This window comes from Phenylobacterium sp. (assembly GCF_030679875.1).
Taxonomy (GTDB): Bacteria; Pseudomonadota; Alphaproteobacteria; order Caulobacterales; family Caulobacteraceae; genus Phenylobacterium.
Map to the genome: position 1 here is coordinate 110556 of NZ_JAUXSP010000021.1, position 57671 is coordinate 168226.

The 57671-nt window shown below is 67.4% G+C and carries 42 protein-coding genes (2 of these 42 cut by a window edge); 25 read left to right on the forward strand and 17 right to left on the reverse strand.

Annotated features, from left to right (window positions below; translation table 11 throughout):
• Together alaS and recA are read right to left on the reverse strand one after the other, a co-directional pair.
• Positions 1–1276, reverse strand: partial view of an alanine--tRNA ligase gene (alaS, locus tag Q8K84_RS14005; RefSeq protein WP_305283561.1) — the beginning only. Its footprint begins 1364 nt before the window's first position; 1276 of the gene's 2640 nt are visible here — the first part of the coding sequence; the start codon lies at positions 1274–1276; the stop codon falls past the left edge of the window.
• Positions 1277–1510: 234 nt separating this feature from the next.
• Positions 1511–2578 carry a recombinase RecA gene (gene recA, locus Q8K84_RS14010; RefSeq protein WP_305283315.1) on the reverse strand — a complete coding sequence of 356 codons (1068 nt, stop codon included), beginning with the start codon at positions 2576–2578 and terminating at the stop codon, positions 1511–1513.
• Between the two features lie 263 nt (positions 2579–2841).
• On the opposite strand from recA, the gene Q8K84_RS14015 reads away from it, so the two are divergent.
• Genes Q8K84_RS14015 through treY form a run of 6 tightly spaced genes read left to right on the forward strand, consistent with a single transcriptional unit; the run spans position 2842 to position 19987 of the window.
• Positions 2842–6072 carry a maltotransferase domain-containing protein gene (locus Q8K84_RS14015; RefSeq protein WP_305283317.1) on the forward strand — a complete coding sequence of 1077 codons (3231 nt, stop codon included), beginning with the start codon at positions 2842–2844 and terminating at the stop codon, positions 6070–6072.
• Positions 6069–9329, forward strand: a complete 3261-nt coding sequence (gene treS / locus Q8K84_RS14020; protein WP_305283319.1) for a maltose alpha-D-glucosyltransferase — start codon at positions 6069–6071, stop codon at positions 9327–9329. Before Q8K84_RS14015 ends, treS begins: the two co-directional genes overlap by 4 nt.
• A complete protein-coding gene (gene glgB, locus Q8K84_RS14025) occupies positions 9326–11521 on the forward strand; it encodes a 1,4-alpha-glucan branching protein GlgB (RefSeq protein ID WP_305283321.1) in 2196 nt (731 codons plus the stop codon). Before treS ends, glgB begins: the two co-directional genes overlap by 4 nt.
• Positions 11518–15381, forward strand: coding sequence for a glycogen debranching protein GlgX (glgX, locus tag Q8K84_RS14030; RefSeq protein WP_305283323.1), 3864 nt, complete (start codon positions 11518–11520; stop codon positions 15379–15381). The genes glgB and glgX overlap by 4 nt, the downstream gene beginning before the upstream one ends.
• Positions 15378–17399 (forward strand): 4-alpha-glucanotransferase, encoded by a 2022-nt coding sequence (gene malQ / locus Q8K84_RS14035; RefSeq protein ID WP_305283324.1) that lies wholly within the window; start codon positions 15378–15380, stop codon positions 17397–17399. Before glgX ends, malQ begins: the two co-directional genes overlap by 4 nt.
• On the forward strand, positions 17396–19987 hold the full coding sequence (gene treY, locus Q8K84_RS14040) for a malto-oligosyltrehalose synthase (protein ID WP_305283325.1): 2592 nt from the start codon (positions 17396–17398) through the stop codon (positions 19985–19987). The genes malQ and treY overlap by 4 nt, the downstream gene beginning before the upstream one ends.
• A 13-nt stretch (positions 19988–20000) precedes the next feature.
• Here the strand turns inward: treY and Q8K84_RS14045 are convergent, their stop codons facing one another.
• The 3 genes from Q8K84_RS14045 to Q8K84_RS14055 all read right to left on the reverse strand — a co-directional run bounded on the left by Q8K84_RS14045 (position 20001) and on the right by Q8K84_RS14055 (position 22600).
• Positions 20001–20543, reverse strand: a complete 543-nt coding sequence (locus tag Q8K84_RS14045; RefSeq protein ID WP_305283326.1) for a hypothetical protein — start codon at positions 20541–20543, stop codon at positions 20001–20003.
• Positions 20544–20545: 2 nt separating this feature from the next.
• Positions 20546–21427 carry an NAD(P)/FAD-dependent oxidoreductase gene (locus tag Q8K84_RS14050; protein ID WP_305283327.1) on the reverse strand — a complete coding sequence of 294 codons (882 nt, stop codon included), beginning with the start codon at positions 21425–21427 and terminating at the stop codon, positions 20546–20548.
• Between the two features lie 135 nt (positions 21428–21562).
• Positions 21563–22600, reverse strand: coding sequence for a PAS domain-containing protein (locus Q8K84_RS14055; protein WP_305283328.1), 1038 nt, complete (start codon positions 22598–22600; stop codon positions 21563–21565).
• Positions 22601–22855: 255 nt separating this feature from the next.
• On the opposite strand from Q8K84_RS14055, the gene Q8K84_RS14060 reads away from it, so the two are divergent.
• Entirely contained in the window at positions 22856–23119 is a 264-nt protein-coding gene (locus Q8K84_RS14060) for a glutathione binding-like protein (protein ID WP_305283329.1), read from the forward strand.
• Between the two features lie 24 nt (positions 23120–23143).
• Here the strand turns inward: Q8K84_RS14060 and Q8K84_RS14065 are convergent, their stop codons facing one another.
• Positions 23144–24076, reverse strand: coding sequence for a flagellin (locus Q8K84_RS14065; protein WP_305283330.1), 933 nt, complete (start codon positions 24074–24076; stop codon positions 23144–23146).
• Positions 24077–24087: 11 nt separating this feature from the next.
• Positions 24088–26184 (reverse strand): flagellar hook-associated protein FlgK, encoded by a 2097-nt coding sequence (gene flgK, locus Q8K84_RS14070; RefSeq protein WP_305283331.1) that lies wholly within the window; start codon positions 26182–26184, stop codon positions 24088–24090.
• Positions 26185–26571: 387 nt separating this feature from the next.
• Here flgK and Q8K84_RS14075 point away from each other — a divergent pair, with 387 nt between their 5' ends.
• The 5 genes from Q8K84_RS14075 to Q8K84_RS14095 all read left to right on the forward strand — a co-directional run bounded on the left by Q8K84_RS14075 (position 26572) and on the right by Q8K84_RS14095 (position 31350).
• Positions 26572–28155 carry a flagellar hook-length control protein FliK gene (locus Q8K84_RS14075; protein WP_305283332.1) on the forward strand — a complete coding sequence of 528 codons (1584 nt, stop codon included), beginning with the start codon at positions 26572–26574 and terminating at the stop codon, positions 28153–28155.
• A 9-nt stretch (positions 28156–28164) separates the two neighbouring features.
• Entirely contained in the window at positions 28165–28908 is a 744-nt protein-coding gene (locus Q8K84_RS14080; RefSeq protein ID WP_305283333.1) for a flagellar hook assembly protein FlgD, read from the forward strand.
• Positions 28909–28967: 59 nt separating this feature from the next.
• Complete coding sequence (locus Q8K84_RS14085; protein ID WP_305283334.1) at positions 28968–30353, forward strand: flagellar hook protein FlgE; 1386 nt, start codon at positions 28968–28970, stop codon at positions 30351–30353.
• A 178-nt stretch (positions 30354–30531) separates the two neighbouring features.
• Positions 30532–30822, forward strand: coding sequence for a DUF1153 domain-containing protein (locus Q8K84_RS14090; RefSeq protein WP_296568259.1), 291 nt, complete (start codon positions 30532–30534; stop codon positions 30820–30822).
• A 141-nt stretch (positions 30823–30963) separates the two neighbouring features.
• Positions 30964–31350, forward strand: a complete 387-nt coding sequence (locus Q8K84_RS14095; protein WP_305283335.1) for a DUF5367 family protein — start codon at positions 30964–30966, stop codon at positions 31348–31350.
• Here Q8K84_RS14095 and Q8K84_RS14100 read toward each other — a convergent pair.
• Positions 31315–31734, reverse strand: a complete 420-nt coding sequence (locus Q8K84_RS14100; RefSeq protein ID WP_305283336.1) for a RusA family crossover junction endodeoxyribonuclease — start codon at positions 31732–31734, stop codon at positions 31315–31317. The two genes, Q8K84_RS14095 and Q8K84_RS14100, sit on opposite strands and share 36 nt — an antisense overlap.
• An 82-nt stretch (positions 31735–31816) precedes the next feature.
• Here Q8K84_RS14100 and fumC point away from each other — a divergent pair, with 82 nt between their 5' ends.
• Entirely contained in the window at positions 31817–33208 is a 1392-nt protein-coding gene (fumC, locus tag Q8K84_RS14105) for a class II fumarate hydratase (RefSeq protein ID WP_305283337.1), read from the forward strand.
• A 62-nt stretch (positions 33209–33270) separates the two neighbouring features.
• Here the strand turns inward: fumC and Q8K84_RS14110 are convergent, their stop codons facing one another.
• The 3 genes from Q8K84_RS14110 to mnmA form a co-directional block, all read right to left on the reverse strand.
• Positions 33271–34458 (reverse strand): acetyl-CoA C-acyltransferase, encoded by a 1188-nt coding sequence (locus tag Q8K84_RS14110; RefSeq protein WP_305283338.1) that lies wholly within the window; start codon positions 34456–34458, stop codon positions 33271–33273.
• Positions 34459–34510: 52 nt separating this feature from the next.
• Positions 34511–35533, reverse strand: a complete 1023-nt coding sequence (locus Q8K84_RS14115; protein ID WP_305283339.1) for a fatty acid desaturase — start codon at positions 35531–35533, stop codon at positions 34511–34513.
• 128 nt (positions 35534–35661) lie between these two features.
• Entirely contained in the window at positions 35662–36852 is a 1191-nt protein-coding gene (gene mnmA / locus Q8K84_RS14120) for a tRNA 2-thiouridine(34) synthase MnmA (protein WP_305283340.1), read from the reverse strand.
• A 206-nt stretch (positions 36853–37058) separates the two neighbouring features.
• On the opposite strand from mnmA, the gene Q8K84_RS14125 reads away from it, so the two are divergent.
• Together Q8K84_RS14125 and Q8K84_RS14130 are read left to right on the forward strand one after the other, a co-directional pair.
• On the forward strand, positions 37059–37256 hold the full coding sequence (locus Q8K84_RS14125) for a hypothetical protein (RefSeq protein WP_305283341.1): 198 nt from the start codon (positions 37059–37061) through the stop codon (positions 37254–37256).
• A 16-nt stretch (positions 37257–37272) separates the two neighbouring features.
• Positions 37273–37695 (forward strand): GFA family protein, encoded by a 423-nt coding sequence (locus Q8K84_RS14130; RefSeq protein ID WP_305283342.1) that lies wholly within the window; start codon positions 37273–37275, stop codon positions 37693–37695.
• A 90-nt stretch (positions 37696–37785) separates the two neighbouring features.
• On the opposite strand, the gene Q8K84_RS14135 is transcribed toward Q8K84_RS14130, so the two are convergent.
• The gene (locus Q8K84_RS14135; RefSeq protein ID WP_305283343.1) at positions 37786–38904 is read right to left on the reverse strand and encodes a phosphatidylinositol-specific phospholipase C1-like protein; all 1119 of its coding nucleotides are present in this window, start codon (positions 38902–38904) and stop codon (positions 37786–37788) included.
• A 149-nt stretch (positions 38905–39053) separates the two neighbouring features.
• Between Q8K84_RS14135 and Q8K84_RS14140 the strand changes: the two genes are divergently transcribed.
• On the forward strand, positions 39054–40688 hold the full coding sequence (locus Q8K84_RS14140) for an EAL domain-containing protein (protein ID WP_305283344.1): 1635 nt from the start codon (positions 39054–39056) through the stop codon (positions 40686–40688).
• Between the two features lie 105 nt (positions 40689–40793).
• Here Q8K84_RS14140 and Q8K84_RS14145 read toward each other — a convergent pair whose 3' ends face one another.
• Positions 40794–41411 carry a response regulator transcription factor gene (locus Q8K84_RS14145; RefSeq protein ID WP_305283345.1) on the reverse strand — a complete coding sequence of 206 codons (618 nt, stop codon included), beginning with the start codon at positions 41409–41411 and terminating at the stop codon, positions 40794–40796.
• Between the two features lie 319 nt (positions 41412–41730).
• On the opposite strand from Q8K84_RS14145, the gene Q8K84_RS14150 reads away from it, so the two are divergent.
• The 5 genes from Q8K84_RS14150 to Q8K84_RS14170 all read left to right on the forward strand — a co-directional run bounded on the left by Q8K84_RS14150 (position 41731) and on the right by Q8K84_RS14170 (position 48653).
• Positions 41731–42351 carry a MucR family transcriptional regulator gene (locus Q8K84_RS14150; RefSeq protein WP_305283346.1) on the forward strand — a complete coding sequence of 207 codons (621 nt, stop codon included), beginning with the start codon at positions 41731–41733 and terminating at the stop codon, positions 42349–42351.
• A 306-nt stretch (positions 42352–42657) separates the two neighbouring features.
• The gene (locus Q8K84_RS14155; protein ID WP_305283347.1) at positions 42658–44613 is read left to right on the forward strand and encodes a methyl-accepting chemotaxis protein; all 1956 of its coding nucleotides are present in this window, start codon (positions 42658–42660) and stop codon (positions 44611–44613) included.
• Positions 44614–44615: 2 nt separating this feature from the next.
• A complete protein-coding gene (locus Q8K84_RS14160; RefSeq protein WP_305283348.1) occupies positions 44616–45137 on the forward strand; it encodes a chemotaxis protein CheW in 522 nt (173 codons plus the stop codon).
• 270 nt (positions 45138–45407) lie between these two features.
• Positions 45408–47888, forward strand: coding sequence for an ATP-binding protein (locus tag Q8K84_RS14165; RefSeq protein WP_305283349.1), 2481 nt, complete (start codon positions 45408–45410; stop codon positions 47886–47888).
• A gap of 171 nt (positions 47889–48059) precedes the next feature.
• On the forward strand, positions 48060–48653 hold the full coding sequence (locus Q8K84_RS14170) for a helix-turn-helix domain-containing protein (RefSeq protein WP_305283351.1): 594 nt from the start codon (positions 48060–48062) through the stop codon (positions 48651–48653).
• Here the strand turns inward: Q8K84_RS14170 and Q8K84_RS14175 are convergent.
• Entirely contained in the window at positions 48572–48907 is a 336-nt protein-coding gene (locus tag Q8K84_RS14175) for a GIY-YIG nuclease family protein (RefSeq protein ID WP_305283352.1), read from the reverse strand. The genes Q8K84_RS14170 and Q8K84_RS14175 overlap by 82 nt on opposite strands.
• Before the next feature lie 55 nt (positions 48908–48962).
• On the opposite strand from Q8K84_RS14175, the gene Q8K84_RS14180 reads away from it, so the two are divergent.
• Positions 48963–49517 (forward strand): DUF2239 family protein, encoded by a 555-nt coding sequence (locus Q8K84_RS14180; protein WP_305283353.1) that lies wholly within the window; start codon positions 48963–48965, stop codon positions 49515–49517.
• 30 nt (positions 49518–49547) lie between these two features.
• Here the strand turns inward: Q8K84_RS14180 and cckA are convergent, their stop codons facing one another.
• Positions 49548–51632, reverse strand: a complete 2085-nt coding sequence (cckA, locus tag Q8K84_RS14185; protein ID WP_305283354.1) for a cell cycle histidine kinase CckA — start codon at positions 51630–51632, stop codon at positions 49548–49550.
• Positions 51633–51865: 233 nt separating this feature from the next.
• On the opposite strand from cckA, the gene yghU reads away from it, so the two are divergent.
• Both yghU and Q8K84_RS14195 read left to right on the forward strand, forming a co-directional pair.
• A complete protein-coding gene (yghU, locus tag Q8K84_RS14190) occupies positions 51866–52756 on the forward strand; it encodes a glutathione-dependent disulfide-bond oxidoreductase (RefSeq protein WP_305283355.1) in 891 nt (296 codons plus the stop codon).
• Positions 52757–52769: 13 nt separating this feature from the next.
• Entirely contained in the window at positions 52770–53396 is a 627-nt protein-coding gene (locus Q8K84_RS14195; RefSeq protein ID WP_305283356.1) for a CoA pyrophosphatase, read from the forward strand.
• Positions 53397–53408: 12 nt separating this feature from the next.
• Here the strand turns inward: Q8K84_RS14195 and Q8K84_RS14200 are convergent, their stop codons facing one another.
• Positions 53409–55085: a carboxylesterase/lipase family protein gene (locus Q8K84_RS14200; protein ID WP_305283357.1), complete on the reverse strand. Its 1677-nt coding sequence runs from the start codon at positions 55083–55085 to the stop codon at positions 53409–53411.
• A 143-nt stretch (positions 55086–55228) separates the two neighbouring features.
• Here Q8K84_RS14200 and Q8K84_RS14205 point away from each other — a divergent pair, with 143 nt between their 5' ends.
• On the forward strand, positions 55229–56986 hold the full coding sequence (locus tag Q8K84_RS14205) for a CocE/NonD family hydrolase (RefSeq protein WP_305283358.1): 1758 nt from the start codon (positions 55229–55231) through the stop codon (positions 56984–56986).
• On the opposite strand, the gene flhB is transcribed toward Q8K84_RS14205, so the two are convergent.
• Positions 56983–57671, reverse strand: the 3' portion of a protein-coding gene (gene flhB, locus Q8K84_RS14210) for a flagellar biosynthesis protein FlhB (RefSeq protein WP_305283359.1). Its footprint extends 400 nt past the window's final position; only the last 689 of its 1089 coding nucleotides appear in the window; the start codon falls outside the window, past its right edge — the gene reads right to left on this strand; it ends in the stop codon at positions 56983–56985. The two genes, Q8K84_RS14205 and flhB, sit on opposite strands and share 4 nt — an antisense overlap.

A 57671-nucleotide genomic window follows, 5' to 3' on the forward strand; every position in this document is an offset into this window, starting at 1 on the left:
GATCCTTCTGGCGCTTCATGGCCACGTCGAAGCCGTCGAGATCGACACTCATACCAAGCGCGCGCACGGCGTCCTGGGTCAGATCGAGGGGAAAGCCATAGGTGTCATAGAGTTTGAAAGCCGTCTCGCCAGGCAGGACGCCGCCTGATCCGACCAGGGCGGTGGCCTCCTCAAGCAGGCTCATCCCCCGACCGAGGGTGCGGCGGAACCGCTCCTCTTCCTGGCGCAGGGTCTCGGCGATCACCGGCTCGGCCCGGCGCAGTTCGGGATAGGCCTCGCCCATCTGACCGACCAGGGCCGGGGTGAGGCGATGCATCAGGGGCTCGGCGGCCCCCAGAAGATGGGCGTGGCGCATGGCCCGGCGCATGATCCGCCGCAGCACATAGCCCCGACCTTCGTTGGAGGGCGACACGCCGTCTGCGATCAGGAAGCTGGTGGAGCGCAGGTGGTCGACGATCACCTGGTGGGAGAACCGCGCCTCCCCTTGGGCCTTGACGCCCGTGGCCTCTTCGCTGGCGGCGATCAGCGCCTTGAACATGTCGGTGTCGTAGTTGGAATGCACCCCCTGCAGGACGGTGGTGATCCGCTCCAGGCCCATGCCGGTGTCAATCTGCGGCTTGGGCAGATCCTTGCGTGACCCGTCGGCGAACTGCTCCCAGCGCATGAAGACGAGGTTCCAGATCTCCACGAACCGGTCGCCATCCTCATCGGGGCTGCCGGGCGGGCCGCCGGCGACATGATCGCCGTGGTCATAGAAGATCTCGGTATTGGTGCCGCAGGGGCCGGTATCGCCCATGGACCAGAAGTTCTCTTCCAGTCGAACGATCCTGGAGTCCGGCAGGCCCGCGATCTTGCGCCACAGACTGGCAGCGTCCTCATCATCCGGCGCGATGGTGACCATCAGGCGCGCCGGGTCCAGACCAATGTCCTTGGTCATCAGCTCCCAGGCGAGCTCGATCGCGCCTTCCTTGAAATAGTCGCCGAAGGAGAAGTTCCCGAGCATCTCGAAGAAGGTCTGATGGCGGCCGGTATAGCCGACATTGTCCAGGTCGTTGTGCTTGCCGCCGGCCCGGACGCACTTCTGGACGGAGACCGCCCGAGGCGCCGGGGGTGTCTCGGCGCCTGTGAAGTAGTTCTTGAACGGCACCATGCCGGCATTGACGAACATCAGCGTCGGGTCGTTCTGCGGCACCAGGGGCGCCGACGGGATCACCAGGTGATCGCGCCCCTTGAAGAAGTCGATGAACGTGCTGCGGATCTGGTTCAGGCTGGACATGGCTTGCATATAAGGCTCGCGCGGCTGGCCGCGCAGGGGAATTTGCCGGTCGTTTACGAGACTTGCCGCTGAGCGCAAAGAAAAAGGACGCCCTGGCGGCGGGCCAGGGCGTCCTCCTCCGCAGACGAGGCGCCGCGTTGGGGTCCAGGAGCGAACCGAACGCTAATCGGCGGGGGGCGTCCGGCCCGGGCGGTCACGACGCCATCTGCGGAGATTCGGTTCGGCCCGCAGTGATCAGTCGTCGGGCTCGTCAGGGGCCCCCACCAGCAGTTCTTCCTCGATCTTGGAGGTGGCGCCGCGCACCGCCTTCTCGATCTCGTCGGCCACGTCGCGGTTGGCCTTGAGGAACTCCCGCACATTGTCGCGGCCCTGGCCGATGCGCTGGCTGTTGAACGAGAACCAGGAGCCGGACTTCTCGACCACGCCGGCCTTGACCCCCAGATCGATGATCTCGCCCAGCTTGGAGATGCCCTCGCCGTACATGATGTCGAACTCGACCTCCCGGAACGGGGGGGCCACCTTGTTCTTCACGACTTTGACCCGGACATTGTTGCCGACGATCTCGTCCCGCTGCTTGACCGAGCCGGTACGGCGAATGTCCAGGCGAACAGAGGCGTAGAACTTCAGCGCATTGCCCCCGGTGGTGGTCTCCGGACTGCCATACATGACGCCGATCTTCATCCGGATCTGGTTGATGAAGATGACCAGGGTCTTGGTCTTGGAGATGGAGCCGGTGAGCTTGCGCAAGGCCTGGCTCATCAGTCGGGCCTGGAGGCCTGGCAGGCTGTCGCCCATCTCACCTTCGATCTCGGCCCGGGGCGTCAAGGCGGCCACCGAGTCGATGACGATCACGTCGACGGCGCCGGACCGCACCAGGGTGTCGGTAATTTCGAGCGCCTGCTCGCCCGTGTCAGGCTGGGAGACCAGGAGGTCGTCCAGGTTCACGCCGAGCTTGTGGGCGTAGGACGGATCAAGCGCGTGCTCGGCGTCCACAAAGGCGGCCGTGCCGCCGCCCTTCTGGACCTCGGCCACCACGTGCAGGGCCAGGGTGGTCTTGCCGGAGCTCTCCGGGCCATAGATCTCAACGATCCGCCCCTTGGGCAGGCCGCCGATCCCGAGCGCCAGGTCCAGCCCGAGCGAGCCGGTGGAAAAGGACTCGATCTCGACGATCTTGCCCTTGTCCCCCAGCTTCATCACGGAGCCCTTACCAAAGGCCCGATCAATCTGAGACAGCGCCGCCTCGAGCGCGCGCTGCTTATCGCCTTCTTCACGTCCCACGAGTTTCAACGCCGACTGTGCCATTTGAGGGGACCCCTTATCCCATGATTCCGTCGAGCCGACCGGGGCGATCCCCGGCTGGGCGGCCAGGACTCAGACGTACGCCTTTTGTTCTCTGTTCGCAAGATGTTCTCTTCAGTCGCCAGGGTTGCCGCGCTTTATTTGGGCTCGGGCCCCGCCCCCTGCCCCCTTCGGGGCAGCCTCGAATAAAGCCGCAGGGGACGCCTGCGCCGTAGGAACGAAGACCCCCGCGACTGGTTCTGGTCGGACACCAGTCATGAGGGACGATGAACCCCGCCGCCCGTCTGCGCGCTGCTGCGCCCCGAATCTACTACGTCCACCCCAACGCGCTGAGCGTTCCGGAAGGCGCCGCACGGCTGGCCGAGAGGGCGGAAGATCTGGGCTTTGATCACCTGCTGGTCGCCCCGATCTTCCAACATCAGGGCGACCTCTTCCGCCCCATCAGCCACGACACCTCGAGCCTGTCCGGCGCGGCGACGACTGACGTCCTGAGCGGGCTGGCCGACGCCTGCAAGGCGCGGGGTCTGCGCCTGATGATGGACCTGGACCTCACCCGGTTCGACGCCGCGCACCCCCTGGTGGTCGCCCATCCGGACGCCTTCACCCTTCGTCGGGAGGCGCCTGAGGGTCGTCCCGTCGACCCGCGTGCGCCCTCGCCCCCCCAGGGCATGGCCATGGCTCGTCTGCGTCATGCGGCCTCGTGCGAGCTGATCCTCGACTGGGTGCTGAGCCGGGCCGAGACTTGGACGCAGAGCGGCCTGGACGGCTTTCGGCTGCTACGGGCAGATCAGGCCGAGCCAGAGCTATGGACCCGCCTGATCGCGCGCTTGCGGTCCGGCCGTCCGGACCTGACCTTCGTCGCCGATACGACTGGGATCAGCCGGTCTGAGGCTGTGGCGCTCTCCCCTTGCGGGTTTGACGCACTGATCTCATCGGTCGCCTGGTGGGATGGTCGGGCGCCCTGGCTCGCCGAAGAACATGAAGACCTTCGTCCCATCGCCCCCCTGCTGGCGCAGCCGGAGGCGCCGTTTGGGCCGCGCCTGGCTGCGCGCCTGCCGGCCGGCGCCAATTTCAGACAGGCCTATGCCCGGGCCCTGCGCCTGGCGGCCTCCACCGGTTCTGGCCTGCTGCTGCCCATGGGTTTCGAGGCGGCCGACGGCGCGCCGCTGGGAGAGCGGACGCCCATTCCCACAGCGGACGCCGATCTCGCCGCTGAAGTGCGCTCGGCCAATCACCTGCTGGCCGAACTCACCGCGTTTGATGGGGCGATGCGCAGTCTCACCAGTCCCGCATCGGCGGTCACCGTCCTGCTGCGGGCCAGCGGTCGCGACCTGCGGACCGCAGAGGCCGTCATTCTGGTCCTGATCAATCCGTCCATCGACGCCCCTGCCGAGCTTGACCCAGCCGCCCTCTTGCCGATGGCGGGCGCCTTTGGCCCCTTCGAGGCGATGGATGGGCGGCCAGACCCGTTCGATCTGCTGGAGCCCGGCGAGGTGCGTCTCCTCGGGGCCCGGCGCAGCGTTCCGATCCGCACCCCAAGCCGCGCCGGCCGACAGGGCGCCAAGGCCGCGGCCAAGGCGCCCCGCCTGGTCATCGAGGAGGTCTCTCCGCAGGTCACGGGCGGGCCATTCGCGGTCAAGCGCGTCGTCGGCGAGACCCTGGAGGTCAGGGCGGCGGTCTATGCCGACGGCCACGAGCAGCTGGCTGTAGAGCTTCGCTGGCGCGCCGCTGATGGCGAAGCATGGTCGAGCGCGCCCATGACGTCCCTGGGCAATGACATGTGGCGCGGCCACCTGCCCCTGGCGCGCCTGGGCCGTCACCAGTTCGCCATCCAGGCCTGGATTGACCGGTTCGGCTCATTCCACCGCGACCTGGCCAAGAAGATCGAGGCTGGCGTCGCCCAGCCCGTGGACTTCGAGGAAGGCCGCCTGCTGATCGCCGAAGCCGCCAGGGCAGAGCCTACAGGGGCCCTCGCCCAGCTTGCCGACGAGCTTTCTGGCCTTGAGCCTGACGCGGCTGGCCAGCGACTGCTCGCCCCCGAAACGATCGATCTGATGGGCCAGGCCCAGGACCGCGCCTTCGTCTGCACCAGCGACGTCCAGTGTGTCGACGCCGAACGACGGGAAGCTCAGTTCGCCAGTTGGTACGAGCTCTTCCCCCGCTCCCAGACCGACGATCCCAGCCGCCACGGGACCTTCGATGACGTCATCGCCCGGCTGCCGGCCATCCGGGCCATGGGGTTTGACGTGCTCTACTTCCCGCCCATCCATCCGATCGGCGAGCGTCACCGCAAGGGCAAGAACAACAGCCTGACGGCCGGTCCCGACGATCCGGGCAGCCCGTACGCCATCGGGGCGGCAGAAGGCGGACACGACGCCATTCACGCTGAACTCGGCACCTTCGAGGACTTCCGCCGCCTGATCGCCGCGGCCGACGACCACGGCCTGGAGATCGCCCTGGACTTCGCCATCCAGTGCTCGCCGGACCACCCCTGGATCAAGGATCATCCCGGCTGGTTCGACTGGCGGCCGGACGGGACGATCAAATACGCCGAGAACCCGCCCAAGAAGTACCAGGACATCGTCAATGTGGACTTCTACAGGGACGACGCGATCCCGGACCTCTGGATCGCCCTGCGTGATGTGGTGCTGCTGTGGGTGAGCGAAGGCGTCCGCACCTTCCGCGTCGACAACCCACACACCAAGCCTTTCGCCTTCTGGGAATGGATGATCCGCGAGGTTCGCGCCGCCCATCCTGAGGTGATCTTCCTGTCCGAGGCCTTCACCCGCCCGCGCGTCATGTACCGCCTGGCCAAGATCGGCTTCTCGCAGTCCTACACCTACTTCACCTGGCGCCACACCAAGGCGGAGTTCACCGACTATCTGACCGAGCTGACGACGACGGAGCCGAAGGATTTCTTCAGGCCAAACTTCTTCGTCAATACGCCGGACATCAATCCGGTCTTCCTGCAGACCTCGGGCCGGGCCGGCTTCCTGATCCGCGCGGCCCTGGCCGCCACCCTGTCGGGCCTATGGGGGGTCTATTCCGGCTTCGAGCTGCTGGAGAGCGACCCCGTCCCCGGCAAGGAAGACTACAAGGACTCCGAGAAGTACGAAATCCGGCCCCGGGACTGGGACGCGCCGGGAATCATCCCGCAGATCACCCAGCTCAACCGGCTGCGCAAGAGCCACCCGGCGCTGCAGACGCATCTCAACGTCCACTTCCTGCCGTCCAGCGACGACAACATCCTGTTCTACGCCAAGACCAGCCCGGATGGGGCCGACCTCATCCTGGTGGCCATCAACCTCGATCCCCATGGCGCGCATGAGGCCGATGTGGAGGCGCCGTTCTGGCGTCTGGGCCTCGGCGATGACGCGAGCGCCCATGTGGACGACCTGCTCACTGGCCAGAGCTTCGCCTGGCAAGGGAAGTGGCGTCGCATCGCCCTCGATCCCGGCCGCCCCTACCTCATTTTCCGTATGGAGGCCCCGCGATGAGCGTCGCCTATCTCGCCGACGATCACGCCGTTGATCCCGCTCCGGCCTCTGACCCCCAGTGGTACAAGGACGCGGTCATCTATCAGCTGCACGTGAAGTCGTTCTTCGACGCCAATGACGACGGCGTGGGCGATTTTGCCGGCCTTTCGGCCAAGCTGGACTACATCGCCAGCCTCGGCGTCAACGCCATCTGGCTGTTGCCCTTCTATCCGTCGCCGCGTCGGGACGATGGCTATGACATCGCTGACTATCGGGGCGTCCACCCGGAGTATGGCGATTTCGACGATGTGAAGCGCTTCATCGACGAGGCCCACGGCCGCGGCATGCGCGTCATCACCGAGCTGGTGATCAACCACACCTCCGACCAGCACCCCTGGTTCCAGGCCGCCCGCAAGGCGCCGGCCGGATCGCCGGAGCGGGACTTCTATGTCTGGTCCGACAACGACGCCGACTACAGCGGCACCCGGATCATCTTCCTCGACACCGAGACCTCGAATTGGACCTGGGATCCGGTGGCCGGCGCCTACTATTGGCATCGGTTCTATTCCCACCAGCCGGACCTGAACTTCGACAATCCCAAGGTGCTCGAAGAGATCCTGTCGGTCATGCGCTACTGGCTGGAGGCCGGGGTCGATGGCCTGCGGCTCGACGCCATCCCCTATCTGATCGAGCGGGAAGGCACCAATAACGAGAACCTGCCCGAGACCCACGACGTTCTGAAAGCCATCCGGGCGCATCTGGACGAGCATTTCGAAGACCGCATGCTGCTGGCCGAGGCCAACCAGTGGCCCGAAGACACCCAGCAGTATTTCGGCGACGGCGACGAATGCCACATGGCGTTCCACTTCCCCCTGATGCCGCGGATGTACATGGCCATCGCCCAGGAGGACCGCTTCCCGATCACCGACATCATGCGCCAGACCCCGGACATTCCGGAGGCCTGCCAGTGGGCGATCTTCCTGCGCAACCACGACGAGCTGACCCTCGAAATGGTCACCAACAAGGAGCGGGACTACCTCTGGAGCGTCTATGCCTCGGAGAGCCGGGCGCGGATCAATCTGGGCATCCGCCGGCGACTTGCCCCGCTGATGGAGCGCGACCGCCGCCGGGTCGAGCTGATGAACTGCATGCTGCTGACCATGCCCGGCACGCCCGTAATCTATTACGGCGACGAGCTTGGAATGGGCGACAACATCTATCTGGGCGACCGCGATGGCGTGCGCACGCCCATGCAGTGGTCACCGGACCGCAACGGCGGATTCTCCCGCGCCGATCCGGCCAGTCTTGTCCTGCCGGCGATCATGGACCCGCTCTATGGATTCCAGGCGATCAATGTCGAGGCCCAGAGCCGTGACAGTCACTCGCTGCTGAACTGGCTGCGTCGGATGCTGGCGGTCCGTCAGCGCCACAGCGCCTTCGGGCGCGGGACGCTGCGCTTCCTGCGGCCCCAGAACCGCAAGGTGATGGCCTATCTGCGGGAGCACGAGGGCGACACCATCCTCTGCGTGGCTAACCTCGCGCGCACCGCCCAGGCCGTAGAACTCGACCTGTCGGAATTCGCCGGCTGGACCCCCATGGAGATGTCCGGCAGCACGCCCTTTCCGCCGATTGGCCAGCTCACCTACCTGCTGACCCTGCCGCCCTATGGCTTCCACTGGTTCCAGCTCTGCGAGAAGACCGACGGGCCAAGCTGGAGCACCGCGCCGAGCGGGGTCCAGGCCGAGCAGCACACCTTCGTGCTCCGCGGCGATGTGGCCACACTGGTCCAGCCGCCGCACAAGGCCGTGCTGGAATCTGAGGTTCTGCCATCGTGGATGGCCGCTCGACGCTGGTTCCAGGGCAAGGACGCCGAGCTTGTCGCGACCCGGGTGAAGGGGGTTTCGCCCCTGCCTGGCGCCGCCGATCAGATCCTGGCCGAGCTGGAGGTCGAGACCTCCGCCGGGACCGCCGCCTACCTCGTGCCCCTGGGTGTCGCCTGGGAAGACGACCTCGCAGACCCCTACGCCCACAACTTCGCCATGGCGCGCGTACGCCGTGGCGCGCAGGTGGGCGATCTGACGGACGGCTTCCTGACGACGGAGTTCGTCCGCTCGGTCATGACCGGATTGCGGACCAAGGCCAGGCTCGCCTCGCCCTTCGGCGATATCGAGTTCACCTCGGCCGACTTCCAGGCCGGCGACGACGCCGAGATCGAATGGTCCTCCGCCGAACAGAGCAACAGCTCGGTGATCATCGGCCGCGAGATTGTTCTGAAACTGCTGCGAAAAGTGGTCCCCGGGGTCCATCCCGAGGCCGAGATGACCCGTGTGCTTACAGAGCGGGGTTATGCCCACGTGCCGGCCTTTGTCGGCGAGGTCCGTCGCATCGGGCCCGATGGCGCGCCGCACACCCTGATGGTCGCCCAGGCCTTCATCTACAGCCAGGGCGACGGCTGGGCCTGGACCCAGGACTATCTGCACCGGGTGATCGACGATCTCGTCCTGGCCGGAGATCAGACCGCCACCCCGGACTTCGCCTCCTATGCCGAATTCGCCCGCGTCCTGGGGCGTAGCCTGGCGCAGATGCACGCTGTCCTGGCTGAGCCAACCGAGGACCCGGCCTTCGCGCCGGAGCCCATGGACGCGGCCGCCATCGCCACGGTCCAGACGAGCGTCATGGGACAGGTGGACGACGCCCTGGCCGTGCTGCAACGCGGCGGCGACTGGACAGACCAAGAGAACCTTGGCGCCCTCGCCCAGAATCTCCTGCAGCGCCGGAGCGAACTCGAAAGGGCGGTCGCCCGTCTCTCGAACGCTGGGTCGGGCCAGATGCGCACGCGCATCCACGGCGATCTTCACCTTGGCCAGGTGCTGGTCACCGGCGGCGGCGTGACCTTCATCGACTTCGAGGGTGAGCCGGCCAAGCCCCTGGAGGCGCGCCGCGCCAAGGCCAGTCCTTTGCGCGACGTGGCCGGCATGTTGCGGTCCTTCGACTACGCAGCTGCGCTCGGCGCCATCGCCGCCGCCAATGTCGCCCAGGGCGTCCAGGGTCGGGCGGTCGACGTCGTCAGCCAGTTCAAGGCGGTCGCCAGCGAGGCCTTCCTCGACGGCTATGGCGATGTCGCAGGCGCATTCCCCGCTGAACTCCTCGACCTCTTCCTGCTGGAAAAGGCGGCCTATGAGGTGAGCTACGAGGCGGCCAACCGTCCGGCTTGGCTCGGCACGCCGCTTCGGGGCCTGGCCGCAACGGTTGATCGGCTGCTGGGCGCCGACCAATGAGCCAGGATGACCTGACCCTGACCCATGCCCTGACATCGGCCCTGATGGAGGGGCGGTTGACCGATCCCTTCGTCTTCCTCGGTCCGCACGAGGCTGAGGGGGAAACCGTCGTCCGCACCTTCCAGCCCGGCGCCGCCTCAGTGGCGGCTGTGCAAGACGGCGCTCCGCCCTCGCCCCTTGAGGAGGTCGCGCCAGGCCTGTTCGCCGGCCGTCTGAACGGCAAGGGCGCCTATCGGCTGCGCATCGACTGGGATGGCGCGACGCAGGAGACCGAAGACCCCTACGCCTTCGGTCTGCTTCTCGGCGACCTGGACCTGCACCTCTTCATGGAGGGCGCCCACTGGGAGCTCGGCCAGAAGATGGGCGCTCAACCCCAGACCTTTGAGGGCGTCGAGGGCGTCGGCTTCTCCGTCTGGGCGCCCAATGCGCGCCGCGTCTCGGTGGTCGGCGACTTCAACAGCTGGGACGGCCGACGCCACCCCATGCGTCTGCGCCATCCGGCTGGCGTGTGGGAGCTGTTCGTGCCGCGGCTCCAGCCCGGCGAGCGCTACAAATATGAACTGGTCGGCGCCCAGGGCGAACTCCTGCCCCTGAAGGCCGACCCGCTGGCGCGGATGACCGAACTCCCGCCCGGCCAGTCCTCGGTCGTCGCGCCGGCTGCGGCGTTCAGCTGGACCGACTCCGACTGGATGGCTGACCGAGAGCGGCGCCAGAAACCTGACGCCCCGATGTCGATCTATGAGGTGCACGCCGCCTCATGGCTGCGCCCCGACGACGGAGAGAGCCCCAACCTTGACTGGGACGGCCTGGCCGATCGCCTCGCCCCCTATGTGGCCGATCTGGGCTTCACCCATGTGGAGCTCTTGCCGATCATGGAACATCCGTTCGGCGGCTCATGGGGCTATCAGCCCCTGTCGCAGTTCGCCCCCAGCGCACGGTTCGGATCGCCTGAGGGCCTGGCGCGGTTCGTGGACGCCTGTCACCGGTTGGGCGTCGGCGTCATTCTCGACTGGGTGCCGGCCCACTTCCCCACCGACGTCCACGGCCTGGCCAGTTTCGACGGCACGCAGCTCTATGAGCACGCCGATCCCCGCGAAGGCTTCCACCAGGACTGGAACACCCTGATCTTCAATCTGGGTCGGCAGGAGGTTCAGGGCTTCCTGATCGCCAGCGCCATCTACTGGCTGGAGACCTTCCACATTGACGGCCTGCGCGTCGACGCCGTGGCCTCCATGCTCTACCGCGACTACAGCCGCCAGCCCGGCGAGTGGGTGCCCAACGTCCATGGCGGCCGGGAGAACCTGGAATCCATCGCGTTCCTGCGGCGGCTGAACGAGACCGTGGCCAGCCGTTGCCCCGGCGCTGTGACCATCGCCGAGGAATCCACCGCCTGGCCGGGCGTCTCCAGTCCGGTGGCCGAGGGCGGGCTTGGCTTCAACTACAAATGGAACATGGGGTGGATGCACGACACCCTCAGCTACATGCAGCGCGATCCGGTCTATCGGAACTGGCACCAGAACGAGCTGACCTTCGGCCTGCTCTACGCCTTCACCGAACGGTTCGTCCTGCCGATTTCCCACGACGAGGTGGTGCACGGCAAAGGCTCGCTGCTGGGCAAGATGCCCGGCGACCGCTGGCGGCAGTTCGCCAACTTGCGGGCCTATCTGGCCTTCATGTGGGCTCATCCGGGCAAGAAGCTGCTGTTCATGGGCTGCGAGCTGGCCCAGCCGACCGAGTGGAACCACGACGGCGCCATCCCCTGGGACCTGCTGGCCCAACCCGACCACGCCGGGATGCAGATGCTGGTGCGGGACCTCAACGCCATCTATGGCGGTGAAGCCGCCTTGCACCAGAGCGACGCCGATCCGGAAGGCTTTTCCTGGATCTGCACAGACGCCGAGGCCGGAGTTTTCGCCTTTCGCAGGCAGGCCCGGGGCGGGGCCGCACCTCTCATCTTCGCCATCAATGTCACACCGGAGCCCCGCCAGAACTACCGTATCGGCGCGCCCGCGCCAGGGGTGTGGGCCGAGGCGCTGAATACCGACGCCAGCCGCTACGGGGGTGGGAACATTGGGAATGGCGGCGAGGTTCATACCGAGCCGGCGAGCGCCCACGGCCTGCCGGACTCTCTGCCCCTGACCCTCCCTCCCCTCGGCGCCGTGCTTCTGCGCCATCAAGGAAAGCCCGCTTGATCCTGCTCCCGGACCGTCTCGAAGGCGGCCTTCCCTATCCCCTTGGCGCTACCTTTGACGGCCTGGGGGTCAACTTCGCCGTCTACTCGGCCCATGCGGAGAAGATCGAGCTTTGCGTCTTTGAGGAGACCGGCCGCCGGGAGATCGCAAGGCTGCCCCTCCCCGAATGGACCGATGAGGTCTGGCACGGCTATCTGCCGGACGCCAAGCCAGGGCTGCTCTACGGCTATCGCGCCCACGGGCCCTATGCGCCGCAGGAAGGTCACCGGTTCAACCCGAACAAGTTGCTGATCGACCCCTATGCCCGCAGCCTGTCGGGGGATCTGCGCTGGAGCGATGCGCTCTTCGGCTATCGGGTCAATGCGGCCCGGGCCGACCTCACCTTCGACCGCCGCGACAGTGCGCCGGCCATGCCCAAGTCGGTCGTCACCGCCGACAGCTTCGACTGGAGCGGCGACCGGCGGCCCAACACGCCCTGGGCCGACACGGTCATCTATGAGTGCCACACGCGCGGCCTGACCATGTTGATGGAGGAGGTGCGCCCGCCGGCCCGCGGCACGTTCGCGGCCCTGACCCATCCCAAGGTGATCGACCACCTGAAGCGCCTGGGCGTCACCGCCGTGGAGCTGCTGCCCATCCACGCCTTCGTGCAGGACCGCTTCCTGCAGGAGAAGGGGCTGGCCAACTACTGGGGCTACAGCACGCTCAACTACTTCACCCCCGAGCGCAGTTACCTCTCGGGAAGCGACCAGAACGAGCTTCGCATGGCGGTGCGCCGCCTGCACGCGGCGGGCCTCGAAGTGATCCTGGACGTGGTGTTCAACCACACCGCCGAGGGCAGCGAACGTGGCCCCACCCTCTCCTTCCGCGGTCTGGACAACGCCAGCTATTACAGCCTCGTGGAAGGCGACCCGCGGTTCTGCGTCAACGACACCGGCACCGGCAATACGGTGAACATGTCCAAGGCCCGGGTGGTCCAGATGGTCGCCGACTCCCTGCGCTACTGGACAAAATCCTACGGCATCGATGGCTTCCGCTTTGATCTGGGGGTGACGCTGGGCCGGGAGAAGCATGGCTTCGACCCTGGCGCAGGCTTCTTCGACGTGCTGCGGCAGGATCCCACGCTGCAGGGGATCAAGCTGATCTCCGAACCCTGGGACATCGGGCCGGGTGGCTATCAGCTGGGCCAGCACCCGCCGGGCTTCGCCGAATGGAACGACCGCTTCCGGGACGATGTGCGGGGCTACTGGCGCGGCGGCGAGGGCGGACGGCCCGATCTGGCCGCGCGACTTTCCGGCTCAGGCGACATCTTCGATCGCCGGGCTCGGCGGCCCTGGGCGTCCATCAACTTCCTCGCCTCCCACGACGGCTACACTCTGGGCGATCTGGTGAGCTACGAGGAACGCCACAACGAGGCCAACGGCGAGGACAATCGCGACGGCCACAGCGAGAACCTGTCGCGCAACTGGGGGGCCGAGGGGCCAACTTCAGACGTGGATATCCAGCGCACCCGGGGCCGGGTGATGCGGGCCATGCTCATGACCCTGTTCGCCTCATCGGGCACGCCCATGCTGCTGGGCGGCGACGAGTTCGGCCGCACCCAGAGGGGCAATAACAACGCCTATTGCCAGGACAATGAGATCTCCTGGTTCGACTGGCGCCAGCTTGAATCCCCTGAGGGTCAGGCTCAGATCGACTTCGTGTCTCGGCTGATCGCCCTGCGCAGGACCTACAGGACCCTTCGGCCCAACCAGTTCCTGCACGGCCAGAACGAGTATGCCCCCGGCGTTCTCGACGTCGATTGGTTCGACGAAAACGGCCAGGGCCTGTCGTCGGAGGACTGGCAGAACCCGCACGCCTCAGCCCTGGCCATGCGCCGCGCCGCACCCCTGGATGACGGCCAGGTCGAGCTGATCATTCTCCTGACCAACGCCAGCGACAGTCCCATGACCTTCCGCCTACCCGAGCCAACGGGGGCGCCGACCGTTCTGATCGACAGCGCCCACCCAGGCTCGGCTGAACACCCGCTGGAGGGGACTGAGGTCGAGGTCGGGGCGCACAGCGCAGTGCTGCTGCGATCGGTGGTCGACAGCGCCGACGGGTCGGGACGCTACGTCCACGATCTGCCCTTTGGCGCGACCGTTCTGGCGCCAGGCCGCACGCGCTTCCGCCTCTGGGCGCCGGGCAGCGAGGCGGTCACCCTTGAGGTCGAAGGCCTGCCGGCCCAGCCCATGACAGCGGCCGGCGAAGGCTGGTTCGAGGTCGAGGCGCCCTGCGGCGCCGGCTCGCTCTACAAGTACCGGGTGTCAGAGGACACCTGCGTGCCCGACCCGGCCTCCCGCGGGCAGAACGGCGATGTGCACGACGCCAGCCTCGTCGTCGATCCCGCCGCCTATCAATGGCGGACCGCCGACTGGAAGGGCCGTCCATGGGAAGAGGCGGTGATTTATGAGCTTCACCCCGGCCTGCTTGGCGGTTTCAGGGGGATCACCGAGCGGCTATCCGACCTGAAGGCCCTGGGCTTCACGGCCATCGAGCTGATGCCGATCGCCGACTTCCCCGGCCAGCGGAACTGGGGTTATGACGGGGTCCTGCCCTTCGCCCCGGACGGGGCCTATGGCTCGCCGGAAGAGCTGAAGGCGATGATCGACCAGGCCCACGAGCTGGGCATGATGGTCTTCCTCGACGTGGTCTATAATCACTTCGGGCCCGAGGGGAATGCGCTCGGCGCCTATGCGCCGCAATTCTTCCGAGATGATGTCCAGACCCCCTGGGGGGCGGCGATCGACTTCCGCAGGCCCGAGGTCCGGCGCTTCTTCATCGAGAACGCCATCTACTGGATCAACGAGTACCGGTTCGATGGCCTGCGCTTTGACGCCGTCCACGCCATCAGCGAGCGCGACTGGATCGACGAGATGGGCGAGGCGGTCCGGGCCGCCGCCGGTCGCGATCGTCATGTCCATCTCATCCTCGAAAACGACGACAACATCCCCGACCACATGAACGGGTCGTTCGACGCCCAGTGGAATGACGACGCCCACCACGTGCTCCACGTGCTTCTGACCGGGGAGACCGAGGGCTATTACAGCGCCTATGCCGAAGCCCCGGCGCAGGCCCTGGCCCGCACCCTGGCCGAGGGCTTCGTCTATCAAGGCCAGGCCTCGCCCCTGCGGGACGGCGCGCCCCGGGGCGCGCCCAGCGGCGGCTTGCCCCCCACCGCCTTCGTGAACTTCATCCAGAACCACGACCAGATCGGCAACCGCGCGCTCGGAGAGCGTTTGACGACACTCGTCGAACCCAAGGCCTTGCGCGCCGCCACGGCTCTGATTCTGCTCGCCCCCCAGACCCCCATGGTGTTCATGGGCGAGGAGGTCGGCAGCCGCTCGCCCTTCCTCTACTTCACCGACCACCACGAAGAGCTGGCCCAGGCGGTCCGCGAGGGACGGCGCTCGGAGTTTTCGCACTTCGCGGCCTTCGCCGATCCGGACGCCCGGGCGGCCATCCCCGATCCCAACGCCCCCTCGACCTTCGAGGCGTCACGCCCGGAACCCGGTCCAGACGGCGCCGACTGGCGCAGGCTCTACCGGGATCTGCTCCAGATCCGCGCCCGGGACCTCGCCCCTCGCCTGCGGGGCGCGCGCAGCGATGGCGCCGAGGCGCTGGGCCCAACCGCGGTCATGGCGCGATGGACGCTTGGGGACGGCGCTCGCTGGACCCTGGCGCTCAATCTCGGGTCCAACGCCGTCGAGATCGCCGAGGCTCCCGACAGGATCGCCACGGCGACGGTGGGCGATGGGCTCGACGGGGCCCGCCGACTTTGCCCCCACAGCCTGATCGCCTGGCTGGAGCCCAAACGGTGATCGACGCCGAGCTTGAGGCCTTCGCACTCGAGGCCGGGGTCCTGGTGGAATGGGAGGACGTGCACGGCGCACCCCGCCGCACGCCGCCCCAGACCTTGCGCGCGGTGCTGGCCGCGCTCGGCCTTCCAGCCTCCACCCAGGGTGAGCTGCGGGACAGTCGCGCGCGCCTGGCCGCCATGCCGGCCCCGGACTTCATCACCGCGCAGGCCGGCCAGCCGTTTCGACCGCTCGGTGGTCCCTGCGGCGCTCACGCCAGGATGCGGCTGGAAGGCGGCGGCGCCGTCGACATTGCGCTCGACCCGGAAACCGGCTTCACGCTTCAGGGGGTCGAGCGGCCGGGCTATCACCGGCTTGAGGTCGCTGGGCGAGAGATCACCGTGGCCGTGGCGCCGGCCCGCGCCTATGGCCTGGACGATCTGGCCTCGCAACGGCGGCTCTGGGGTCTGGCGGTTCAACTCTATTCCCTGCGGGGGGCCGACCCGCGTCCGTTCGGGGACTTTGGAGACCTTGCGGCGTTCGCTGGCGCTGCGGGCCGTCGAGGCGCTGGCGCCCTGGCCATCAGTCCTGTGCACGCCCTCTTCGCCGCCGATCCAGAGCGGTTCAGTCCCTATGCGCCGTCGAGCCGCCTGTTCCTCAACGGGCTCTACGCCGATCCCGTCGCGGTGCTGGGACCAGACCTGGGCGACCTTGGCGCACAGGCCACCGGGGACGATCTGGTGGCCTGGTCTGACGCCATCCCCCAGCGCCTGGCCGCCCTGCGCCGCGTCCACGCCCGGTTCACCTCCGCAGCGTCGGCGGATTTGAAGGCTGATCTGAAACAGTTTGAAGCCGAGGGCGGCGATGACCTGCGCGGTCACGCCCGGTTCGAAGCGCTTCATGGGACCTTGTTCGCCCGGGACGGCGCCCGCGGTTGGCCCGAATGGCCAGCAGAGCTCCATGACGCCGCGGGCCCGGCGGTGGCGGCGTTCGCCGCTGAACGTGACGACGAGGTCGCCTTCCACATCTTCGTCCAATGGCTCGCCGACCGGAGCCTGGCCCGCGCCCAGAACGCGGCCCGGGCGGCCGGCATGCCCGTCGGCCTGGTCACCGATGTCGCCGTCGGCATGGATCCCGGCGGCAGCCATGCCTGGTCACGGCCGCAGGACCTGTTGGCTGGTCTCAATATCGGCGCGCCGCCGGACGCTTTCCAGGCCAATGGTCAGGACTGGGGGGTCACCACCTTCTCGCCCCGCGCCCTGGCGGCCACCGGCTTTGAAGGCTTCCTGGCCACGCTACGCTCAGCCATGCGCCACGCCGGCGGGGTCAGGATCGACCATATTCTGGGCCTGCGCCGGCTGTGGGTCGTGCCCCATGGATCGGGGCCGACCGAGGGCGCCTATCTCACCTATCCCATGCAGGACCTGATGCGGCTGATCGCCATCGAGTCGCACCGTCATGGCGTCCTGGTGATCGGCGAAGACCTCGGCACCGTCCCGGCTGGAATGCGCGAGACCCTGAACGCGGGCGGTGTGCGGGGCATGCAGGTGCTGCTGTTCGAACAGGATCGAGCCGGGGCGTTTCGACCGCCCGGGCGATGGTCGCCGGGGGCCTGCGCCATGACCACCACCCACGACCTGCCGCCGATCGCCGGCTGGTGGCGTGCAACCGACATAGACTGGCGGGTGAGGCTTCAGCCCGACCTGGAGGCCGCGCCCCTGCTCGCGGAGCGGGACACCCAGCGCACAGCCCTGTGGGAAGCCTTCCAGGCCGCCGGTTGCGCCGCCGGCCCCTGCCCCGCGCCCGACGCGCCGGCGGCGGTCGTAGATGGCGCAGTGGCCTTCCTGGCCAAGACCAGCTGCGACCTCGCCATCCTGCCGATCGAGGACCTGCTGGGCCTGGAGGCGCAACCCAACCTGCCGGGCACCACCACGCAACACCCCAATTGGCGCCGACGTCTTCCTGGCTCTGGCGACGCACTGCTTGCCGCGTCGGGCCCGGCCGGCCGGATCGCCAGCCTGAACAAAGAGCGGCCGCGATGACTCCCACGGCGACCTACCGGCTGCAGTTCCACGCCGGCTTCACCTTCGCCCAGGCTGCCCAGTTGGCGGGCTACCTCCGCGACCTCGGCGTCAGCCACGTCTACGCCTCGCCGATCGCAGTGGCGCGGGCGGGCTCCACTCACGGCTATGACGTGGTGGATCCCACGGCCATCAATCCTGCGCTCGGGGGCGAAGACGGCTTCCGTCAGATGGCGGCCGCGCTCCGGGCTGAAGGCCTGGGGATCATCCTCGACATCGTGCCCAACCACCTCGCCGTGGGCGGCGCTGACAACGGCTGGTGGCTGGATGTTCTGGAGAAGGGCCAAGCCAGCCCCTTCGCCGAGGTCTTCGACATCGACTGGCGCCCCCGCGACCCTGCCTTGCAGGGCAAGCTCCTGGCGCCCTTCCTCGGCGGGCCCTACGGCGAAGCCCTGGTAGGCGGCGACATCCGGCTCGAAACCGGCCCGGACGGCGGGCTATGGGCCACGGCCCATGGCCACCACCGCTTTCCCATCCGCGCCGCCGACCGCGGGGAAGTCTTGGAGATAGGACTTGCGGCCTACGACCCGGCGCAGGCCGCCGGCCGGGAGCGTCTTCACGCCCTGCTTGAGCGGCAGGCCTATCGCCTGGCCTGGTGGCGGACAGCCGGCGACGAGATCAACTGGCGGCGCTTCTTCGACATCACCGAGCTGGCTGGGGTGCGCGTCGAGATTCCGGAGGTCTTTGATCGCCTCCACGCCCTGCCGCTGGCCCTCTATGCCGAGGGCCTGATCGACGGTTTGCGGATCGACCACATCGACGGCCTGGCCGACCCCGCCGGCTATCTCACCCGCCTCAGGGGCGAGCTGAGCCGTCTGGCGCCCATGCGTCCCGCCAGCGCACCGGGAGGCGAGGCCTATCTGGTGGTCGAAAAGATCCTCGCTCCGGGCGAGGCCCTGCCGGCCCCGTGGGCCTGCGACGGGACCACCGGCTACGAGTTCATGGACCGCGTATCGGCCCTGTTGCACGATCCCGCCGGGGCTGAGGCGCTCACCACGCTCTGGAATGAGGTCAGCGGGCGGCCGGGGACCTATCACGACGAGGAACGGGCCGCCCGGCGCGAGATCCTCACCCACGGTTTCGCCGGTCAGGTCGACGCCGTGGCCGAAGCCTTCCATCGCCTGGCCCGCAGCGACCTTGGCGCCCGCGATCTGACCCACGGATCCCTGCGACGGGCGATCGTCGAGCTTCTCACCGCCTTCGCCACCTACAGACTGTACGGCGGCGGCGGCGAGGCCCTGTCCGAGGGCGATCATCTCGTCTTGTCCAAAGCGCTCACAGGCGCGCGGGCCAGCGTCGCGCCTGCGGACCGGCCGGCCCTGGATCAGATCGAGACCTGGCTGAGAGGCGGCGGACCGGGCGCGGCGGAGGACCGGGGCGAGGCCCTGCGGCGGTTCCATCAGCTCAGCGCCCCGGTGGCGGCGAAGTCGGCCGAGGACACCGCCTTCTACCGATACCTACGCCTGCTTTCGCGCAATGAGGTCGGATCCGATCCTGGCCAGCTCAGTTTGGATCCGACGGCCTTCCACGCACTGAACCGCGCCCAGGCCGCCGACTGGCCCGGGGGCATGCTCGCCACCGCCACGCACGATCACAAGCGGGGCGAGGACGCGCGCGCCCGGCTCGCGGTGCTCAGCGAGCGGCCAGAGCTGTGGGGCGACCATGTCCGGACCTGGCTATCCCGCGCGCCACAGGACGTAGACCCCGCCGACGCCTATCAGATGCACCAGACCCTGGCCGGCGCCCTGCCCCTCGAGCTGGACATTGATGACAGCGACGGGCTGCGGATGTTCGCCGACCGCGTGGGCATCTGGTTCACCAAGGCGCTTCGGGAAGGCAAGCTGCGCTCGTCCTGGGCGGCGCCCAACGCCCCCTATGAAGCCGCCTGCCTCGCCTATCTTGACCACTGTGTCGGCGACCGGGCTTTTCGCGGCGCCCTCTATGGGCTGGTCGAGGAGATCGCCACAGCCGGCGCGATGAAGGGCATCGCCCAGGCCCTCCTGCGCTGCACAAGCCCCGGCATGCCCGACACCTATCAGGGCGCTGAACTCTGGGACTTCAGTCTGGTCGATCCCGACAATCGCAGGCCTGTGGACTTCGAGAGACGCCGGGACCTGCTCGCCGCCCCGGCGCCCGACCTCGGCCTGTCCGACTGGCGCTCCGGCGGAGTGAAGCAGCAGATTATCGCCCGAACACTCGGCCTGCGCCGACAGATGCCGGCCGTCTTCGCCCAGGGCGACTATGTCCCGCTCCGTATCGAGGGGCAGAGGCAGGCGTCCGTCATCGCCTTCGCCCGTCGCTTGGAGACCGAATGGGTGGTCGCCGCCGCCGTGATCGGATGCCCCACCTCGGGCCTGGCGGATGGGACGCCCTTGCCTGGCCGGGACTGGTGGGGGGACACCACAGTGATCCTGGACGCCAAGGCGCCGGCCAGCGTCCTAGATCATCTCAGCCAGACGCCGAGGGCCGGCGGTTCTGCGCCAGCGGCCGAGCTGTTCGAGCGCCTGCCCGTCGCCCTCCTTGTTGGGCGTCAGGACGCGCCCCTGTAGGCATGGCCATCTCCTAGGTCTGGCCGCCGGCCTTGCGATAGGCGGCGCGGGCGTCGGCGATGGCGGCCTTTGCCGCCTTCAGCGCCTCGGCGTGGGTGGCGCGCGCCTCGGCGATCTCGGCCTCAAGGCGTTCCTTCCGACGCATCAGATCAGCCTCCTCACGGGCCCGGGCCGCGTGCAGGGCGCCCAGTTCTGACTCCAAGGCGTCGAGCCGCGTCCGGTCAGCGGGCGGTTTGACCGGCTTTGGGCTGGCGCGCTTCGGGGCGGCCAGCGGTGACTTGGACTTGCCGGCGGCCGCCGCGACCTTCGGCAGTCGAGCCGTCTCGATCACAAAGGGATCACAGGTCCCCACCGGCCGTTTCAGGGGCGTGTCCGGCTGGGCCATGGCGGCGGCGACCGCCTCCGGATCCTCGGCGAGCTTCGCGTGTCCTGAGGCGAAAAGGTCCTGGCGCAGGCCCGAGGCCTTCAAGGCCGCCGGCTGGCTGGGGACGGCCACGACGGTGTCATAGAAGCCGATCTGAGCCTGAAAGACCTTCAGCCTGCGGGCTCTGGCCAAAATCAGAAGCCCCGCAGCCGGTTGTGCATGGCGGCCGCGGCGATCGCGGCTTCCCCGGCGGCGACCGAAATCTGGTTCAGGCCGCGAACCACGTCACCGGCGGCATAGAGCCCTTCAACCGAGCTCATCTGGTGGCCGTCGACGAGCAGACTGCCCGTCTCATCCTGGCGCGCGCCCATGGAGACGGCCAGGTCAGACTGAATGGCGCAACCCAGGGCGAGATAGAGATGGTCAAAGCGGGCCATGACGTCTCCGGCCCGCCTGAGCACGATAGTCTGGTCATCAAACTTCAGATCGTCGGCGCCAATCGAAACCACCGCGGGCGAAGATTCCTCAGTCGCCTCGCCAAATTGCAAGACCGTGACGTCCTGGCTGTAGGTCCGCAGGAAGCGCGCCTCCCGTTCAGCCAGCGGGCCGTCACCCAGGATGGCGATCCTTGAGTCGATGGCCTCGTAGGCGTCGCAAATCGGGCACATTCGAACCAGGCTTGACCTGATGGCGGCCTCGAGCCCGGGAATGCCTGGCAGGCGATCAACGACTCCCGTCGCCAGCAGCACAGTGGCCGCTTCGATCCTTCCGCCGCCCGCCTCCAGTCTGAAGCCGGTGGGGATCGCCTCGAGCGCCTCGACCCGCCCGGCCTGAATGATGGCGCCGAACTCCTGGGCCTGGGTCCGGAGCCGCGACAACAGGTCTGCCCCCCGGACGCCCTGCGGAAAGCCTGGCGTATTATGGCTCTCTGGGATCCAGGCCGCCCGCGAGGGCCCGCCATCAAGGACCAGAACACGGCGGCGGAAACGCGCGAGATAGGTCGCCGCCGTCAGCCCCGCAGGCCCGGCGCCGATGACCACCGCCTCAAAGGTCTGGAGGTCGGGCGGCGCGGTCACGGACGCTCACCAGCTGGATCGGATCTCCAGGCTGTTCGAAGAGGCGGGACTGCGTGGTCAGGGCTCAAAGCGTTCATGATCTCGCAACGCGCAACGGCCCCAGTTGGCGCCACCCGAGTCCCATCGCCGGACACGCTACAGCTCAAAGGTCCCAGGCACGGCGATGGAAATCGTCAGCCCACCATCGACCCAGGCGCGGTCAACCTTTCCCCGGAGTTGTTTCTCGATCATCCCGGCGATCATGGCTGTTCCGAACCCGTTGCGGGCGTCAGGGGCAGGCGGTGGTCCACCCACTTCGCGCCACTGCAGCTCGAAGCCGCCATACCCCTTCCCAGGAGACCATCGCACCTCAACCGAGCCGCTAGGCGCCGTAAGCGCCCCGTGAGCGTTGGCATTCTCAATCAGCTCGTGAATCACCAGCGAGATGGGTTGAACACTGAGCGCTGAAATCATCACATCGGGCCCCGCCGAGGTCATGCGATGAGCGCCAAGGTGAGCAATCTGCGGGCGGATGACCTCTTCCAGCGTGACCTCCTGCCAGCCGCGTTCAGCCAGCAGGGAATGCGCCTGCGCCAGGACAAGGACACGCTTTTGGATAGCCGTCGCATAATGGGCGGCGTCGTCGGCGCGGCTCAGCCTGACAATGCCGCTGACGATGGCCAGGACGTTCCGGGCCCGATGATCGACTTCCTTGAGCAGGCGGTGTTCGGACGCTTCCAGGCCCTGAACCTTCCGCAGTTCGGTCACGTCAATCTGCGACCCGAAGAAGTACAACAGCTGGCCATTGTCGTCATGGACCGGGCTGAGGTTGAGCTGGTTCCAGAAGGTCGATCCATCCTTGCGATAATTGAGGATCTCGACCTCGATCTCGCGCTCCTCGCGGATTCCTTCGCGGATGATGCTGATCGCCGTCGCCGAGGTGGCCGCGCCCTGTAGAAACCGGCAGTTGCGGCCGATCACCTCATGAGCGGCATATCCCGTCAGATCGAGGAAGGCCTTGTTGGCCAGGACGACGGGGCAGTCCGGTTGTCGCGGATCAGACACCACCATCGGCATGCGGGTGCGCTCGACGGCGACGGCGGCCAGGGCGTTGCGATCTGCGAGGCCTTGGGCTGAAGCCGCCGCAGGCTGATCGCCATGTAGAGATGGAGAGGGTTCGGCGATCTTACTCAAGGCGGGCACTCACAAGACAGAGTGATTGCAACGTACCAATCCCCGGACGGTTCGCCCCCCTCGGGAATTGAACCTCGCTGCGGACCTGGGCCGCGTCTCACGGGGCAGGCTTTGATCCGCGGCAAGGCCGATCCCCCGTCTCCTGTCAGCTGGGCCCGACAGAAGAAAGCCATGGCGACACTGACTTTCACTCGATGGCCGCAAGCGCCTAGCTCTGGACGGCCATGATGGTGGCCGATGAGAAGGGGGTGGACCATGAGTTGCACCACCTGGTGCTCGGCCGGGGGTTATCTGGTGGGCGACCAGCTCACCCTGGCTGACGCCTTCCTGCCGCCACACCTGCTCTTCTTCGGCCGCACGCCGCAAGGCGCGGCCCTGCTGGAAGCCACGCCAGAAGCGAACGCTTGGCTGAACCGCATGAAATCTCGGGAAAGCTATGCTGGCGGCGCCATGGACCAGGCCTATGGCGCCTTCCACAGTCTGGCTGGCGCGCCGGCGCCGTTATGGGGGGAGACCTGACCAGGCGCCGCGGTGGCGTCAGTTTCAGCGCAGGACGTTGAGGAGGGAGCTTTCCTTCAACGCAATAAACACCTGGGCGGCGGCCTGCACCGAGATCTGGGCCTGCTGAAGATTTGATACCGCCAGGCTCATATCGGCGTCGACGATCTCGCCGACCATGCCCTTGATGCTGTTGGTGCGCGCGACCAGATCTTCCTTCACGGAGTCGACGCGGCTCTGCACCATGCCGTTGCGCCCCCCCACATTGACCATATCCTTATAGGCCGTATCCCAGACCGAGAGCTGGCTCTCCAGGAAGGTCCGCTGGTTGTCGGTGAGTTCGCCATTGAACGGCCCATCCACGCCCTCTTCGAAGGCCTGGATGGCCTTGAACGCCTCCATCATGCCAGTCCCGAAGGCGTCGGCCAGGAAGCCCAGATTAACCAGGGTGGAATCATCGACCTTGGCCTGGGCGATGAAGCTGTCGTTGTGAAAATAGTCGGACACATTGGTCGCCGGGATCGTCAGGTCGCTGAGCGAAGTGGCGGAAAATGGCGCGGTGTTCACCTGGCCGCCGGCGAACAGGTACTTGCCGCCATAGCGGGAATTCATTCCCTCGACGCCGTTGCGGAAGGCGGCCTGCATGTCCTGCATCAGGGTGTCGACCCGCCCGCTGGCGATGGACTCGGCGATGGCCTGGCGGGCGATCTGGGCGGCGTCGGCCACCTGGGACAGGGCGAAATCCTGAGTGGTCAGGCGATCGCTGACCAGCTTGTTCTGTTCAGCGAAGGCGCCCAGGCGCGTCTCGATGGACCGCATGGCGGTCAGCATCTCGGCGTTGCGGGCATAGTCCTTCAGGTCCGACCCGTTCTTCTGGCTCGCGACCTTGGTTCCGGCGTCCATCTGCCGCTGCTGGGCGGAGACCAGGTTGGCCAGGACGGCGCTGTAGTTTCCTCCGGTGGAGACGCGGCTCACCATGGTTTTGGTCCTCAGACGATGTTGGTCAGGACGTCGAACAGTTCCTTGGCCGCCTGGATCATGCGGGCCGAAGCGTTAAAGGCCTGCTGATAGGTGGTCATACGAACCAGTTCCTCATCCAGATTGACGCCCTCGACGGACTGACGGCGATTGACCGCCTCGGTCTTCACCGCCTGAGCGCTGGAGCGGCGGGTGTCGGCGGCCGCCGATTCCCGCCCGATAGAGCCGCCAAATTCCGCCGCATAGCGCGAGACCGTCATATTGACCTGCCCCAGGGACCCGGCGGCGCCGAAGCGCGAAACCACGTCGCCGGCCGCGGCCAGGGCCAGCGCGCCGCGACCATCGCCTGGCGTCAGGACCGGCTGCCCGGCGGCGACGCTCAGGTCCAGCTTGGCCAGCCCGACCTTCATGGGATCGGTGATGAAGGCGGCGGCGACCTCCAGGCGATTGGCGCGACCTGAGCGCTCGACCGTGCCAAGGCCGAACAGGGCGCTGATCGAGGGGCCGCCGACCCCGCGCGCGGTGTTGTCCTGAACGATGGAGGTGGTGGCGTAGAAGGGTTCTGAGCCGGTGAACTTCAGCGCGCCGCTGGAGTCCAGGCTGTACTGCCCATAGAGGCCGACGCCCGATGTGTTGTGGTTCAGAGCCGCCACCAGATCGTTCATGGTCGCGCCCGCCGGGACGCTGACAGTCACATCGCGGATCGGCTTGCCGTCCCCCTGGGCCAGGCGGATGGTGAGCTGGTCGCCTGGGGTGAAGCCATGGGCGCTGGTCCCCGAGAGGCCCGTGTCATAGTTGGTGAAGCCGCCGGACCGGACGATGTCGTTGAGGCCGAAGAAGTGCGAGAAGGCCCGGCCCGCCTTGTTGGAGGTCCCTTCGTCGATGGCCACACCGCCGGTGGCCGCCGTCAGGCTGAGCGTCCCGTTTGTAAAGCTGGCGGAGCCCGTGGCGCCCAGGGCGCCGTTCAGATCCGCGAGGAAGCTGGCAGGGGTGAAGGCGGCTGCCGGACCGCCGTCGACGCTCATGGTCCCGGCGGTGAAGTCGATATCCACCCGGCGGGTGAGCAGACCCGCAGCGTCGACAATGGCCACCGTCGTGGCGCCCGTGAAGCCTTCGACAGCGGTGGGCAGATCAAGTCCCGTATTGCGGCCGGTCAGGGTCGTCTGGGCCGGAACGGTGGTCGCGGCGTTGTGCGCGGCGTTGATGGAGTCCGCGGCCCGGCTCAGGAATTCGCCAAGCTGATCGGATATGCCCGGCAGCTTGTCGTCCCGCAGGTCTAGAAGCCCACGAAGGGCGCCCCCGGTGATGGTGATCGGCTTGCCGACGCCCGAGCCCGCCGAGGTGGTGGCGGTGATGTAGCCCTTGGTGCTGTCGGTGCGGGAATAGGACAGGACCGCCGCCCCATCCCCGGCCAGCATCACCCCCTCGGTTGAGCGGATCATCAGACCGCCGGTGGAGCGTGAGCTCACCTGCACATTGATAAGGGTCGCCAGCTCATCCACCAGCTGGCTCTGGATATTCTCCGATCCAGAGGCGTCAGCGTCCACCATCCTGGCGCGACTGATGTCGGCATTGAGCTTGTTGATCTGATCCAGCAGGTCGTTGGCGCGGTCGATGTTGGCGCTGATCTGTGTATCGACCGTCCGGCCGAGCTCGTTCAGCGCGGTATTGATCCTCGCGCCTTCATTGAGAAAGTCCTCGATGGAGGACAGCGACTGGCTGCGCAGGAGACTTGAGGAGGGGTCGTTGGCGGTGGCCGCGAAGGTGGCCCAGATCTCGTCCAGCCGGCCGAAGAAGAAGGCCTCTCCCGAGGGGTCGCCGAACAGGCTCTGGGCGTTGTCCATATACTGGGCGACGGCGTCCCACCGGCCGGACTCCGAGCCCGCCGTGAGGGTCGCCAGCTGCAGGTACTGGTCGGTCACCCGCTTGACGCCGGAAACCTCGACGCCCATGCCCTGGCCGGCGACCACCAGCTGCTGCTGGTCGACCGTCTTGCGGACATAGCCAGCGGTGTTGACGTTGGCGATGTTGTCAGACACCGCCCGGAGGCCGACCTGAGAGGCGACCAGCCCGGAGTTTGCTGTCTTAAGGACCGCTGTCAGCGACATGGCCTTGCCCTTCCACCCGGCAATCCTCGCTGCGTGGGCCGGCGCATTCTGCCGGGCCTGAGATGAACGCACACGCGAGGGTCCGGAAAAACCCTAGCCTTTTCAATACCGACCCATTCAGGGCCCGGGATGGACCCTCCAAAGTTCGCAAATCCCGGGCCAGTTTGCTCTCCCCGGCTCGGTAAGGTTTTGGAAAGGCGGCAGACTCGTCCGGGCCCAGGCGTGTCGACTGGGCAAGTTCCGCCTGCGATTTTCGACGCCGGCGACGGAGCCTTTTTGTTTTCCCCATTATATTCAACAACTTGCCTCAGTCCTTCAAACTGGCGTGAAGGTTGCTGACATCTCCTCGAACCCCTGGGCGCAGCAGGCGCCGGTCTAGTCCACCTTATGGCGTACCGTCGCGCCCACCTGCTGGTCCCCATGTCGTTTGCTCTGCTCCCCATCGCCCTTCCCCCCCAGGCGTCCCCCGTCGGGGCCGCCACACCCGCGCCATCGGCGGCGGCGGGGTTTGAGGGGTTGATGGCGGCGCTGTTCGGCGGCGAAGGCGGGGGGCAGCCTCAAGCGACGCCCGACAGCCCGACCCTGCCTGGCGGCAAGGTCATGGTCGCGCCGAATGGCGATACGGAAGGTGACGCCGAGGCCCAACCCGAAGACCTCCTCCCCGCTGACACCCAGCTGGCCGGGGCGAGCGGTCTGCCTCAGGCGCCCACGCCGGTGGTCGCCAGCCCCGCCACCTCTGTTGAACCTCAGTCCGTAGGCGCCCTGACGCTCGAGGTAGGGACTCAGGTCTCCGCAGACAGCGCACCCAATGGCGACGTCGCGGCCCTGGCCACAGGGGCGACCCTGGGGGCGACCGTGGAAGGCCAGGAGTCGACCGGGACCCCCTTGGCCCCGGGCGAGGGGGACGCCACCACCAATCCGCCCGGGATCGCCAACAGGTCAGGCCCTGTCAGAGCCGACACTGGCGCGAACACCAGTCAGGCCGAAAGCCTCAAGGCTGAAGCCGCGCCCCGAGCCGCCGGCGACGCCGCCATGCCTCGGCCAGCCACCTTGGCCGCCGCAACCGCAACTGCGCCGGCGACCCCGCCTGCAGCTGAAACCACCACCGCCACGCCTCCCCCTTCGACCGCCGCCCAGGCCAGCCAACCCCTGATGACGGCGGCCGCGGCCGCAGGCGTCGTCACCCTGCGGGCTGGCCAGACCGGGCAGGCGACGACCACGCCCATTGACACGGCCGAGGCGCCTGACGACGCGCCGGACAAGGCCAGCGCCGCCGCCAAGGGCGCGCCCGCAGCTCAACCTCCGTCACCCTTCTCCTTGACCGCAGCGCCGGCCGCGCCAGTCGCCTCCAAGCCTGAGACCGCCCTCGCACCGATCCTGGACGCCGCTGTAGCCGAGGCCGTCGCAGGGGAGACTGAAGGTGTCGAAACGACGAGTCTGGACGGGCCCGACAGCCCTGGCTCGGCGCCCACCAGCGCCTCTGGAGGCGCGACGACGGAGATGAAGGATGGCCTTCGCCCGGTCGCCACCTCCGCCACTGTCTCCGACCTGGCCGCTCAGGTGGCCCGCCGCCTTGAAGGCCGGACGACCCACTTCGACATCCAGCTTACGCCGGAGGGGCTTGGGCGGGTCGATGTGCGGGTGGATATCAACGCCCAGGGCAAGCTGACGGCCGCCATGGCCTTCGATAATCCCCACGCCGCCAGCGAGATGCGCGGCCGCTCAGCCGATCTCGTGCGGGCCCTTGAACAGGCCGGCTTCGACCTCTCTGGAGGCCTGTCATTCAACTCGCCCCAGGATCAGCGGGGCGGCGGCGGCCAGTTCGCTGACCAGGCGCCGGAACGCGAGGCCTGGCAGGGCCGCGCCTTCCAGTCAGCCCTGGGCGTGGCTGACGAGGCCGACACCGCAGCCGGCGCCGCGCGCCTCTACCAGCCCCGTCGGTCATCTACCGGCGTGGACGTTCGGATCTAGAGAAGAGCCATGCAAACCAACGCCGTCGCCAACACACAGACCGCCGCATCCACCAGCGTGGGCGGCCAACGGCTGGCTGAAAGCTTCGACACCTTTCTGGTTCTGCTGACCACTCAGATGAAGAACCAGGACCCTCTGTCGCCGATGGACTCAGGGGACTTCACCCAGCAGATCGTGCAGATGACCGGGGTCGAGCAGCAGCTGCTGACCAACGACCTGCTTAAGCAGCTGGTGGGCGCCTCGGGCGACGGCGTCGCCGACGCCGTCAGTCTGATCGGCAAGCAGGTCCGCGCCGCCACCGACGAGGCCAACCTCACAGACAAGTCCGCAGACTGGGTCTACCGCCTCGATCGTCAAGCCCAGAGCGTCAAGGTCGAGGTTCTCGATTCCAAGGGCTCCATTGTCCACGTCCAGGCCCTGGAGAATGTCGCAGGCGGCGAACACAAGTTCAGCTGGAACGGGAAGAACATTCTCGGCGCTCAACTGGCCGATGGCGGGACCTACACCCTGCGCATCACCGCCACCGACTCTGCCGGCGCCAGCGTGGGCCACAACACATTCATCGACGGCCTGGTCCGCGCCGTCGAGCAGGTGGACGGCCAGACCTATGTGACCATCGGCGGCAGCCGCGCCCTTTGGAACACCATCAGCAGCATCGGTCTGCCCCCTGCGGCGGTGACCCCGACCGCCTCGGGCGGATCGGTTCCTCCCAGTAACAACAGCGACGAAGAAACGCCGGCGCAGGCGGCCTGACCGCGTCCTGAAAGGACGCAGCCGCCCCTCAAGACTCATCACAGAAGGCAAACACCCCCATGAGCATCAACAGCGCCATGCTCGCCGGCGTCTCGGGATTGACCGCCAATTCCTCGGCCCTCGCGGCGATCTCCGACAACATCGCCAACATCAACACCGTCGCCTACAAGCGCAACCAGGTGAACTTCGCCAACATCGTGACCGCCCAGGCGGTGACCGGGCGCTATAGCGCCGGCGGCGTTCAGGGGCTCACGCGCCAGTACATCAGCCAGCAAGGGCTGATCCAGAGCGCCAACGCCTCCACCGACCTGGCCATCGCCGGGGACGGCTTCTTCATCGTCAGCGAGAAGGGCGCCGGCCTGACCGAAGCCGACAAGCGGGTCTTCACCCGGGCAGGTTCGTTCAGCGTCGATGCCGACGGTTTTCTGCGCAATGACGCCGGGTTCTTCCTGCAGGGCTGGCCGATCGCCGCCGACGGCACCATCAACTACAATCCGTCTGACCTGAACGAACTTGACTCCATCAACGTCAAGAACCTCGGTTCGGCGGTTCAGGCGACGGCGAACGTTGTGCTGAACGCCAACCTGGACAAGCGCCAGACCATCTCGGCGGCGGAAGGCACCTACAATGCGGCCACGCGCTCCATGGCCGATTGGGAAGAGAATTCAGACCCGCTGACCGGCACCCAGCCGGACTTCAGCATCGAGATGAACGTCGTCGACACCATGGGCGGCACCCACAAGGTGTCCCTGAGCTTCCTGCGCAGTTCGGCCAACCCCAATGAGTGGCACGCGGAAATCTTCGCCATTCCCGCCGCCGACGTGACCGGCGGCCCCTCAGGCCAGATCGCCGAGGGCCTGGTGATGTTCAACCAGGACGGCACCATAGACCTGGACAACACCACCCTGTTTGGCGCGGCCGGCGCAGCCCCCACCATCAGCCTGGCGGCCTCTGGCACAGCTGGCACCCCGCGCTGGCAAGACAATCTCGGCGTCGGCGCCCAGGACATCCGGTTCGATCTCACCAAGCTGACCCAGTACGCCAACGCTTCGACGGTCCGCCTCGTGAACCCCGACGGCGCCACGGTCGGCACGGTGGTGGGCGTACAGGTGGATGAGGCCGGTATCGTGTCGGCGATCTTCGACAACAGCCAGGTCCGTCAGATCGCCCGGATCGGGGTCGCAACCTTCACCAATCCAGATGGGCTGCAGGCGGTCAGCGGCAACGCTTACCGCGGCACGATCAACAGCGGTGAGTATGTGATCAAGCTCCCGGGCCAGGGTGGGGCCGGCGCCATTTCCCCCTCGACCCTCGAAAACTCAACCGTGGACATGTCGGCTGAGTTTACGGGCCTGATCACGACGCAGAAAGCTTACTCCGCCTGCTCGCGCATCATTACAACCGCCGACCAGATGTTGGATGAGCTTATCAGTATGCGCCGATAACTTGGCGCGTAACTGAGATTTAGTGAAGGTTAACGCCTTCTGAAATCTCTAACTGTATCATTTCAGTACACGGGGGGGTCAAATGGTTACTGTAATTTTCACTATCGGGATTCACGAGCTGTTATGGCAGCCGGACTATGGTCTGGCTCAACGATGATGGTGTGAAGGGCGTAAAGCCATGTTGCAACAACAACAACAGACCCGAACGAACAGCCGCGGCGAGCCCTATGTGATCGGCCCGACGGGCGCGCCCCTGACCCTGGCCGACCTGCCGCCCGCCGATACGGGTCGGTGGGTGATCCGCCGCAAGGCCGAGGTGGTGGCCGCCGTCCGTGGCGGGCTGCTGAGCCTCGAAGACGCCCTGGCCCGCTATGGCCTGACGTCGGAGGAGTTCCTCGCCTGGCAGAAGTCGATCGAACGCCATGGCCTCGCCGGCCTGCGGACCACCCGACTGCAGCAGTATCGCTGAACCTCTTCTCCCCCAGGATCGGTTCGCGAGGATGGCGGCCGCGCTTTGCAGCGCGGCCGCTTTTTCGTGGGCGGCCCTCAAGCTTGGCCTTGGCACGACTGTCGCAGCAGTTCGCCTAAAGCGGTGAATGGGGGGTGTGTCGTGTCGAAAGAAGACAGTTTCTGGTTCGCGATCGCGGGGGGCGTTGTCTGGCTGGCCGCAACGCTCTTCTACGCCGCCTTCGCCGGCGGCCTGATCGAGCAGGCCTTCTGGTTCTACGTGCTGAACGCCGCCCTGGTGGCCAGCGCCATCGCCTTCTTCTTTCACCTGACCATGCGCCTGCGGCGACTGCCTCTGCGGCGTCGGGCGCCTGCGGCCCTGGCCTTCAGCGCGCCTGGCCTGGCTGGCGCCATCCTCGTCATGGCCCTGTTCGACACGCTGATGCCTGATCTGCCGCCAGAGAGCCTCGGGCGCTATGGGGCTTTCGTGGTCGTGGCCTACGGGGTGCTGGCTCTACTGGCCCTGGAACGGTCGGCCAGGACCGCCTGAGAGGCCGGCGCCGGGCTGCACGCCGCCGTCAGCCATGCGGCGAACCCGCACGATGATGCGCTCGCGCTCGCCGGCCCGCCGCTCCACCAGCAGGCGCGCCACCTGGGCGTCGTCGTGGAAGGCGTAGCCCTTGATGGCGTCGAGGATCGCCTTGGCCAGATTGTCGAGATCCAGCCACGGCGGGTCGCCCACATATTCCATGGCGATCTCCACGGCGTAGTCCCCCCAGGCGGGGCGCCCGCCCCGCCAGGCCTTGCGGAAGAACTCGTAGATCAGCGGCTTGTAGTATTTGGCCTGGGTCGTCAGCCCATCGACGACGACCTCGAGATCGCCCTCGCCCTCCCGGGCGCGCACCTTGCCATGGTGGGTCCAGCCGTCGTTCATGGCCCTCTCTAGCCCGCAGACGCTTTGCAGTCTCGCCTGGCCTCGCTAAACCGACGCGACAATTCTGGCTGGAGATCCTCCGATGACCGCGACCCGCACCGAAACCGACACCTTCGGCCCCATCGAGGTTGCGGTCGACCGCTACTGGGGCGCCCAGTCCCAGCGGAGCATCGGGAACTTCAAGATCGGCTGGGAAAAGCAGCCCCAGCCCATGATCCGCGCCCTGGGCGTGGTCAAGCGGGCCGCAGCCGAAGCCAATATGGAGCTCGGCCGGCTCGACCCGAAAATTGGCGCGGCCATCGTTCAGGCGGCCCAGGAAGTGATCGACGGCAAGCTCGACGACCACTTCCCCCTGGTGGTCTGGCAGACGGGCTCCGGCACCCAGTCGAACATGAACGCCAACGAGGTGATCTCGAACCGCGCCATCGAGATGCTCGGCGGGGTGATGGGCTCCAAGTCGCCGGTCCATCCCAACGACCACGTGAACATGAGCCAGTCGTCCAACGACACCTATCCCACGGCTATGCACATCGCCTGCGCAGAGCAGGTGGCCCGCGAACTGATGCCGGCCCTCGAACATCTGCACGCCGCGCTCAAAACAAAGACCGCAGCCTTCGACCACATCATCAAGATCGGCCGGACCCACACCCAGGACGCCACCCCCCTGACGCTGGGCCAGGAATTCTCCGGCTACGCCCATCAGGTCTCCAGCGGCGTGCGCCGGCTGAAGGAAAGCCTCTACGGCCTCTATGAGCTGGCCCAGGGCGGCACCGCCGTCGGCACCGGCCTGAACGCGCCGGTGGGCTTCGCCGAGACGGTGGCCAAGAAGATCGCCGCCATCACCGGCCTGCCCTTCATCACCGCCCCCAACAAGTTCGAGGCGCTCGCGGCCCATGACGCCATGGTCTACAGCCACGGGGCGATCAATACGGTGGCGGGCTCCCTGTTCAAGATCGCCAACGATATCCGCTTCCTGGGGTCTGGGCCCCGCTCGGGCCTCGGTGAGCTGTCCCTGCCGGAAAACGAGCCGGGCTCCTCGATCATGCCGGGCAAGGTCAACCCCACCCAGTGCGAAGCCCTGACCATGGTCTGCGCCCAGGTGTTCGGGAACCAGACGACCATGACCTTCGCCGGCGCCTCGGGTCACTTCGAGCTGAACGTCTTCAACCCGGTCATGGCCTACAACTTCCTGCAATCGTGCAAGCTGTTGTCGGACGCAGCGGTCTCGTTCACCGACAACTGCGTGGTGGGCATCGAGGCCCGCGAGGACAATATCAAGGCCGCCCTGGAGCGCTCCCTGATGCTGGTCACCGCGCTGGCGCCCACGATCGGCTATGACAACGCCGCCAAGATCGCCAAGACCGCGCACAAGAACGGCACCACCCTGCGCGAGGAAGCCGTGGGCGGCGGTTACGTCACCAACGAAGAGTTCGACGAGGTCGTGCGTCCGGAGAAGATGATCTCCCCGGGCTGAACCCGCCCTTAGTGGGCGCGCGTTTCGTACCGATAACCGGTTCCCACTTATCGGAACGCGCTTCAGACCAGCTCCACCGCCACCGCCGTGGCCTCGCCACCGCCGATGCACAGGCTGGCGAGGCCGCGACGACCGCCCCTGGCCTGCAGGGCGGCGATCAGGGTGGCCAGGATCCGCGCGCCGGACGCGCCGATCGGATGGCCCAGCGCGCAGGCGCCGCCATTGACGTTCAGCTTCTCCCGCGGAATGGCCAGCTCGCGCTCGGCGATCATGGCCACTACGGCGAAGGCCTCATTGACCTCGAACAGATCGACCTGGTCCACGGTCCAGCCGGCCTTGGCCAGGGCCTTGCGCATGGCGGGGACCGGCGCGGTGGTGAACTGGCCAGGCTCGTGAGCGTGGGCGGCGTGGGCCACGAGACGCGCCACAACCGGCAGGCCAAGTTTCTCCGCGACCGAGGCCCGGGTCAGGACCAGGGCGGCGGCCCCGTCACTGATGGAGCTGGCGTTGGCTGCGGTGATTGTCCCGTCCTTGGCGAAGGCGGGCTTGAGCGTCGGGATCTTGGCCGGATCGGCTTTCAGAGGCTGTTCGTCACTCGAAATGGTCGAGACCCCCTGACGGGTGGTCACATCGACTGGGACGATCTCGCCGGCGAAGGCGCCAGTCTCCGTCGCCCCTCTGGCGCGGGCCAGGCTCTCGATGGCGAAGGCGTCCATGGCCTCGCGGGTGAACTGGTAGCGCCGCGCCGTTTCCTCGGCGAAGGCGCCCATCAGCCGCCCAGGCTCATAGGCGTCCTCCAGACCGTCGAGGTACATGTGGTCAAATGCGGTGTCGTGGCCGATCCGCGCGCCTGAGCGATGCTTGGCCAGCAGGTAGGGCGCGTTCGACATGCTCTCCATGCCGCCAGCGACGATGATATCGGCCGAACCGGCCACCAGGGCGTCGTGGGCCATGATCGCCGCCTGCATGCCGGAGCCGCACATCTTGTTGACGGTGGTCGCCTGCACCGAGCGGGGAAGGCCCGCGCCCAGGGCCGCCTGACGCGCCGGCGCCTGGCCGAGGCCGGCCGGCAGGACGCAACCCATGAAGATCTGCTCCACCGCCTCAGGCGCGACTCCGGCCCTGGCGACGGCGGCGCGGACGGCGGCGGCTCCCAACTCGGTGGCCTTGAGGGGCGACAGCGCACCCTGGAAGCTGCCCATGGGGGTGCGGGCGAAGGCGGCGATGACAATGGGATCGGTCTGGCTCATGGCGCCAGGATAGCCTGCCGCCGACGCGCTCTCCAGTCCGCCGCTGTCAGCCTCAGGCCGCCCGGGCCAGCTCCCTGAAGCCCACCATGCGGCCGGCCGTCTCGTCCCATAGGGTGAGGCGGGCGCAGCCCAGGCTCTCGCGCAGCCCAAGGCGGCTGTAGCCCCGCAGCTCCGGGTAGTCCTTCAGGGCGTCCCCCAGGCGGTAGAAGGGGATGCGGCTGTGCAGGTGGTGGATGTGGTGCACGCCGATATTGGCGGTCAGCCAGGCCAGTGGCCGGGGCAGGTCATAGAACGAGCTGCCGTGCAGGGCTGCATCATGCAGGTTCCAGGTCTCCTTGCGGGCCCAGCTGGTCTGCTCGAACTGATGCTGGACATAGAACAGCCAGACCCCGGCCGCCGCCGCCAGAAAGACGGTCGCCCCATAGACGGCCAGGAACGGCACGGCGCCGAAGACCGCGATCCCTGCGGCGATCACCGCGGCGATCCCGAGATTGGCGCCCATAACGCTGATCCAGGCCTTGCGGTCGGCCATCATGCCGATGGGCAGCCGATGCTGCAGGAAGAACATATAGGCCGGACCAATGGCGAACAGCACCAGGGGATGGCGATAGAAACGGTAGAGGAAACGGCCAAGCGGCGAGCGGGACTTGTACTCCTCGACGGTCATCAGCTCGATCGCACCGAGCTCACGGCGATCAAGATTGCCCGAGGTGCCATGGTGGTTGGCGTGCGAGGACTGCCAGTAGCCATAGGGGGTCAAGGTCAGGACGCCCAGGACCCGGCCCACGGCGTCATTGACCTCCCGGCTGGCGAACAGGGAGCCGTGGCCGCAGTCATGCTGCAGCATGAACATCCGCACCAGGAAGGCCGCCGCCGGAATCGTCAGGACAAGGCCAAGCCAGATCCCATTGGCCACCAGCAGGGTGGCCGCCAGGGCGAAACCGCTCAGGGGCAGCACGGTCCAGGCGATCTCCGCAAGGCTGCGGGAAAGCTGCGGACCCCGATAGGCCGCGAGCGTCTTGCGCCAGTGAGCGGCGCTGAGGCGACCCGTGGGGGCCGTGGAGTCAAAAGCCATGAAGCGGGAGGTTCCGATAGGGGCGAGAGATCAGACGAGGTTGCACGTGCCGATGTGAACTTTTGGTTCGACCGGAATGTGGCTGCCAGACCGAAAGCGGCCTGACCAGGGGTCCCGCCAAGAATTTTTCAGGTCAGAGCCGGCGTCGTGGCGGCGATAAAGCCGCCTCCCAGCACCCGGTCGGGGTCTTCTGGGGCGTAGAGCACGCAGGCCTGGCCGGGCGCGACCCCTTCCTCGGCGCCGTCGAACAGCACGCCAACCTCGCCGTCCACCCAGGCGAGTCGCCCAGGAACTGGCTCGCGGGTGGAACGCACCCGGGCCAGCACCGGACGGCCCTCGTCACAGGCCGCCTCGAAACTGGCTGATTCGCCCAGCCAGTTGGTCTCCTTCAGCCGAAGCGCGGCGGTCAGCAGCGCCTCGCGGGGGCCGACGATCACCTGCCGCGCCGCCGCGTCGATGCGGACCACAAACAGGGGGTCGCCCACAGCCACGTTCAGGCCCCGGCGTTGGCCGATGGTGTAGCGGGTCACACCCTCGTGCCGGCCAAGCACCCGGCCATCCATATGGACGATGTCGCCGGGCTCCGCGCCCTGCGGGCGCAGGCGGTCGATGACGGTGGTGTAGCGCCCCTCAGGCACAAAGCAGATGTCCTGGCTGTCAGGCTTGTCGGCGATCGCCAGGCCAAGTTCGGCCGCCACCCGACGGACCTCCGTCTTGGGCAGACCGCCCAAGGGGAAGCGCAGGAAGTTCAGTTGCTCGGCCGTGGTGGCGAACAGAAAATAGCTCTGGTCCCGCGTCGCATCCGCCGCTCGCTGCAGATGGGGACGATTGCCGCCGGTGGAGCGGCGGACATAGTGGCCGGTCGCGAGCGCCTCGGCGCCCAGGTCCCGGGCCACGTCCAGCAGGTCGCGGAACTTGACCGTCTGATTGCAGCGCACGCAGGGAATCGGCGTCTCGCCGCGAAGATAGGCGTCGGCGAACTCCTCCATCACCTCCTCGCGGAACCGGCTCTCATAGTCGAGGACATAGTGCGGGATGCCGATGGCCTCGGCCGCCGAGCGGGCGTCGTGGATGTCCTGGCCGGCGCAGCAGGCGCCCTTCTTGGCCAGGGCTTGCCCATGGTCATAGAGTTGCAGGGTCACGCCGACGACGTCATAGCCCGCCTGGGCCAAAAGGGCGGCTGTGACCGTTGAGTCGACTCCCCCGGACATGGCGGCCACGACGCGGGCGCCCGCAGGCAGCCCGACGGCCGCGCGCACGGCCTCGATAGCCGCATCAGCGGCCGGTCGGCTCGAGGTCTGCAAAAGGGTCGCGTCCATGGCGTCTATTTAGCCATTGCGCCATCGCTTTGCGAGCCGCTGGCGCGATCCAAGTGCTGGCAAGATCACCCCGTCGCTCACCATAGAGTTGATTGGTTAACGCGAAAAGCATGGTGTAGGTTGAACGGGTCATCGGAAAGCATTCCGTCGAGCTCCGATGATCGAGAGCCCTGTGAGCTCCCGCCCTCTTGGCGAAGGTGATCACAATGCAACATTACAGAGTCTATATCGTCACCCCGGAAGAGAACATTTCCGAGGCTGTGGAAGTTGATTACCGCGATGACCGTCATGCCCTGGCAGAAGCCGCCCGTCTGGGCGACGCGCGGCATGCCGTCGAGGTCTGGACCGGCGAACGGCTGGTGGGCAGACTGGGCGAGGCCTTCAATTTCGGCGGCCAGATCTAGGCCAGCGTCCTGCCCCATGACCAAAGCCCGAGACGACCTTCACGCGGGCGGCTGCCTGTGCGGAAAGATCCGCTACGAGGTCGCCGGGCCGCTGGCTGACATTCAGCTCTGCCATTGCAGCCAGTGCCGCAAAGCCCAGGGCTCAGCCTTCGCCGCCAATATTCCGGTGACCGAGGCGCAGCTTCGTTTCATGCCTGGCGCAGCCGAACCTGTGCTGTTTGAGTCCTCACCGGGCAAGACGCGGGCCTTCTGCGGCCAATGTGGCTCGCCGCTGTTCAGCCGCACCACGGCCCGCCCCGGCGTGGTCCGGCTGCGGGCCGGAAGCCTGGACGAGCCCAGCGGCGCCCAGCTCGGCTTTCACATCTTCGCCGACTCCCACGCCGACTGGTGGGCCCTCGACGACGCCCTGCCCCGCTTTGCTGAGCGCGCGCCCGACTGAAGCGCTTCAGAGGGTCCGAAGCGGACGAGGTCAGAGTGATGACGCTTGGGCCGCCCAGTGAGCGCCGCCCAGACCTGTCGGTTCTAGCCCCTAGTCCACGGCCTTCGAAGACGCGGCCCAGCGCGGGTTGAGCCGGGCTGCGCCGCCGCCGGGCAGCTCGACCCGATAGTCGCTGAAGCGCGGATCGGGGCTCATATAGTCGGTTGAAATGTACTGGGCGCCCGTGGCGAAGGCGGCTTCGCGGCGGGCGCCGTCATTCTCGCGGGCCTCAACCGTATCGGCGTCGGCCCGGGTGCGCACGATCAGCCCCGCGGCCACGGCCGCGGCGATGCGCTCGGCCTGCTCCACAGGGTCGTTCAAGGTGATGTAGGCGGCGGCGTCGTCCTGCTCATCGATGTTCACGAACATGACCCGGCCCTCCAGGGACCGACGATCTGCGCGGTACAGGTCCACCTGGGAGCGCGGCGCGTCGAGGGCGAACATGACCCGGCCCCGGGCCTGACCGAGGCTCGGCCAGCCGCCGGCCGCGACGGCGGCCCTCAGGGTCGGGTGCGAGCCTTGCACGTCGTCGGGGGTGATCAGCGCCTCTGGGGGGAAGACGCTGCGGATCTCGGCGTCCACGGCGTCCATGGCCACAGCGTCGAAGGGGGCGGGGCTCACCGCGCCGGGCGCCGGCAGGGCCTCCCCCTCCTTCAGGTTCAGCAGGATGAGCAGCGGCGCGTGGTCGGGATGGGCTTGCGACCAGGCCGCCACCTGCGCCAGACAGCCGGTGAACAGCGGGCAGGAACTGCGATAGTCTATGTCCTGCACGTGCATCACCTTCAGACCCGGCTCCATGAGGGGCTCCAGGTCGTAGGGGCTCGTCCCCGGCGCCATCCGCAGGCCCAGGGGCCTTGCGTAGCGACCAGGGTCGGGATCGTAGACCACATCGATCTCAAGCTGCCGGGCGCCCGCCGCCAGCTGAACGGCCAGGGGCGGATGGGCGTAGTCCAGGCCGGCCGCCTGGGCCGGCGCCATCGCCCGCAGCAGGGCCATCTCGGCGGGCGGGATGGCCAGCTTGTAGGAGTTGTGCGTTCCCACCGCCTGCAGGGCGTTGATGGGCGCCTGGTCGACCGCCGCGCGGGTGCAACCGGCCTCGCCGCTGGGGGTCTCCAGATCACAGGCTGAGAGGGCGGCCAGCGCCGCAGCGAGCATCAGGGCGAGGGACATGGACTCTCCTGGTTGAAAACCGGGTCTATTTCGGGCCGTAAACCTACCGAAAATGGGTCGTTTGGGCCCTTATGTCGCAGGTTTCTGACACGAGTGTTACGCCAGATTAAGCGTGGGCATGCAGGATCGGGCTCCAACAGGAGACTCTCTTGTCGCTGACTCATAAAGCCCTGCTGGGGTTCGCCTTCGCCTCGGCCGACCTCCTGATCGAGACCACGGCCGACGGCCAGATTTCGATGGCGCTCGGCGCCGGCGAAGCCCTGGCCGGCTCCAAGGACCGCGCCCTGGAGGGTGCAAGCCTGGTCGACTTCATCGCCGCCGACGACCGTGAGCTGGTCAAGATGGTGTTCAAGGGTTTGGGCGAAGGGATGCGGGCCGGCCCGATCACCCTGCGGCTGGCCAGCCTGGATGGCGAGGATCGCGGAGCCAGTCTCTCCGCCTTCCGGCTGCCCCAGAATGGCGGCGCGGTGTCCTGCGTCCTGACCAGAGCCACCGCCGCCAAGACCGCCGGCCCCCACGGCCTGTATGACCGCGCCTCGTTTGAGACCGCCGCGATGGCCATTCTCGAGCACGCCCGTGACCGGGGACTGCAGGTCGAACTCGCCATGGTCGACGTTCCGGGCTTCGAGGCCGCCGCCCAACGGGCCGGCGAAGCCGAAGGCGCCGAGCTGCGCGCCCGCCTGGCCGCGGTGATCCGCGCCCAGTCCTACGGCGGCGGCGCGGCGGCGGGCCTGGGCGACGACCGCTACGCCCTGCTTCGCGAAGGCCGCGAGACGCCGAAGGAACTATCCCTGCGCATCGCCAGACTGCTGGACCTTGATCCGGGCCTCGGCGTCGCGCCGGTGGTGCATACGGTCGGCGGCTGCGGCGAGCTGGCGGCCGACCACCTGCTGCGCGCCGTCCGCTACGCCATGGACGGGTTCCTCCGCGACGGGGGCGCAAGCACGCCGCCGGCCAGTCTCAGCCAGGCCTTTGAACGCTCGGTGGCCCAGACGATGGCCCAGGTCAGCGCCCTGGGTAAGCGGGTCGAGGCCCGGGACTTCACGCTCTTCTTCCAGCCGGTGGTCAGCCTCAAGGGCCCCGCCAGCCTGCACCATTATGAGGCCCTCATCCGGTTCGGCGACCAGGGGGCCCCCTTCCCCATGATCCGCATGGCCGAGGAGATGGACCTGGTCTGCGCCCTGGACGCCGCGGTGGTGGACAAGGCCCTGGACCGGCTGGAGCAGAACCTGGACCTGGTGCTGGCGGTCAACCTCTCGGGCCGGTCTGTGGGCAATTCAATCTTCGTGAGCGAGCTCTGCAAGCGCGTCGCCGCCCGTCCCAAGGTCAAGGGCCGGCTGATGTTCGAACTGACCGAGAGCGCGGCGGTGGGCGACCTGGCCCAGGCCGACCGCCATCTGCAGAGCCTGCGGGCGCTGGGCTGCGAGATCTGCCTGGACGACTTCGGCGCCGGCGCCAGCTCTCTGGCCTATCTGCAGCAGCTCAATGTGGACGTGGTGAAGTTCGACGGCGCCTTCATCCGCGACCTGGAACACGACACCCGCGGCGCGGCCTTCATCAGCCAGCTGGTGCGGATGTGCGCCGAGATGAACGTCCAGACCCTGGCCGAAATGGTCGAGACCCCCCTGGTCGAGGAAGTCATCCGCAAGGCCGGCGTCAACATGGCCCAAGGCTGGCTCTACGGCGCCGCCGCCCGCGACCCCGCCCCGCTACCCCCCCAGATCGCCCCAACCCCCGCCGCCTCGCCCGGGCGCAGGCGGGGGGCGGTGGACAGCTGGGGGTAGGTGGAGAGTGGCGGGCGTCTGAGCGCGCAGGAGAGGCTGAAGGTTCGGCTTTCACCTCTAGGGCGATGGCCGGGTGGGGCTCATCTCAGACGTTGGCGAGGTCCGCTATCGCACGATGGAGGGGGCGTGGGATCTTCCCGCGATCAATGCCGCATGGGTCCGATTTCGCGCGCCGATCAGCGTCAGGACGGTGTGGACATGAGTCTTCACCGTCCCGGTGGTGATTTCTAGAGCCTCAGCGATCTCCTGGTTCGATTTCCCCAGAGCCAGTTGCCCAAGGACTTCAAGCTGACGCGCCGACAGCCCTCGGGTCGCAGGTTGGGTTTGGGCGTTTGAAGACTTCGAGGGCTCGGCGGGGAAATTGACGCCGCCATCGATCGCGGTGGTGATTGCGTGCTTGAACCCCTCCACGTCGAGGTCCTTGGTCAGATAGCCCGCCGCGCCCGCCCATTTCGCAAGACTGGCAAAGGCTGGATTCACGCGGTCATCAACGACGATCACCATGCCCGGTTTGGCGTGAGCGACGAGTTGCTTCAGCTTCTGAAAATCATAGTTCGCGGTGAACAGGTCGACCAGAGTGACGCTCGGTTTGGCGATCGAGATCTCATCGATGGCCTCTTCCATGGACGAGGCGAAGCGTGGTTGCCCCTGGCCGCGGCATTCGAGGAGAATCTGGCCCAGGGCCGATCGGCATATGGGCTTTTCCTCCACGACCAATGACATCGGACTTGAACCCCGCTTCTACACCGCCTCCGCGCCTGGCGCGGAGATCACTGTCCCGGGCTGTTCTGCCAGGCGCTCGGACGCCGCACCCATAGCGGAGGTCGGCCTGCAACCGATTGACTATTATCAGCTGAACAACCGGGAGTTTTCCGTAAATCTGGATACTCCCATAGAGAGAATTCAGTTCGGACAATCCGTGTTCAAATAGAAGCTGAGAAGATCGAGCGATTGTGCATCTAAAGATATAGGCCAATCAGCCTATATCTAAGCCAAATGGCTTCAACCTTTTGCGGGTTCTCTCCATTGATCTTTCCTGCTTATGTTGAAATCGCTCTCGAATTCGGCAAGTCTGTCCGAGCCAAGTTGCGGTCCAGGCGGAGGCGAGGCCCGCCGGCAGGTGGCCATCATCACTGGGTCACGCCAAGATCGGGGGCAACACGTGGACGGCGCGCAATCAGTCTTGAGCGTCGCGCTCACCCATCAGATCGTCGTGGCCTATCTGGCGCGCAATCAGCTGCCGGCTGACGAAGTCGCAGGGCTCCTGGTATCTGTTCACACTGCCTTGGCCGAGGCCGAGCGCCGGCTTAAGGGGGCTGATGCAGCCAGCCCGTCCCTTCCCACACAGGATGAGGTTCGCCGAAGCATCACGCCTGAGGCGCTGATCAGTTTTGAGGATGGCAGGCCCTACAAGTTGCTCACGCGCCATCTCGCCCGCCGGGGCCTTACACCTGCGGCCTATCGTGCGAAATGGGAGTTGCCGTTCGACTATCCGATGACGGCTCCACGGCTAAGCGCCCTACGAACGGCTGTCGCTAAGTCCATAGGGCTCGGACGACGGGGCGGCGCCGGACGTGAAGCTCCCCCCTCCGCCCACCACAGAGGCGATGCTGGAAAGCACAATATCCAAACCCTCGAGAAGCCGCCTAGCGCGTCCGACTGATCTCGCGACCTAGCGGTCAGCCAATCCGGGCGCAGGCTGGATACTTTTGGGGAACTCCAAGCCGTCTCCGAGCAGGCGGCGGCGCGCGCCCGGTCGCGCAGCATGTGCAATTTGGATCGTGGGGCGTCACGCCGTGTATCGGAGGATATACATCGCAGTGTGTACTTCACTGATTGCCTATAATTGCGCATATATCGCAGAAGTGAGGTATTGTGTCGCACCAAAAGGCGGGAAAGGGTCAATATTAACCCAAAATTATCCTAAGAGTCAAAATCTATTCTCAAATCATTTGGGGAGATCGCGATCATGTCTTTGAAGCTGCGCACAGGCGGACGGCTGGCGGCTGGCTTTTCCGCCATTGTTGTTGTGATGCTGATCGTCGTGGGGGTCGCCGCGCCCCTTATTCAAAACGCGCTTCGAACCGTCACTACGGGCGATGAGCTCCGCGTCCCCGTCGCCGCCACAAGCCAGAAGCTCGCGCTCCAAACCGTGGCCAGCGCCAACGCGCTGCGCGGCTACATCATAACCCGTGACCCCGAAATGCGCGTGCAATGGGAACAGCAATGGCGGCTCATCGAGCGCAATGCCGTGGTCATGGAAGGGTTGTCGGCGCGCTTCACCAGCGCCGAAAACCAGCAGGCCTGGCGCGCGATTTCGCAAAACCTGCCCAAGTTGCGGGCGGCGCAGGCCTCGGTCTTCCCGATCGCCGACACCGGTGATCAGGCGGCTTCAGCGGAGGCCATGCGAACCCAGGTCATCCCCCTGTTCCAACAGACCCAGAGCCAACTGGTGGGCGAGAGAGGCGACGCTGGCCTGGCTGGCCGACAGAGCGCTCTGCTCTCTGCGGAGCTGAAGGGCGCCCGGGTCAAGATGGAGCAGACCCGATTGTCGGTCTTCCTGGGACTAGCCGGGCTGGTGCTTGTCGCGAGCGTTGCGGGCTGGGTGACCACCCGCAGCATCGTCGGACCCCTGACCCAGCTCAACGAGCTCCTGCGCCAGATGGCGACGGGCCGTTTCGACCTCAAGGTCACTGGGACCGACCGCGCCGATGAGATCGGCGACATCGCCCGGGCCGCGGAGGTGTTTCGCGAGAACGGGCTCGCCCGCGCCGCGCTCGAGGCCGAGGCCAAGGAGTTCCAGAACAATCTAGACACCCGGCTGAAGGAGACCGAAGCCGCTTTCGAGGCCGCGGGCCAACAGCAACGACTGGTCGTCCAGGCGATGGCCCGGCAGCTTTCGGCCCTGGCCCAGGGTGACCTCACCGCCAGGCTCTCGGAGGACGTGGCGGCGGAGTACGCAGAACTGAAACGCGACTTCAACGCCGCGATCACCAGCTTAGAGGCGACCGTCACTGCAGTAGCCACCACCACCTCCAGCATCGGCGCCAGTTCCGACGAGATGGCCCAGGCCTCCGACGACCTGTCGCGGCGAACCGAACAGCAGGCGGCGGGGCTTGAGGAGACCGCTGCGGCCCTGGACGAGATCACGGCGACGGTGAAGACCACGGCCGAGGGTGCCCACCACGCGAGCACCGCGGTGGCGGCGGCCAAGGCCGAGGCTCAGCGCTCCGGCGAGGTGGTCGATCAGGCCGTCCAGGCCATGGGCGAGATCGAGGATTCCTCGCGTCAGATCAGCCAGATCATCGGGGTGATCGACGAGATCGCCTTCCAGACCAACCTCCTGGCCCTGAACGCCGGGGTCGAGGCAGCCCGCGCCGGGGACGCCGGCCGCGGCTTCGCCGTCGTCGCCTCCGAGGTCCGGGCGCTCGCCCAGCGCTCGGCCGAAGCCGCCAAGGAGATCAAGACCCTGATCTCGGCCTCGTCGCAGCAAGTGGGGCAGGGCGTCAGCCTGGTGGGCGAGACTGGCAAGGCCCTGCAGTCCATCGTCGCCAAGGTGGCGGAGATCGACACAGTGATCTCGACGATCTCGGCTTCGGCTCAGGAGCAAGCCATTGGACTCGCCCAGGTCAATGTGGCGGTCAATCAGATGGACCAGGTGGTTCAGCAGAACGCCGCCATGGTGGAGCAAGCGACCGCCGCCACCCACTCCATGAAGGGCGAGACCCGCGAACTGATCCAGCTTATCGGCAAGTTTCAGGTCGGCGACGCCCCAAGCCCGGGCGCCTCGACCCGAGGGGATGGGCCGCGGCTAGTGTCGGATGAGGCGGTGGCCCGGCCGTCGCCGGCGCGCGCCATGCGCCAGAAAGTGGCCGCCAACTTCGGCGGCGGCGCGCCCTCCAGCGACCGATGGGAGGACTTCTGACCATGGCCGCGCTCACCAAGCTTCCCGTCGCGGGGGCGGAGCTGATCACCGTGCGGATCGGTGACCAGCAGTTCGCCATCGACATCATGTCGGTCCGCGAAATCCGCGGCTGGGCGACCTCGACTCCGCTGCCGCATGCGCCCTCCTATGTGCGCGGCATGATCAATCTGCGCGGCGTGATTTTGCCGGTGGTGGATCTCGGCGCCCGCCTGGGTATTGCGGCAACCTCCGCCGACAGTTCCTCAGTGGTGGTGGTGGCCGAGATCGATTGCCGCCAGATCGGCCTCCTCGTCGATGCCGTCTGTGACATTCTCCTGCTCACCGACGACATGCTGCAGGAGGCGCCGGACGTGGGCGCGGAGGAAGTTCGTCACTTCGTGCGAGGGGTCATGACCACAGAGACTGGGATCGTCACCCTGATCTGCCTTGACGAGATGCTGCCCCCGGGAGCGGTCCCAGCGACCCAACCCTCTGGCGGGGCGGCCTCCGCAGCCTTGAGCGACCGCGCTCTGGCGACAGCTTGACAGTTGAATAGGACGTTTGGCCAGCCGCGAGGGTCTCATGACGGTGCTCAGCTGCTGCCGCCATCGCGATCGCTTTCGGCATCTGCGGAGGGTCGGTTTGACAGTCATCAACTCGAGCCCGAGCAGCGTTCCAGGCGCCGCCGCGAGCGCGGGCCTAGCCTGACCGGGACGCGCGACCGACAAAAATGGGGCTACGGCCTTTGATGCGACGGCGGGTTCACACCCAACTGTATCTGAATGCTCCCCTCGGGCGAGCCGGAGAGCCAAGACATGCGACTGAAACTGCGGACCGGCGGTCGACTGACCCTGGGGTTCTGCGCAATCGTCGTCCTGATGGTGGTGGCCGTGGGCGGGGTGTTACCGCTTGTCCGTGACTCGGTCCATCGCGTGCGCCTGGGCGACGAGATTCGCGCGCCGACGGCCTTGGCAGCCCTGCGGCTGTCCAGCGCCACGGTGTCCTCGGCCAATGCGCTGCGCGGCTACATCATCACCCATGATCCATCGATGCGCCATGACTGGGCCCGGCAGTGGGATCGTATCGAAGAGCTCAACGCATCGATGAACGGGCTGGCGCCCGGGCTCCCCAGTCCAGAGAGCCGGGCCGCCTGGCGCGAGCTCTCCGAAACACTGCCCAAGCTAAAGGCGGCGCAGGCCGCGACCTTTGAGGCCGCCGACCGTGGGGACGCCGCAGCCATGGAGAGGGTTTTCAAGACAGACGTCCTGCCCCTCTTCCGGCGATCCCAGGCCTTGTTGGTGGGCCAGACGGGCGACGCCGGCCTGGCCGGTAGCCAAGGCGCGCTCCTGTCGTCGGACCTGCAGACCACGCGCCGCCAGATGCAGCGGGTCGAGGTGCAGATCGCGTTGAGTCTCGCCGCTCTTGTGGTGCTCGCGGGACTGGCGGGATGGCTGACGACCCGCAGCATCACCCGACCCCTGAAACGTTTGAACGACGTCCTTCGGCAAATGGCCAAGGGGCAGTTCGATGTCGAGGTTTCGGGCGCAGACCGGGTGGATGAGATCGGAGATATCGCCAGGGCCGCAGAGAGGTTTCGCGAGGAGGGGATCGAGAGGCGCAGGCTGGAGGCGCAAGCCGCCGAATTTCAGCAGCACCTCGAAGACAGGCTTAAGGAGATGGAGGCCGCCTTCGAGGCTTCCGGCCGGGAACAACGGCTGGTCGTCGAAGCCGCGGCGTTCGCGGACATCAGGGCGGCCTTGGAGCGATCCGAACGCGCCGAGCAGAGCCTACATGTCGCCGTGGAGATCGCCAATCTGCACGTCTACGAGGTGGACTACGCGCAGCGCACCCTGACCAAGCTGGGAGCCGCCGACTCCTTCCTTGGCCAGGGCCAGACCTATCAGGCCTTTGCGCGCGATCCGTTCGCCCTGATCCATCCGCTGGATCGCGAGGCGGCGATCGCGGCTTGGCAGGCTCACGAGGAGCTTGGAAGTCCCTTCAATATCGAGTGCCGGATCCATCGCGAGGACGGACTAGAGGTCTGGGTGCGATCGGCCGCCTCGCTGAAGCGGGATGCGGCCGGCAAGCCGGTCCGCCTGATCGGCGCCCTCCAGGAGATCACCCACCGCAAACTCGCCGAGTTCGATCTCATCAGCGCCCGGGACGCCGCTCGGGCGGCCAATGAGGCGAAGTCCAGCTTCCTGGCGGCGATGAGCCACGAAATCCGCACGCCCCTGAACGGTATCCTGGGGATGGGGAAGGTGCTGTCCAAGGAGCCTCTGAGCGACCGCCAGCAAGGGCACGTGCAGATCATCCTACAGTCTGGCGCAATCCTGCTGAGCCTGCTCGACGACCTGCTGGACATCTCCAAGATCGAGGCCGGTAAACTGACCCTCGAGGCCGGCGAGGTCGACCTGGCCGAGATCGTCCGTTCCGCCCAAGCGGGCCTCACGGTCCTGGCGGCGGAAAAGGATGTGGCGGTCTCCTGCCTTGTCAGTCCGGAGGCGGAGGGGCGCTTCCGCGGAGATCCAACCAGAGTCCGGCAGATCGTCAATAATCTATGTTCCAATGCTCTGAAGTTCACCGACCAGGGTCAGATCACACTCGAGGTTTCAAACCCCGATGGCCAGCTTCGGCTGGGGGTCCGCGACACGGGAATCGGCATCTCGGCGACGAAGCTCGGCGAGCTGTTTCAGAAATTCACCCAGGCCGACCCGTCAATCACTCGAAAGTTTGGCGGCACCGGACTTGGACTGGCGATCTCTCAGGAACTGGCGCGCCTGATGGGGGGCGAGATCACCCTTGAGAGCGAGGAAGGCGCCGGTTCGACGTTCACAGCGCGGCTGCCCCTGGCCCGCCTGGAAGGTGTCGCGGCCGCGGCGCCGGGAGCCGAGCGTCCGAACGACATCGAGTTGGCGGCCGTTGACGATCTGCGCATTCTCGTCGCCGAAGACAACCTAGTGAACCGGATGGTCATCCAGGCGATCCTTGAACAGGCCGGGGTCACGCCGGTCGTGGTCAATGATGGCCAGGAGGCTGTGCAGGCTTGGCGGACCGGGGCATGGGATCTGATTCTCATGGACGTGCAGATGCCGGTCATGGACGGGATCACGGCAACGCGGCTCATTCGCCAGGAAGAGAGCGGCCGGACAGGGGCGCCGACGCCGATCCTGGCCCTGACTGCCAACGTCATGACCCATCAGCAGGACGCCTACCGGCAGGCGGGCATGAATGGCGCGGTCGCCAAGCCAATCGACCCGGCCAAGTTGTTCGCCGCCATGGATGCTGTCTTGTAAGGCTGGTGCCGGCGTACGAGCCCCAAAATTCAGACGGGCTGCGATGTGCTTGGTGGCTGGCTTGCAGGGCATGCACCAGCCCGAACCCGGTGGGCGCCCGCCAGCCTCGGAGAGCCTTGATACCATCAGCTACGCCGCCACCCTTGAGTGGTCGGATGCTATCGCGGCTCGGTGCGATCGCTGACGAACCAGAAGCTGCGCGGCGGCGCCGAGCGCCTGGCCGACTACCTGATCACCCAAAGGGTGCGTCAGGGCGGAGCCGAGACCTTCACCCTGCCCCACGAGAAGCGCCTGCTGGCCTCCCTGCTGGGCATGACCCCCGAGAATCTGTCGCGGGCCTTCGCCACCCTCACCGGCTACGGCGTCGTGATCAACGGTCCCGAGGTGACCATCGCCCGGCCCGTGGTCCTGGAGCGCCTGGCCAAGCCCGACCCGCTGATCGACAATCACCACCCCCCAGCGTCACGCCTCTGGGCCAGGCCGAGCGGAAAGTGTGGCCCGCCAGCCGCGCGGGCTAGCCGCCGAACTGGGCCAGGTTGCGAGTGTCCCCGGCCTGTCCGCGGGCCAGCTCATGGCCGCTGGCCTTGCCCGTTCGGGGCGGTCTCAGACGCCAGTGGCGAGCGGCTGAATGTCGGCTTCCCGCACGGCCGTCAACTTCCGGTATTGGCGCAAACCAGCCGCCCCTACAGCCCCTCCCCCTCCAGCCGCGCCCGCCACAGGGCTGCACGCTTCGTCAGCTCGTCCTTGCGGCGGAGGTCGGAATAGTCTTCGGGCAGTCGGTCGAGGATCTCGAAGCGGAAGGCTTCGCCGCCGTGGGTTTTCCAGGCGGCCTGGAGGGCGCGGTAGGGGCTGGAGCCCTGGCGCAGGGCGAACCACAGGCCGTTCTGCTGGGTGTCCACATGGCGGCTCTGGCCGACCCAGGCCTGGCCGGTGGCGTTGCAGATGACGGCGAACACGCCGGCGATGGTCGGCCGCTCCTTATAGGCGGCGATCTGGGCCTTGCGGGTCGAGGGGGTCATGACATCTCCTATTTACCCGGGTATAAATGTCAGATCATTTTATCCGGGTAAATAGATGACCGACATCGCGCCTGAATTCCCCGAGGGGCTTGTGCTGTTTCGCGGCGACCAGAAGATCGCCCAGGGCGGGCTGGAGGCTGTCGCGGCCGCCGCCGCCGAGGCGATGGCCGCTGCGCCAGATCGCCCGTTGCTGGCCTTTGATCTCGCCACTGGGCGGCTGGTGGACCTGGACTATCGCGCTTCGCCCCAGGCGCCGCCTGAGCCTGCGCGGCGGGGACGGCCGAAGCTGGGGGTCGTGGCCCGGGAGGTCACCCTGTTGCCGCGGCACTGGGACTGGCTGGCGCAGCAGCCCGGGGGCGCCTCGGTCGCCCTGCGGCGGCTGGTGGAGCAGGCGCGCAAGACCCATGTGGGGATCGATGAGCACCGCCGCCGGCGGGACGGCGCCTATCGCTTCATGTCGGCCATGGCGGGAGATGCGCCGGGCTTCGAGGAGGCCAGCCGCGCCCTGTTCGCCGGCGACCGCGCCCGGCTGGCCGAGCGGATGGCCCCTTGGGCCGGCGACATTGTCGCCACCATCAATGAGCTGTTGGGGCCCGAAGGCGAGGCTTGAGTGGGATGGGCGGCGGCGGGCGGGCGGGGCTCAGGCCGCCTTCTGCAGCTCCTGCTTGACCCGTTCGGCCAGGGTCTTGATGTCGATGGGCTTGGGCAGGAAGGAGATGTTGTCCTCGCCTTCCAGCAGGTTGGAGAACTCGGCTTCCGCATAGCCGGAGATGAACATGACCGGGGCGCCGGCCAGGTACTGGCGGGCCTGTTTCAGCAGGTCGGGGCCCTGCATGCCGGGCATGACCACGTCGGAGATCATCAGGTCGATCTGACCGGCGTGCAGCTCGGCCAGCTCCAGGGCCTCTTCGCCGGACGCCGCCTCGATCACCTCATAGCCACGGGCCCGCAGCAGCCGGGCGGCGACGCCGCGCACGGCGTCCTCGTCCTCGACGAACAGGATGCGGCCGGCGCCCGACAGGTCGCGGGCCACCGTCTTGGCCTTGACGACGGGTGCGGGCGCGGGGACGCCGATCGCCGGTTGATAGACCGGCAGGAAGATGCGGAAGGCCGAGCCCTCGCCGGCCTTCGAGGCCACCGAGATCCAGCCGTCGGACTGCTTGACGATGCCATAGACGGTGGCGAGGCCCAGCCCCGTGCCCTCGCCCACCGGCTTGGTGGTGAAGAAGGGGTCGAAGATCTTGTCGATCACCTCGGGCGCGATGCCGGGGCCGTCGTCGGAGACCTCGATCAGGGCCTGGTCGCCCTTGGCGCCGGTATAGCCCAGGGCTGCGGCCTCGGCCTCGGAGACCCGGGCGGTGCGGATACGCACGGTCGAGCCGCCGTGGGCGCGCACGGCGTCGCGGGCGTTGACCGCCAGGTTCATGACCGCGGTCTCAAGCTGGCCCCGGTCAACCCGAACATGGGGCAGGTCTCGGCCATATTCGGTGTCGACGGTGACGTCTTCGCTGAGCACCCGGCGCAGCAGGACCTCGAACTCGCTGATCAGCTCGCCAAGCTCGAGGATCTCCCGCTGGACGGTCTGCTTGCGGGAGAAGGCCAGCAGCTTGCGGACCAGATCGGCGGCGCGGTTGGAGGTCTGGCGGATCTCGTTCAGCCCCTCATAGGAGGGATCGCCCACCGGGTGACGGGCCGCCAGGCTGTCGAGCTGCATCAGGATGGCGGTCAGCAGGTTGTTGAAGTCGTGGGCCACGCCCCCGGCCAGCTGGCCGATGGCCTGCATCTTCTGGCTCTGGGCCAGCTGCAGCTCCATCTGCTTCTGGTCGGACACGTCCACCAGATAGGCCACCCAGCGGCCGCCGGCGCGGGACAGATAGAGGTGGGCGATCTTGCTCGGGTCCCTGGACAGCCGGACCTCCAGGGCGCCCTCGATGCCCTGGGCCAGCCGCTGGACAGCGTCCTGGCGCGACAGGGTTTCGATCAGGTCGCCAAAGGCCTGGCCCCGCTGGAACGGACCGGCCATGCCGGCCAAGGCGGGGTTGGCCTCGATGATGACGGCGTTGAAGGGGTCTTCCCCCTCCAGCAGGGCCGCGCCGAAGGGCGAAGCGGCGGCGAAAGCGTCCAGCACCTTGGGCGGCGGGGCCTTGGCGCCGGCGGCCGCAGTCAGCACTTCTAGCGCCGCGGCCGGCAGGGCCAGCCGCTCAGGCGCGGCCGGACGAAGACGAATGAGGAAGCGCCGGGCGCCGGCGGGGGAGCCCACGGGCGAGATCTCGGCGGCATGGTCGACGCCCCCCGTCCGCAGGGTGGCGTGGGCGCTCTCGCCCCGGCGGGCCGCGCCGAGGGCTGAGAACAGGCTGGCGGCCGATGATCCGCCCTTGGGCAGGCGGGGCGCGTCGCCCAGCACCTCGCGCCAGGCGCTGTTGGAGGCGTGGATGCGGCCGTCGGGGCCGGCCAGGGCCGCGGGCTCTCCCAGGGCCTCCACCAGACGCTCGGCGCCTGGCTCGGCGTCCGTGGGCGCCTCAAGGGTTGAGCGCAGGACGAACAGACCCAGGCACGCCACCCCGGCCAGACCCACCAGCAGCATCAGGCCCGCCAGGGTCGCTGGACCGGCGTTGATCGCCGGGGCGGCGGCGAAGGCGACAGCCATGAGGAAGAACACCACCGCGATGGCGGTGAGCGGGTCAAACCGGCGCGCCGGTTCTGGGCCTTGCGGGGTCTCTGCCATGGCGGACCTGCGGCTTGCCTCTGGACGTGGGACCGACCGCCCCACCGAATCATTGAGCATCATACTGCACAAGGCCACGTGAGACCCTTACGAGACCTTTCTGTGGCGGGAAGGATTTACCAAACCCGCCGCGACCGCCGTCTCGGGGCTCGCCAAAGCTGACCTGGCCCACCACATTGGCGACAGGCGCCGGCCAAGGCGCAGGTCAGCAATGCCCGTCCGGGAGAGAATTCATGAGCGACACGACCGACTACGTCCCCCCCAAGGTCTGGACCTGGCAGAAGGGGAGCGGCGGCCGCTTCGCCAATATCAACCGCCCCATCGCCGGCCCGACGCAGGACAAGGACCTGCCCGTCGGCCGTCATCCGATGCAGCTCTACTCCCTGGGCACGCCCAACGGGGTCAAGGTGACCATCATGCTCGAGGAGCTGCTGGCGCAGGGCCACGGCGGCGCGGAATACGACGCCTGGTTGGTCAATATCGGCGCGGGCGACCAGTTCACCTCGGGCTTTGTCGACGCCAATCCGAACTCCAAGATCCCGGCCCTGGTAGACCGCAGCGGCCCGGAGCCGGTCCGGGTGTTTGAGTCCGGCGCGATCCTGATCCACCTGGCGGAGAAGTTCGGGGCCTTCCTGCCCACCGATCCGGCCAAGCGGGCCGAGTGCCTGTCGTGGCTGTTCTGGCAGGTGGGCAGCGCGCCCTATCTCGGCGGCGGGCTGGGCCACTTCTACGCCTATGCGCCGATCAAGATCGAATACGCCATCGACCGGTTCGCCATGGAGGTGAAACGCCAGATGGATGTGCTGGACCGCCGTCTGGGCGAGAGCGAATATCTGGGCGGCGCCGAATACACCGTCGCCGACATGGCCGTCTGGCCCTGGTACGGCGGCATGGCCAAGGGCCTGCTCTATGAGGCCGGCGAGTTCCTGCAGGTGCAAGAGTACAAGAACGTCATCCGCTGGGCCGACCAGATCGGCGAGCGGGCCGCCGTCAAGCGCGGCCGCATGGTCAACCGCACCTACGGCGAGCCGTCCAGCCAGCTGCGCGAGCGCCACGAGGCCAGCGACTTCGAGACCAAGACCCAGGACAAGGTCGAGGCGGCGAAGGCCGAGGCGGGCGGCTGAGGCTCGCCCCGCCGTGACCTGCCGTTTCGATGCGGCGTTTCGCCTGGAGCTGTCGGCCCGCCTGCAGGCCTTTCCGCGGATCGTCCATCCGCTGGGAGGCCTGAAGGCCGCGGCTGTGGCCATCACCCTGGTGGAGGCCGATGACGGCTCAGGCCAGGCGGCCTTCCTGCTGACCCGACGGGCGACAACCCTGCGGGCCCATGCGGGCCAATGGGCCCTGCCCGGGGGCCGCTGCGATCCTGGAGAGACCCTGGAGGTCGCCGCCCTGCGTGAGCTGGAGGAGGAGCTGGGCCTGTCCCTGGCGCCAGAGAACATCCTGGGCGTGCTGGACGACTATCCCACGCGCTCAGGCTACGCGATCGCGCCTGTGGTGGCCTGGCTGGATGATCCCGGCCAGCTCAAGCCCAATCCCGACGAGGTGGCCTCGGTCCACCATATCCGGCTGGACGGGCTGATGGCCGACCACGCGGTGGATTTCGAGACCATCCCCGAGAGCCCGCGGCAGGTCATCCGGCTGCTGATCGGCGACCAGCACATCCATGCGCCGACCGCGGCCCTGATCTATCAGCTGCGCGAACTGGTGGCCGGCCGCGTCACCCGGGTCAGCGACCTGGACCAGCCGGTCTTCGCCTGGCGCTAATACCGGCCGCGATCAGATGGGGGCGTCGCCCCCGCGTTGGCCCGGCGCGGGCAGCGTGCTCTGGGCGTCCTGCTGCGAGCCGAAGCTGGCCATCAGCCGGCGTTGGGCGCCGCGGACATCGTTTTCGATCCGGCTTTGTGGCTCGTCGAAGACCATGGCCGGACGCGCCGTCGCGTCATAGGCGGGCCAGGTGGGCAGGCCAGGCGCCCCCGGGCGGCCGGTGCGGGCGAATTCCGCCCAGGCGCCGCTCATCTGATCGGCCAGGGCCTGGGCCTGAGGCGTCACCGGGCCAACCATCACGTCGGCCTTGTCGAGGTTGTCGAAGACGAACGGGATTTCCTGGGCGTGCGGCACGAAGAACCGCCCGTCCTGCACCGGGGTCTCGCGATAGAAGGCGTAGTAGTAGGCGGCCGCCGCGCCTTGCGCCGCCTTGCGTTCAGCCTGCAGGGTCGAGTCCAGGAAGTAACCGCGGTCGGTGGCGACCATATAGAGCAGCTCGGCGTTGTGGCTCTGTGGATAGAGATCCTTGTAGACGCCGTACACTTCCTCGGCCCGCTCCTTCGAGGTGAAGGCTGCGATCTGGGCCTTCAGGGCTGTGTCACTGAGGGTGTCCACCGCCGGGTTCAGGCCCAGGAAGACCGACATCTCCGTCCGGTTGGTCCCGATCATCAGCGGCACATCGGCGCTCACGGCCGGCGCGTCGGGATCAAAGGGATGCCGGGGCAGCAGCTGGCCATCCACGGTCGGGCGCCATTGGCCAAGGCCCGAACTGGCCTTCATGCCCGCCCGGCGCAGGTCGTCCAGGGGAACCTCGTCCAGCCGGCGCACATCAGCCGGCGGGATCTGCAACTCGGCCAGCAGGCGGCGGCCCTTTTCTGCGGAGAGCTCAGGCCCATCGGTGCGCAGCTGAGATCCGCTCTGCACCACCGCACGGTGGAACAGACCCTTTGCCGGCTGGTAGGCCATGAGCACGCTGACCTTGCGGCCACCGCCAGATTCCCCGTGGATCATCACCCGATCAGGATCGCCGCCGAAGCGCTCGATATTGTCCTTCACCCATTGGAGCGCCAGCACGCAGTCCAGCATGCCCACCGAGGCGCTCGCGGCGTACGGCTCGCCATAGGCCGACAGGTCGGCATAGCCGAGCACATTGAGGCGGTGGTTGATGGTCACCACCACCACGTCCTGCTTCTTGGCCAGATTGGTCCCGTCATACCAGGCCGAGGAGCCCGAGCCGGTGGAGAAGCCGCCCCCGTGCATCCAGAACATCACCGGCCGCTTGCCGGTGGTGGACGGCGTCCAGACGTTGAGGAACAGGCAGTCTTCGCTCTCCGGCGGGGGCTTCAGATCAGAGCGAATGGGGCTGGGATAGGGGGCCGGCGAGCCGGGGGCTCGGGGGGACCGCACCCCCTCCACCAGGGTCTGAGGCGCGGAGGCGCCATAGTCGAGGGCCTCGCGCACGCCAGCCCAGGGTTTGCGCGGCGCAGGCGGACGGAAGCGCCCCGCCCCGCCCGTGGGCTCGCCATAGGGCACGCCCTTGAAGCTCAGCACGTCGTCGCTGACAGCGCCCTTCAGCCGACCCGCGGCGGTCTCCACCACCGGCTCGGCCGCCACGGCCAGGCGCGGGGCCGCAGCCAGCCACAGGCCGCCGGCCAAGACCCAGCGACGATTGAGATTCATGGACGTCATCGGCTTCTCCTCCAGGCGCCTTGCAGGATTCTCTCTTGTGGGCGGTACATTGCACGCACCTTCATCGCCTTGCCAGCGTCAAGCTTTATCTTCGGACCGCAACGCTTCTATAGTCAATGTTGACTACTAAAAGGAGAGGCGGGATGCGGGCGTTGATCATTGGGGCGAGCCTGGCCGTGGGCCTGGTCATGGGGCCTGGGCCTGGCCTGGCTCAGGCCGCGAAGGTGTCCCAGCCGGGGCGGTATCAGGGCTATGCGGAGCCAACCTATGACGGCGTGGAGCGCAGCGCCTTCTATGTGCCGATGCGCGACGGGACCCGCCTGGCGGTCGACCTCTTCCGCCCCGCCCGCGATGGCGTGGTCGCCGCCGAACAGCTGCCCGTCATCTGGATGCATACCCCCTACAATCGGCGAACCTATGCCGGCGGGGCGACGGTGGATCGTTATCCCGGCTACGCGGGCCAACTGGTCAAGTACGGCTACAATGTCGCCATCGCCGACTTCCGCGGTCTCTACGCCTCGTTCGGGACCAATCAGGCCTACAACCGCGGCGAATGGGTCAATGCGGCGCAGATGGACGCCTACGACATCACCGAGTGGCTGGCGGCCCAGCCGTGGAGCAGCGGCAAGGTCGGCATGTGGGGCTGTTCGGCCACCGGCGGCAGCCAGATGCAGGCCGCGACCACCAGGCCCCCGTCCCTGAAGGCCATCATTCCCATGAGCGCGGAGTTCGACGCCTATCCGTTCGGCGTGCTGGGGGGCGTCGCCTCCAGCCGACCGATCGCCGCGCCCAATCCTATCGGCGCCGATCCCAACGCCGACCGTGACCGCACCGCCGCCCCGGTGGACGGGCCCGAGGGCGAGGCCTTGCTGGCCCAGGCGATCGCTGAGCACGCCGGGAATGTGGAGAGCCCGGGCGTCCTGCCCTTCCGCGACAGCCGGTCAGAGCCGCTTGGGGAAACCTGGTGGGTGAAGTCCAGCCCATCAACCTATCTGGCTGAGCTCAAGGCCTCCGGCGTCGGGGTCTATGCGGTGGCCAACTGGGACGAGGCGGGCACGCGGCATGGATCGTTCTTCACCTTCGCCAATCTGGGCGGGGACCAGGCCAAGCTGCTGGTCGGCCCGGCCACGCACTGCGCCTGGAGCGCGGTGCGCGAGCAGACCGGCTTTGAGCTGGTGACCGAGGAGCTGCGCTTCTTCGACCACTGGCTGAAGGGGGTGGAGAACGGCGTCATGGACGAGCCGGCCGTGACCTATTTCACCTACAACGCCCCAGATGGCGAGCAATGGCGGACCGCGGCCACATGGCCGCTGGAATCGGAGGTGCGCACGCCCTTCTATTTGGCGGAGGCGGCGCTGACCCAGGCGCCCGGGGCCGCCGGCGTCGACAGGAGCGGTTTCAGCGCTCCGGTGACGCGGATCTCAACGACCATCGCGGCCCCGGAGGGCGGCCTGGCCTATGACACGGCGCCGTTGAGCGCCGATCTGGAGGTGACCGGCCATCCGGTGGTCCAGCTGTGGCTGGCGACGGAGGCGGGTGATGTGGACGTGCTCGCGCGGCTCGAGGACGTCGCCCCCGACGGTCGAGCGCGGTCCTATCAGATGGTCGGACAACTGCGCGCGTCCCATCGCAGGCTGGCCCAGGCGCCCTATGACCATCTCGGCCTGCCCTGGCGGACCTTTGCGGCCGCCGATGCGGCGCCGATGCCGGTCGGCGAGGCCCAGGAGCTGGTCTTCGACATGCTGCCCATGTCCTACATCTTCAAGGCGGGCCATCGGGTGCGGCTGACCCTCAGCTTCAGCGATCCGCTGGGGCACCAGGCAGAGGGTCTGTCGGCTGTGGTGCGGCGCGGCGGCGACACGGCTTCAGCTCTGATCCTGCCGGTCATTCCTGCCCGCTAGCGCATCGGCCTCGCCCGGGGGGGCGGGGCTGGGCGCGCGCCCATGATGAAGCCGATGATCTTGGCCACGGCTTCGAAATGGGCCGGCGGAATGGTCTGGTCGATCTCGACGGCGGCGTAGAGGGCGCGGGCCAGCGGCGCGTCCTCGATCACCGGCACGCCAGCCTCCTCGGCGGTGGCGCGGATGCGCAGGGCCACGGCGTCCAGGCCCTTGGCCACGCATTGGGGAGCGGCCGCGCCGCCGGCCTCATACTTCAGCGCCACAGCGTAGTGGGTCGGGTTCATCACCACCACGGTGGCGGTTGGCACCGCCGTCATCATCCGGCGCCGGGCGCGGTCATGGCGCATCTGCCGCAGCTTGGCCTTGATCAGCGGGTCGCCGTCGGTCTGCTTGTACTCTTCCTTGATCTCATGGCGGCTCATCATCTGCTTCTTGAGGAAGCGGTGCTTCTGCCAGAGCCAGTCTGCCCCGGTGATGGCCAGCATCAGGGCGATGACGGCGAAGATCAGCTGACGCAGGATGCCGGCGCTGAACGGCAGCATGGCTGCCGGGTCGAGGGCCGAGAGCGTGCGGAACTCATGCAAGTGCGGCTTGAGCACCATATAGGCCACCCCGGCCACGGCCAGGATCTTTGAAATCGACTTCAGGAACTGGACCATGCCGTCGGGGCCGAAGATCCGCTTGA

Coding starts and splice junctions, on each gene's coding strand:
- recA (WP_305283315.1), bottom strand. CDS start 2,578: ATGGCACAGTCGGCGTTGAAACTCGTGGGACGTGAAGAAGGCGATAAG.
- Q8K84_RS14015 (WP_305283317.1), top strand. CDS start 2,842: ATGAACCCCGCCGCCCGTCTGCGCGCTGCTGCGCCCCGAATCTACTAC.
- treS (WP_305283319.1), top strand. CDS start 6,069: ATGAGCGTCGCCTATCTCGCCGACGATCACGCCGTTGATCCCGCTCCG.
- glgB (WP_305283321.1), top strand. CDS start 9,326: ATGAGCCAGGATGACCTGACCCTGACCCATGCCCTGACATCGGCCCTG.
- treY (WP_305283325.1), top strand. CDS start 17,396: ATGACTCCCACGGCGACCTACCGGCTGCAGTTCCACGCCGGCTTCACC.
- Q8K84_RS14060 (WP_305283329.1), top strand. CDS start 22,856: ATGAGTTGCACCACCTGGTGCTCGGCCGGGGGTTATCTGGTGGGCGAC.
- Q8K84_RS14065 (WP_305283330.1), bottom strand. CDS start 24,076: ATGGTGAGCCGCGTCTCCACCGGAGGAAACTACAGCGCCGTCCTGGCC.
- flgK (WP_305283331.1), bottom strand. CDS start 26,184: ATGTCGCTGACAGCGGTCCTTAAGACAGCAAACTCCGGGCTGGTCGCC.
- Q8K84_RS14075 (WP_305283332.1), top strand. CDS start 26,572: ATGGCGTACCGTCGCGCCCACCTGCTGGTCCCCATGTCGTTTGCTCTG.
- Q8K84_RS14080 (WP_305283333.1), top strand. CDS start 28,165: ATGCAAACCAACGCCGTCGCCAACACACAGACCGCCGCATCCACCAGC.
- Q8K84_RS14085 (WP_305283334.1), top strand. CDS start 28,968: ATGAGCATCAACAGCGCCATGCTCGCCGGCGTCTCGGGATTGACCGCC.
- Q8K84_RS14090 (WP_296568259.1), top strand. CDS start 30,532: ATGTTGCAACAACAACAACAGACCCGAACGAACAGCCGCGGCGAGCCC.
- Q8K84_RS14100 (WP_305283336.1), bottom strand. CDS start 31,734: ATGAACGACGGCTGGACCCACCATGGCAAGGTGCGCGCCCGGGAGGGC.
- fumC (WP_305283337.1), top strand. CDS start 31,817: ATGACCGCGACCCGCACCGAAACCGACACCTTCGGCCCCATCGAGGTT.
- Q8K84_RS14110 (WP_305283338.1), bottom strand. CDS start 34,458: ATGAGCCAGACCGATCCCATTGTCATCGCCGCCTTCGCCCGCACCCCC.
- Q8K84_RS14115 (WP_305283339.1), bottom strand. CDS start 35,533: ATGGCTTTTGACTCCACGGCCCCCACGGGTCGCCTCAGCGCCGCTCAC.
- mnmA (WP_305283340.1), bottom strand. CDS start 36,852: ATGGACGCGACCCTTTTGCAGACCTCGAGCCGACCGGCCGCTGATGCG.
- Q8K84_RS14125 (WP_305283341.1), top strand. CDS start 37,059: ATGCAACATTACAGAGTCTATATCGTCACCCCGGAAGAGAACATTTCC.
- Q8K84_RS14130 (WP_305283342.1), top strand. CDS start 37,273: ATGACCAAAGCCCGAGACGACCTTCACGCGGGCGGCTGCCTGTGCGGA.
- Q8K84_RS14135 (WP_305283343.1), bottom strand. CDS start 38,904: ATGTCCCTCGCCCTGATGCTCGCTGCGGCGCTGGCCGCCCTCTCAGCC.
- Q8K84_RS14145 (WP_305283345.1), bottom strand. CDS start 41,411: ATGTCATTGGTCGTGGAGGAAAAGCCCATATGCCGATCGGCCCTGGGC.
- Q8K84_RS14150 (WP_305283346.1), top strand. CDS start 41,731: ATGTTGAAATCGCTCTCGAATTCGGCAAGTCTGTCCGAGCCAAGTTGC.
- Q8K84_RS14155 (WP_305283347.1), top strand. CDS start 42,658: ATGTCTTTGAAGCTGCGCACAGGCGGACGGCTGGCGGCTGGCTTTTCC.
- Q8K84_RS14160 (WP_305283348.1), top strand. CDS start 44,616: ATGGCCGCGCTCACCAAGCTTCCCGTCGCGGGGGCGGAGCTGATCACC.
- Q8K84_RS14165 (WP_305283349.1), top strand. CDS start 45,408: ATGCGACTGAAACTGCGGACCGGCGGTCGACTGACCCTGGGGTTCTGC.
- Q8K84_RS14175 (WP_305283352.1), bottom strand. CDS start 48,907: ATGACCCCCTCGACCCGCAAGGCCCAGATCGCCGCCTATAAGGAGCGG.
- Q8K84_RS14180 (WP_305283353.1), top strand. CDS start 48,963: ATGACCGACATCGCGCCTGAATTCCCCGAGGGGCTTGTGCTGTTTCGC.
- cckA (WP_305283354.1), bottom strand. CDS start 51,632: ATGGCAGAGACCCCGCAAGGCCCAGAACCGGCGCGCCGGTTTGACCCG.
- yghU (WP_305283355.1), top strand. CDS start 51,866: ATGAGCGACACGACCGACTACGTCCCCCCCAAGGTCTGGACCTGGCAG.
- Q8K84_RS14200 (WP_305283357.1), bottom strand. CDS start 55,085: ATGACGTCCATGAATCTCAATCGTCGCTGGGTCTTGGCCGGCGGCCTG.
- Q8K84_RS14205 (WP_305283358.1), top strand. CDS start 55,229: ATGCGGGCGTTGATCATTGGGGCGAGCCTGGCCGTGGGCCTGGTCATG.